The organism is Streptomyces sp. NPDC037290 (genome assembly GCF_055603245.1).
Map to the genome: position 1 here is coordinate 34,197 of NZ_JBVJVZ010000016.1, position 57,009 is coordinate 91,205.

Annotated in this window: 52 protein-coding genes (1 of these 52 cut by a window edge); 38 read left to right on the plus strand and 14 right to left on the minus strand. The window is 71.7% G+C overall.

Annotated elements, in window-relative coordinates:
- Positions 1 to 172: 172 nt before the first annotated feature.
- The gene (locus ACZ7HQ_RS35410; RefSeq protein WP_470999012.1) at positions 173 to 565 is read right to left on the minus strand and encodes a pyridoxamine 5'-phosphate oxidase family protein; all 393 of its coding nucleotides are present in this window, start codon (positions 563 to 565) and stop codon (positions 173 to 175) included.
- Between the two features lie 114 nt (positions 566 to 679).
- Here ACZ7HQ_RS35410 and clpB point away from each other — a divergent pair, with 114 nt between their 5' ends.
- Together clpB and ACZ7HQ_RS35420 are read left to right on the plus strand one after the other, a co-directional pair.
- Positions 680 to 3,301, plus strand: coding sequence for an ATP-dependent chaperone ClpB (gene clpB / locus ACZ7HQ_RS35415; RefSeq protein WP_470999014.1), 2,622 nt, complete (start codon positions 680 to 682; stop codon positions 3,299 to 3,301).
- Between the two features lie 115 nt (positions 3,302 to 3,416).
- Entirely contained in the window at positions 3,417 to 3,953 is a 537-nt protein-coding gene (locus ACZ7HQ_RS35420) for a type III secretion system chaperone family protein (RefSeq protein ID WP_470999016.1), read from the plus strand.
- A gap of 15 nt (positions 3,954 to 3,968) precedes the next feature.
- Here the strand turns inward: ACZ7HQ_RS35420 and ACZ7HQ_RS35425 are convergent, their stop codons facing one another.
- Positions 3,969 to 5,150 (minus strand): hypothetical protein, encoded by a 1,182-nt coding sequence (locus ACZ7HQ_RS35425; protein WP_470999018.1) that lies wholly within the window; start codon positions 5,148 to 5,150, stop codon positions 3,969 to 3,971.
- A 101-nt stretch (positions 5,151 to 5,251) separates the two neighbouring features.
- Positions 5,252 to 6,445: a pyridoxal phosphate-dependent aminotransferase gene (locus ACZ7HQ_RS35430; RefSeq protein WP_470999020.1), complete on the minus strand. Its 1,194-nt coding sequence runs from the start codon at positions 6,443 to 6,445 to the stop codon at positions 5,252 to 5,254.
- 205 nt (positions 6,446 to 6,650) lie between these two features.
- On the opposite strand from ACZ7HQ_RS35430, the gene ACZ7HQ_RS35435 reads away from it, so the two are divergent.
- From ACZ7HQ_RS35435 to ACZ7HQ_RS35525, 19 genes are all read left to right on the plus strand, one after another.
- Complete coding sequence (locus tag ACZ7HQ_RS35435; RefSeq protein ID WP_470999022.1) at positions 6,651 to 6,989, plus strand: hypothetical protein; 339 nt, start codon at positions 6,651 to 6,653, stop codon at positions 6,987 to 6,989.
- A gap of 315 nt (positions 6,990 to 7,304) precedes the next feature.
- Positions 7,305 to 7,847 (plus strand): DUF2617 family protein, encoded by a 543-nt coding sequence (locus tag ACZ7HQ_RS35440; RefSeq protein WP_470999024.1) that lies wholly within the window; start codon positions 7,305 to 7,307, stop codon positions 7,845 to 7,847.
- Positions 7,848 to 7,926: 79 nt separating this feature from the next.
- Positions 7,927 to 9,561 (plus strand): polyamine aminopropyltransferase, encoded by a 1,635-nt coding sequence (locus ACZ7HQ_RS35445; RefSeq protein ID WP_470999026.1) that lies wholly within the window; start codon positions 7,927 to 7,929, stop codon positions 9,559 to 9,561.
- A 54-nt stretch (positions 9,562 to 9,615) separates the two neighbouring features.
- Positions 9,616 to 10,383, plus strand: coding sequence for an SRPBCC family protein (locus ACZ7HQ_RS35450; RefSeq protein ID WP_470999028.1), 768 nt, complete (start codon positions 9,616 to 9,618; stop codon positions 10,381 to 10,383).
- Positions 10,384 to 10,434: 51 nt separating this feature from the next.
- Complete coding sequence (locus tag ACZ7HQ_RS35455; RefSeq protein ID WP_470999030.1) at positions 10,435 to 11,223, plus strand: aldose epimerase family protein; 789 nt, start codon at positions 10,435 to 10,437, stop codon at positions 11,221 to 11,223.
- A gap of 10 nt (positions 11,224 to 11,233) precedes the next feature.
- Positions 11,234 to 11,782 (plus strand): orotate phosphoribosyltransferase, encoded by a 549-nt coding sequence (pyrE, locus tag ACZ7HQ_RS35460; RefSeq protein WP_449199466.1) that lies wholly within the window; start codon positions 11,234 to 11,236, stop codon positions 11,780 to 11,782.
- Between the two features lie 143 nt (positions 11,783 to 11,925).
- The gene (fbaA, locus tag ACZ7HQ_RS35465; RefSeq protein ID WP_470999032.1) at positions 11,926 to 12,948 is read left to right on the plus strand and encodes a class II fructose-bisphosphate aldolase; all 1,023 of its coding nucleotides are present in this window, start codon (positions 11,926 to 11,928) and stop codon (positions 12,946 to 12,948) included.
- A 62-nt stretch (positions 12,949 to 13,010) separates the two neighbouring features.
- Positions 13,011 to 14,468, plus strand: coding sequence for an MFS transporter (locus tag ACZ7HQ_RS35470; RefSeq protein ID WP_470999034.1), 1,458 nt, complete (start codon positions 13,011 to 13,013; stop codon positions 14,466 to 14,468).
- Positions 14,469 to 14,565: 97 nt separating this feature from the next.
- A complete protein-coding gene (locus tag ACZ7HQ_RS35475; protein ID WP_470999036.1) occupies positions 14,566 to 14,979 on the plus strand; it encodes a DUF3151 domain-containing protein in 414 nt (137 codons plus the stop codon).
- 164 nt (positions 14,980 to 15,143) lie between these two features.
- Complete coding sequence (locus ACZ7HQ_RS35480) at positions 15,144 to 15,989, plus strand: tryptophan 2,3-dioxygenase family protein (protein WP_470999038.1); 846 nt, start codon at positions 15,144 to 15,146, stop codon at positions 15,987 to 15,989.
- Positions 15,982 to 17,166 carry a kynureninase gene (gene kynU / locus ACZ7HQ_RS35485; protein WP_470999040.1) on the plus strand — a complete coding sequence of 395 codons (1,185 nt, stop codon included), beginning with the start codon at positions 15,982 to 15,984 and terminating at the stop codon, positions 17,164 to 17,166. The genes ACZ7HQ_RS35480 and kynU overlap by 8 nt, the downstream gene beginning before the upstream one ends.
- Before the next feature lie 249 nt (positions 17,167 to 17,415).
- On the plus strand, positions 17,416 to 18,342 hold the full coding sequence (locus tag ACZ7HQ_RS35490; RefSeq protein WP_470999042.1) for an alpha/beta hydrolase family protein: 927 nt from the start codon (positions 17,416 to 17,418) through the stop codon (positions 18,340 to 18,342).
- 139 nt (positions 18,343 to 18,481) lie between these two features.
- On the plus strand, positions 18,482 to 19,579 hold the full coding sequence (locus tag ACZ7HQ_RS35495; protein WP_470999044.1) for an alpha/beta hydrolase: 1,098 nt from the start codon (positions 18,482 to 18,484) through the stop codon (positions 19,577 to 19,579).
- A gap of 70 nt (positions 19,580 to 19,649) precedes the next feature.
- Positions 19,650 to 20,819: an acyltransferase family protein gene (locus tag ACZ7HQ_RS35500; RefSeq protein ID WP_470999185.1), complete on the plus strand. Its 1,170-nt coding sequence runs from the start codon at positions 19,650 to 19,652 to the stop codon at positions 20,817 to 20,819.
- Between the two features lie 64 nt (positions 20,820 to 20,883).
- A complete protein-coding gene (locus ACZ7HQ_RS35505; protein WP_470999046.1) occupies positions 20,884 to 22,296 on the plus strand; it encodes a sensor histidine kinase in 1,413 nt (470 codons plus the stop codon).
- Positions 22,293 to 22,973 carry a response regulator gene (locus ACZ7HQ_RS35510; protein ID WP_470999048.1) on the plus strand — a complete coding sequence of 227 codons (681 nt, stop codon included), beginning with the start codon at positions 22,293 to 22,295 and terminating at the stop codon, positions 22,971 to 22,973. The genes ACZ7HQ_RS35505 and ACZ7HQ_RS35510 overlap by 4 nt, the downstream gene beginning before the upstream one ends.
- Before the next feature lie 112 nt (positions 22,974 to 23,085).
- Positions 23,086 to 24,438, plus strand: a complete 1,353-nt coding sequence (locus ACZ7HQ_RS35515; RefSeq protein ID WP_470999050.1) for a sensor histidine kinase — start codon at positions 23,086 to 23,088, stop codon at positions 24,436 to 24,438.
- Positions 24,435 to 25,100 (plus strand): response regulator, encoded by a 666-nt coding sequence (locus ACZ7HQ_RS35520; protein WP_470999052.1) that lies wholly within the window; start codon positions 24,435 to 24,437, stop codon positions 25,098 to 25,100. Before ACZ7HQ_RS35515 ends, ACZ7HQ_RS35520 begins: the two co-directional genes overlap by 4 nt.
- Before the next feature lie 106 nt (positions 25,101 to 25,206).
- Positions 25,207 to 26,427 (plus strand): cytochrome P450, encoded by a 1,221-nt coding sequence (locus ACZ7HQ_RS35525; RefSeq protein WP_470999054.1) that lies wholly within the window; start codon positions 25,207 to 25,209, stop codon positions 26,425 to 26,427.
- Between the two features lie 30 nt (positions 26,428 to 26,457).
- Here ACZ7HQ_RS35525 and ACZ7HQ_RS35530 read toward each other — a convergent pair whose 3' ends face one another.
- Positions 26,458 to 27,969: an APC family permease gene (locus tag ACZ7HQ_RS35530; protein WP_470999056.1), complete on the minus strand. Its 1,512-nt coding sequence runs from the start codon at positions 27,967 to 27,969 to the stop codon at positions 26,458 to 26,460.
- 140 nt (positions 27,970 to 28,109) lie between these two features.
- Entirely contained in the window at positions 28,110 to 28,946 is an 837-nt protein-coding gene (locus ACZ7HQ_RS35535; protein ID WP_470999058.1) for a diacylglycerol kinase, read from the minus strand.
- A gap of 197 nt (positions 28,947 to 29,143) precedes the next feature.
- Between ACZ7HQ_RS35535 and ACZ7HQ_RS35540 the strand changes: the two genes are divergently transcribed.
- The 3 genes from ACZ7HQ_RS35540 (at position 29,144) to ACZ7HQ_RS35550 (ending at position 32,667) form a co-directional block, all read left to right on the plus strand.
- Positions 29,144 to 30,427 (plus strand): adenylosuccinate synthase, encoded by a 1,284-nt coding sequence (locus ACZ7HQ_RS35540; RefSeq protein WP_470999060.1) that lies wholly within the window; start codon positions 29,144 to 29,146, stop codon positions 30,425 to 30,427.
- 38 nt (positions 30,428 to 30,465) lie between these two features.
- Positions 30,466 to 30,678: a hypothetical protein gene (locus tag ACZ7HQ_RS35545; RefSeq protein WP_470999062.1), complete on the plus strand. Its 213-nt coding sequence runs from the start codon at positions 30,466 to 30,468 to the stop codon at positions 30,676 to 30,678.
- Positions 30,679 to 30,849: 171 nt separating this feature from the next.
- Entirely contained in the window at positions 30,850 to 32,667 is a 1,818-nt protein-coding gene (locus ACZ7HQ_RS35550; protein WP_470999064.1) for a bifunctional metallophosphatase/5'-nucleotidase, read from the plus strand.
- Positions 32,668 to 32,712: 45 nt separating this feature from the next.
- Here the strand turns inward: ACZ7HQ_RS35550 and ACZ7HQ_RS35555 are convergent, their stop codons facing one another.
- The 4 genes from ACZ7HQ_RS35555 to ACZ7HQ_RS35570 all read right to left on the minus strand — a co-directional run bounded on the left by ACZ7HQ_RS35555 (position 32,713) and on the right by ACZ7HQ_RS35570 (position 37,368).
- On the minus strand, positions 32,713 to 34,395 hold the full coding sequence (locus ACZ7HQ_RS35555) for a hypothetical protein (protein WP_470999066.1): 1,683 nt from the start codon (positions 34,393 to 34,395) through the stop codon (positions 32,713 to 32,715).
- Positions 34,396 to 34,477: 82 nt separating this feature from the next.
- Positions 34,478 to 35,128: a hypothetical protein gene (locus ACZ7HQ_RS35560; RefSeq protein WP_470999068.1), complete on the minus strand. Its 651-nt coding sequence runs from the start codon at positions 35,126 to 35,128 to the stop codon at positions 34,478 to 34,480.
- A gap of 48 nt (positions 35,129 to 35,176) precedes the next feature.
- Positions 35,177 to 35,872 (minus strand): GntR family transcriptional regulator, encoded by a 696-nt coding sequence (locus ACZ7HQ_RS35565; protein WP_470999070.1) that lies wholly within the window; start codon positions 35,870 to 35,872, stop codon positions 35,177 to 35,179.
- Positions 35,873 to 36,012: 140 nt separating this feature from the next.
- Positions 36,013 to 37,368 (minus strand): aminotransferase class III-fold pyridoxal phosphate-dependent enzyme, encoded by a 1,356-nt coding sequence (locus ACZ7HQ_RS35570; protein WP_470999072.1) that lies wholly within the window; start codon positions 37,366 to 37,368, stop codon positions 36,013 to 36,015.
- A 265-nt stretch (positions 37,369 to 37,633) separates the two neighbouring features.
- Here ACZ7HQ_RS35570 and ACZ7HQ_RS35575 point away from each other — a divergent pair, with 265 nt between their 5' ends.
- The gene (locus tag ACZ7HQ_RS35575) at positions 37,634 to 39,607 is read left to right on the plus strand and encodes a serine/threonine-protein kinase (RefSeq protein WP_470999074.1); all 1,974 of its coding nucleotides are present in this window, start codon (positions 37,634 to 37,636) and stop codon (positions 39,605 to 39,607) included.
- Positions 39,608 to 39,634: 27 nt separating this feature from the next.
- Here ACZ7HQ_RS35575 and ACZ7HQ_RS35580 read toward each other — a convergent pair whose 3' ends face one another.
- Complete coding sequence (locus ACZ7HQ_RS35580) at positions 39,635 to 40,384, minus strand: SLATT domain-containing protein (RefSeq protein WP_470999076.1); 750 nt, start codon at positions 40,382 to 40,384, stop codon at positions 39,635 to 39,637.
- Positions 40,385 to 40,636: 252 nt separating this feature from the next.
- Here ACZ7HQ_RS35580 and ACZ7HQ_RS35585 point away from each other — a divergent pair, with 252 nt between their 5' ends.
- The 3 genes from ACZ7HQ_RS35585 to ACZ7HQ_RS35595 are packed head-to-tail and all read left to right on the plus strand — an operon-like array spanning position 40,637 to position 42,287.
- A complete protein-coding gene (locus ACZ7HQ_RS35585) occupies positions 40,637 to 40,981 on the plus strand; it encodes a YbaB/EbfC family nucleoid-associated protein (RefSeq protein ID WP_356301229.1) in 345 nt (114 codons plus the stop codon).
- A gap of 51 nt (positions 40,982 to 41,032) precedes the next feature.
- A complete protein-coding gene (recR, locus tag ACZ7HQ_RS35590) occupies positions 41,033 to 41,632 on the plus strand; it encodes a recombination mediator RecR (protein WP_031164801.1) in 600 nt (199 codons plus the stop codon).
- Positions 41,625 to 42,287: a DUF5063 domain-containing protein gene (locus ACZ7HQ_RS35595; RefSeq protein WP_470999078.1), complete on the plus strand. Its 663-nt coding sequence runs from the start codon at positions 41,625 to 41,627 to the stop codon at positions 42,285 to 42,287. Before recR ends, ACZ7HQ_RS35595 begins: the two co-directional genes overlap by 8 nt.
- Here ACZ7HQ_RS35595 and ACZ7HQ_RS35600 read toward each other — a convergent pair.
- Positions 42,238 to 42,672, minus strand: a complete 435-nt coding sequence (locus tag ACZ7HQ_RS35600; protein ID WP_470999080.1) for a hypothetical protein — start codon at positions 42,670 to 42,672, stop codon at positions 42,238 to 42,240. The two genes, ACZ7HQ_RS35595 and ACZ7HQ_RS35600, sit on opposite strands and share 50 nt — an antisense overlap.
- A 102-nt stretch (positions 42,673 to 42,774) precedes the next feature.
- Between ACZ7HQ_RS35600 and ACZ7HQ_RS35605 the strand changes: the two genes are divergently transcribed.
- The 5 genes from ACZ7HQ_RS35605 to ACZ7HQ_RS35625 all read left to right on the plus strand — a co-directional run bounded on the left by ACZ7HQ_RS35605 (position 42,775) and on the right by ACZ7HQ_RS35625 (position 48,185).
- Entirely contained in the window at positions 42,775 to 43,551 is a 777-nt protein-coding gene (locus ACZ7HQ_RS35605; RefSeq protein ID WP_470999187.1) for a helix-turn-helix domain-containing protein, read from the plus strand.
- Positions 43,548 to 43,736, plus strand: a complete 189-nt coding sequence (locus ACZ7HQ_RS35610) for a DUF397 domain-containing protein (RefSeq protein WP_470999082.1) — start codon at positions 43,548 to 43,550, stop codon at positions 43,734 to 43,736. The genes ACZ7HQ_RS35605 and ACZ7HQ_RS35610 overlap by 4 nt, the downstream gene beginning before the upstream one ends.
- Before the next feature lie 482 nt (positions 43,737 to 44,218).
- Positions 44,219 to 46,228, plus strand: coding sequence for an NB-ARC domain-containing protein (locus ACZ7HQ_RS35615; protein WP_470999084.1), 2,010 nt, complete (start codon positions 44,219 to 44,221; stop codon positions 46,226 to 46,228).
- Positions 46,229 to 46,579: 351 nt separating this feature from the next.
- A complete protein-coding gene (locus ACZ7HQ_RS35620; protein ID WP_470999086.1) occupies positions 46,580 to 47,557 on the plus strand; it encodes a hypothetical protein in 978 nt (325 codons plus the stop codon).
- 49 nt (positions 47,558 to 47,606) lie between these two features.
- Complete coding sequence (locus tag ACZ7HQ_RS35625) at positions 47,607 to 48,185, plus strand: Uma2 family endonuclease (RefSeq protein WP_470999088.1); 579 nt, start codon at positions 47,607 to 47,609, stop codon at positions 48,183 to 48,185.
- On the opposite strand, the gene ACZ7HQ_RS35630 is transcribed toward ACZ7HQ_RS35625, so the two are convergent.
- Positions 48,175 to 48,903, minus strand: a complete 729-nt coding sequence (locus ACZ7HQ_RS35630) for a sulfite exporter TauE/SafE family protein (protein WP_470999090.1) — start codon at positions 48,901 to 48,903, stop codon at positions 48,175 to 48,177. The two genes, ACZ7HQ_RS35625 and ACZ7HQ_RS35630, sit on opposite strands and share 11 nt — an antisense overlap.
- 207 nt (positions 48,904 to 49,110) lie before the next feature.
- On the opposite strand from ACZ7HQ_RS35630, the gene ACZ7HQ_RS35635 reads away from it, so the two are divergent.
- From ACZ7HQ_RS35635 to ACZ7HQ_RS35650, 4 genes are all read left to right on the plus strand, one after another.
- Positions 49,111 to 50,382 carry an aspartate kinase gene (locus ACZ7HQ_RS35635; protein WP_470999092.1) on the plus strand — a complete coding sequence of 424 codons (1,272 nt, stop codon included), beginning with the start codon at positions 49,111 to 49,113 and terminating at the stop codon, positions 50,380 to 50,382.
- Positions 50,382 to 51,449, plus strand: a complete 1,068-nt coding sequence (locus tag ACZ7HQ_RS35640; protein WP_470999094.1) for an aspartate-semialdehyde dehydrogenase — start codon at positions 50,382 to 50,384, stop codon at positions 51,447 to 51,449. The genes ACZ7HQ_RS35635 and ACZ7HQ_RS35640 overlap by 1 nt, the downstream gene beginning before the upstream one ends.
- 314 nt (positions 51,450 to 51,763) lie before the next feature.
- Entirely contained in the window at positions 51,764 to 52,438 is a 675-nt protein-coding gene (locus tag ACZ7HQ_RS35645; protein WP_470999096.1) for a SigE family RNA polymerase sigma factor, read from the plus strand.
- Positions 52,439 to 52,566: 128 nt separating this feature from the next.
- Complete coding sequence (locus ACZ7HQ_RS35650; protein ID WP_470999098.1) at positions 52,567 to 53,691, plus strand: hypothetical protein; 1,125 nt, start codon at positions 52,567 to 52,569, stop codon at positions 53,689 to 53,691.
- Between the two features lie 37 nt (positions 53,692 to 53,728).
- Here ACZ7HQ_RS35650 and ACZ7HQ_RS35655 read toward each other — a convergent pair whose 3' ends face one another.
- Both ACZ7HQ_RS35655 and ACZ7HQ_RS35660 read right to left on the minus strand, forming a co-directional pair.
- Entirely contained in the window at positions 53,729 to 54,517 is a 789-nt protein-coding gene (locus tag ACZ7HQ_RS35655) for an SURF1 family protein (protein ID WP_470999099.1), read from the minus strand.
- A 63-nt stretch (positions 54,518 to 54,580) separates the two neighbouring features.
- Complete coding sequence (locus ACZ7HQ_RS35660) at positions 54,581 to 55,420, minus strand: class I SAM-dependent methyltransferase (RefSeq protein ID WP_470999101.1); 840 nt, start codon at positions 55,418 to 55,420, stop codon at positions 54,581 to 54,583.
- Between the two features lie 83 nt (positions 55,421 to 55,503).
- Between ACZ7HQ_RS35660 and ACZ7HQ_RS35665 the strand changes: the two genes are divergently transcribed.
- Positions 55,504 to 57,009, plus strand: partial view of a S9 family peptidase gene (locus ACZ7HQ_RS35665; RefSeq protein ID WP_470999103.1) — the 5' portion only. The gene runs 309 nt beyond the window's last position; only the first 1,506 of its 1,815 coding nucleotides appear in the window; the start codon lies at positions 55,504 to 55,506; its stop codon lies off the right edge, out of view.

Sequence of the window (57,009 nt, forward strand, 5' to 3'; positions counted from 1 at the left end):
GGTTTCCCTCCCCCCCCCCCCCCCCCCCCACCCCCCCCCCTCCCCCCCCCCCCCCCCCCCCCCCCCCCCCCCCCCCCCCCCCCCCCCCCCGCTGCAGTTTGTGGGGACATTTCATGGCATGCGGCGTTTCCACCGTGGCTGAAAGTCTTCGAAAGCCCGCGCACGAGCCGCCTCAGCAGTTCCCCAGCATCCGCGTCACCTCTATCTCGATCACCACGCGCGCCGGATTCGGCCGAGGTGTCCGCCGGTACCGCTCGGCGTAGCGCCGCTCCGCCTCCGCGACCCGTTCCGCATCCGTCCGCACCCGCGCCCGCCCCTCCAGGGTGGCCCAGCGCCGGCCGTCCACCTGGCACACCGCCACCCGGGCGCCCTCGGGCCCGGCCGCGCTCACGTGCCGGGCCTTCGCACTGGTCCCGCTGGTGATCACCCGGGCCACTCCGGCCTCCGCGTCGTAGGTCACCCCCACCGGCACCACGTGCGGGCTGCCGTCGGGGCGGAGTGTCGTCAGGGTGCACAGGTGGCGTTCTCGCCAGAACTCCAGGTACTGCTCAGAGGGGATCGACATGCCCGCAACCTAGTCCCCGCAGGGGTTCCCACCTACCTTGAGCGGAATAGACTCAACTTTGTGTACGCTGATTAAGTCAGCAGTGGAGAGCGGTCGAGGAGGAGAACGGACAACGTGGACGCCGAGCTGACCAACAGGAGCCGGGACGCGATCAACGCGGCCAGCAACCGGGCCGTGACCGAGGGGCACCCGGACCTCACCCCTGCGCACCTGCTCCTCGCGCTGCTCGCGGGGCAGGAGAACGAGAACATCACCGACCTGCTCGCGGCCGTCGACGCCGACCAGGCCGCCGTACGCTCAGGGGCGGAGCGGATCCTGGGCCGGCTGCCCAGCGTGACCGGATCCACCGTCGCGCCTCCGCAGCCGAACCGCGAGCTGCTGGCCGTGATCGCGGACGCCACCGAGCGCGCCAAGGCGCTCGGCGACGAGTACCTGTCCACCGAGCACCTGCTCATCGGCATCGCCGCGCAGGGCGGCGCGGCCGGGGACGTACTGGTGGAACAGGGCGCCGATGCGAAGAAGCTGCAGGAGGCCTTCCGGAAGGCCAGGGGAGGACGCCGCGTGACCACCGCCGACCCCGAGGGCCAGTACAAGGCCCTGGAGAAGTTCGGCACCGACTTCACCGCCGCCGCCCGCGAGGGCCGGCTCGACCCGGTCATCGGGCGGGACCAGGAGATCCGGCGGGTCGTGCAGGTGCTGAGCCGCCGTACGAAGAACAACCCCGTCCTCATCGGTGAGCCCGGTGTCGGCAAGACCGCCGTGGTCGAGGGGCTCGCCCAGCGGATCGTCAAGGGCGACGTGCCCGAGTCGCTGAAGGACAAGCGGCTGGTCGCGCTGGACCTCGGCGCGATGGTGGCCGGCGCGAAGTACCGCGGCGAGTTCGAGGAGCGTCTGAAGGCCGTCCTCGCCGAGATCAAGGACTCCGACGGGCAGATCATCACCTTCATCGACGAGCTGCACACGGTCGTCGGCGCGGGCGCCGGCGGCGACTCCGCCATGGACGCCGGCAACATGCTCAAGCCCATGCTGGCCCGCGGCGAGCTGCGCATGGTCGGCGCCACCACCCTGGACGAGTACCGCGAGCGGATCGAGAAGGATCCCGCCCTCGAGCGCCGCTTCCAGCAGGTGCTGGTAGCCGAGCCGACGGTGGAGGACACCATCGCGATCCTCCGCGGCCTCAAGGGCCGCTACGAGGCCCACCACAAGGTCCAGATCGCGGACTCGGCGCTGGTGGCGGCGGCCACCCTCTCCGACCGCTACATCACCTCACGCTTCCTGCCCGACAAGGCCATCGACCTCGTCGACGAGGCCGCCTCCCGGCTGCGCATGGAGATCGACTCCTCGCCCGTCGAGATCGACGAACTCCAGCGCGCCGTCGACCGGCTGAAGATGGAGGAGCTGGCGATCGGCAAGGAGACCGACCCCGCCTCCCTCGCCCGCCTGGAGAAGCTGCGCCGCGACCTCGCCGACAAGGAGGAGGAGCTGCGGGGCCTCACCGCCCGCTGGGAGAAGGAGAAGCAGTCCCTCAACCGGGTCGGCGAGCTGAAGGAGAAGCTGGACGACCTGCGCGGCCAGGCCGAACGCGCCCAGCGCGACGGCGACTTCGACACCGCCGCCAAGCTGCTCTACGGCGAGATCCCGCAGCTGGAGAAGGAGCTTGAGGCCGCCTCCGAGGCCGAGGAGGCGTTGACGTCCTCCGCCTCCGGCGGGGGCGCCAAGGACACGATGGTCAAGGAGGAGGTCGGCTCCGACGACATCGCCGACGTCGTCGCCGCCTGGACCGGCATCCCGGCCGGCCGTCTGCTGGAGGGCGAGACGCAGAAACTGCTGCGCATGGAGGACGAGCTGGGCAAGCGGCTCATCGGCCAGAGCGAGGCCGTACGCGCGGTCTCGGACGCCGTACGACGCTCCCGCGCCGGCATCGCCGACCCCGACCGCCCCACCGGCTCCTTCCTCTTCCTCGGCCCGACCGGTGTCGGCAAGACCGAACTCGCCAAGGCGCTCGCCGACTTCCTGTTCGACGACGAGCGGGCCATGGTCCGCATCGACATGTCGGAGTACGGCGAGAAGCACAGCGTGGCCCGGCTGGTCGGCGCACCTCCCGGATATGTCGGCTACGAGGAGGGCGGCCAGCTGACCGAGGCGGTGCGCCGCCGCCCGTACTCCGTCATCCTCCTGGACGAGGTGGAGAAGGCCCACCCCGAGGTCTTCGACGTCCTGCTCCAGGTGCTGGACGACGGCCGCCTGACGGACGGTCAGGGCCGTACGGTCGACTTCCGCAACACCATCCTGGTGCTCACCTCCAACCTGGGCAGCCACTTCCTGATGGACCCGCTCACCAGTGAGGAGCAGAAGAAGGAACAGGTCCTGGAGGTCGTCCGGTCCTCGTTCAAGCCGGAGTTCCTCAACCGGCTCGACGACCTGGTGGTCTTCTCCGCCCTGACCAAGCCCGAGCTGGAGCGGATCGCGAAGCTCCAGATCGACCGGCTGGGCAAGCGACTCGCCGAGCGCCGGCTCACCCTGGACGTCACGCCCGAGGCGCTGGCCTGGCTGGCGGAGGAGGGCCTGGACCCGGCCTACGGCGCCCGCCCGCTGCGCCGCCTCGTCCAGACCGCCATCGGCGACCGCCTCGCCAGGGAGATCCTCTCCGGCGAGGTCAAGGACGGCGACACGGTGCGGGTGGACAGGTTCGGGGACGGCCTGCTCGTGGGACCGGCCACGGGGAAGACGCTGTGACACCCGCCGTCGGGCGGAACCTGTCAGCCGTCGGCTGACAGGCGGCGTCGGGGCTTGCCTCCCCCCTCCCCCTCTGGGGGAGGATGGCCAGATCCACCATGAAGGGAAAAACACGGTGAGCATCGACCCGTCCTCGATTCCGAACTTCGGGGGCCAGCCCGAACCGCAGCCCCAGGGACCGGCCGGCCCCGTCCTCCCGGATCAGGACCTCGTGAAGCAGCTCCTCGACCAGATGGAGCTGAAGTACGTCGTCGACGAGGAAGGCGACCTCGCGGCGCCGTGGGAGCAGTTCCGCACCTACTTCATGTTCCGCGGGGAGGCCGAGCAGGCGGTCTTCTCGGTGCGGACCTTCTACGACCGCCCCCACCCCATCGACGACAAGCCCCAGCTGCTGGAGTCCGTCGACGACTGGAACCGCCGCACCCTGTGGCCCAAGGTCTACACCCACACCCATGACGACGGCACGGTCCGTCTGATCGGTGAGGCCCAGATGCTGATCGGCACGGGCGTCGACATCAACCACTTCGTCTCCTCGACGGTCAGCTGGGTGCGGGCCGCGATCGAGTTCGACAAGTGGCTCGCCGAGCAGCTCGGCCTGGAGCAGGAGGTCAACGAGGCGGACGAGCCCGAGGACGACGGCGACGGCGAGTAGGCCCCGCCGCACGGCCTACAGCGGCGTGTGCGCGTACACCACCAGGTACGCGCCGTAGAGATAGCTGAGCCCGGCCAGGCTCGCGACCAGCACGGTCGCGTGCCAGGGCCGGGCTTTCGCCGTGTGCACCAGCAGCCGGGCGAGCGGCAGCAGCAGCGGAAAGGCCGGCAGCAGGAACCGCGGCTTGGACTCGAAGAAGCCCGACCCGCCGAGCGCGATCAGCAGCAGCACCCCGCTGTGCACGAGCAGCGGAAGCGGAGCGCGGTCCAGGAGCAGCAGCGCGTACAGCACCGCCCCCGCCACCACGAGCGCCAGCGCCACCGGGAACACGAACCGGCCGCCGTGCAGCAGCATCGCGCGCACGAACTCCAGCGAGCCCCGTCCGAAGTCGAACCGCGACCCCCACAGCCGCTGCACCTCGAAGTAGCCGCCCAGCACGTCCCCCTTGCGCCGGCCGACCCACATCACGTACGCCGTCCAGCCCAGCGGGGCGAGCGCCGCGCCCGTCCACAGCCTGTGGGAAACCTTTCCGCGCCGCCGCCACACCTCCCAGCCCGCCGCGGCGAGCACCGCGGCGGCCACCGCGAACCCGTTCGGCCGGGTCACGCCCGCGAGCGCCGCGAGAACACCGGCCCACAGCCAGTTCCCGGCCAGCACCGCGTACAGCGACCAGGCCGCGAACGCGGTCAGCACCGGCTCGGTGTACGCCATCGACAGCACCACCGAGTGCGGCAGCAGACCCCACAGCAGCACCAGTGCGATGCCGGTGGCCCGCCCGTGCAGCCGGGTGCCGACCGCGTGGATACCGGCGGCGGCCACGGCGGCCGCGGTCCACGAGACCAGCAGTCCGGCGACGCCCCCGTCGAGCGGCACCAGCGCGGTCACCGCCCGCAGCAGTCCCGGGTACAGCGGGAAGAACGCGAGGTCGCTGTGCGGGCCGGGGTCGCGCGAGGGCAGGTCGTGGCCGTAGCCGTGCGCGGCGATCCCCAGGTACCACACCGAGTCCCAGGACCGGGCGAGCAGCGTCAGCGGGTGCTTGCCGGCGGCCTGCGCGACGACGGCGAGCACGGCCGCACCGGTGAGCCGGGCCCCCAGGAACAGGCCCACGGCGACCCCGCTCGCGCGCACGGTGCGGGTTCGCTGGGCAGGCTTCGGCGTGGTGAGGGGCGGAGCGAGGACGGTGCTGGCGTGGGTCACATCTCTGCACCCTGCAAGCGAGGGGGCGCGAGCGCGAGCAGGTGACGGCCGTCGGTGTCACGGGTTCACCTGTGTCGAGTAAACGCCCCCTCGCGGCGCGCCTACAGCGCCCGCAGCCGTTCAGCGGCCTCCCGCAGGACCTCCTCCCGCTTGCAGAACGCGAACCGTACGAACGGTGCCCCGGCCTCCCGGTCGTCGTAGAAGACGGCGTTGGGGATGGCCACGACGCCCGCGCGCTCCGGCAGCGCGCGGCAGAAGGCGAAGCCGTCCTTCTCGCCGAGGGGGCGGATGTCGGTGGTGATGAAGTAGGTGCCGGCCGGCTGGAAGACCTCGAACCCCGCCTCCGCCAGTCCCCGCGCCAGGATGTCCCGGCGGGCCAGCATGGACCGGCGGAACTCCTCGAAGTAGGTGTCGGGCAGGGCGAGCGCCTCGGCGACCGCGTACTGGAAGGGGCCCGAGGAGACGTAGGTCAGGAACTGCTTCGCCGAGCGGACCGCGCCGGTCAGCTCCGGAGCGGCCGTGACCCAGCCGACCTTCCAGCCGGTGAAGGAGAACGTCTTGCCCGCCGAGCCGATCGTCACCGTGCGTTCGCGCATGCCCGGGAAGGAGGCGAGCGGCAGATGCTCGGCGTTGCCGAAGACCAGGTGCTCGTAGACCTCGTCCGTCACCACCAGCAGGTCCCGCTCGACCGCCAGCTCGGCGATCGCGGCCAGTTCCGCGCGGGTGAGGACCGTACCGGTCGGGTTGTGCGGGGTGTTGATCAGCAGCAGCCGGGTGCGGTCGGTGACGGCGGCGCGCAGCTCGTCCAGGTCCAGGCGGAAGGACGCCCCCTCCTCGAAGTGCGGCCGCAGGGTCACCGGTACGCGGGTGCCGCCCGCCATCGCGATGCTCGCCGCGTAGGAGTCGTAGTACGGCTCGAGGGCCACGACCTCGTCGCCCGGCTCCAGCAGGGCCAGCAGCGAGGCCGCGATGGCCTCCGTGGCGCCCGCGGTGACCAGCACCTCGGTGTCGGGGTCGTAGGAGAGGCCGTAGCGGCGCCGCTGGTGCGCGGCGATCGCGGTGCGCAGCTCGGGGACGCCCGGGCCCGGCGGGTACTGGTTGCCGCGGCCCTCGCGCAGCGCGCGTACGGCGGCCTCCCGGACCTCTTCTGGCCCGTCGGTGTCGGGGAACCCCTGGCCGAGGTTGATCGAGCCGGTCGCGACGGCGAGGGCGGACATCTCGGCGAAGATCGTCGTGCCGAACTCGGCGAGCCGCCGGTTCAGGTGAGGGCGTGCGCTGGAGGTCATGCCGGTCATCTTCCGCCCAGGCGCACCTTCGGCGGTACCCAGCACGCCACCTTTGACCAGGAGGTGTCGCGATCAGGACAGGCGGGGGGCCGTTTCCCGGGAAGGACCCTCTGAAGTTCCTCAACTCTGCTTTGCGCCCCGAGACGGCCGGGCATCCCCCCGTCACCGCGGTCCACGGGGGGCCGCTTCGGGGGAACGGAAGGAGGGTGACGCCATGACCGTCGGCATCATCTTCATCCTGGTCGTGGTCGCGTTCGTGACCCTCACGGCGCTGGCGGGGAGCAGGAGCCGACAGTGCAAGGTGTCACTCGGCAAGGGAGGCCGCGGCCGGTCCGGGTCCTCCGGCTCGTCCTCGTACGACGGCAGCAGCAGCTGGTGGGCGGGCAGCGCCGACTCCGGCTCCTCGGGCGGGCACCACGGCGGGCACCACGGGGGTCACTCCTCCTGCGGCGGCGGTCATTCCTGCGGAGGCCACTCCTCCTGCGGCGGGGGCTCATCCTGCGGCGGAGGTTCGTCGTGCGGCGGCGGGGGCGGATGCGGCGGAGGCAGCTGACACGGGGCAGCTGAGCTTTCGGGGGAACCGCATACGGCCGCACACGAGCGCCCGCCGGCGAGGCAACCGGCGGGCGCTCGCCGTCCCGGCGTCCGCGCCCGGCGTGCGCCATGGTTGAACAGTTGAACTGTGGAGCCCTCTGAGGGATGGAAACCCCACGAAGTTGGGTAAAAACGCTGTGGGCGCGCCTCTGTTCATGATTCCCTCTAAATCGCCAACGCAGCCCCTCGGACGTCCTGAGACTCCCCACCCGGCCGAGCCGGCTGGGCTGACATGGCCGATCTCCCCCTCATCGCGTGTTAGCGGAGCCGATCCATGCTCACGACCCTGAACACCTCCTACACCGATACGCGCGCTGCCGACCTGGCCTGGGCTCTGGGACGCGAGCCGCTGCCGGCCCTTGCCACCCTCGATCTGGAACTCATGGGCGCGAAGCTCCAGTTGAGACTGCTCGGCGCCTCCCACCAGGTGCTGCTGGAGGAGGAGCGCGGCACCTGTTCGGAGACGGTCGCGTGCATCCCCGGCTCCAGCACCCCGCTGCCGCTCGGCGTCGCCAAGCGGGTCGGCGACTGGGAGTACGAGTTCGCCGCGCGCGTCGAGGTGCTCACCCCCGGCTCTTTCGAGGGCCGGGCACAGGAGTTGCTGGCCCTCGTCTCCGATCATCCGCACGGCCTCGCGGGCGTCTTCCCGGGCAGCCCGCACGCGTTCACCGCCATGTTGGCACAGCACCACGAGGGCCAGGTGCACTGGCGCACCTGGCACGCCTACCCGCAGGACGGCCAGTTGGTGGCCACCCGGACCCGGGTCGGGGCGCGGTCGAAGGCGGCGCGGCCCGCTGAGCACACCGCGCCGACATAAACCCGCCGGGCGCCAACCGGCCCCAGTTCCACACGTGTGGGTGACGAAGCGTACCGGGCGAGTGACGTACCGTCGCAACGTGATCGAACCGCACGCCCCCGCGCCTCCGGGCGCCCCGCCCTCCTGGACAGGCCCCGCCCGGCTGCCCGTCCGGCCAGGCACCGGGCGGTTCCTGGTTCTCGTGTGCGTCTTCGTCTGCGCGGCCTGCGGACTCGTGTACGAGCTCGAACTGGTCGCGTTCGCCTCGTACTTGATAGGCGACTCGGTCACCCAGGCCTCCGTCGTGCTGTCCGTGATGGTGTTCGCGATGGGCATCGGCTCGCTCGGCGCGAAACGGCTGCGCTGGCACGCCGCGGCCGGCTTCGGCGCGATCGAGACCGTCCTCGCGCTGGTCGGCGGGTGCAGCGCGATGGCGCTGTACGCCGTCTTCGCCTGGACCGGCGACTGGGGCGGGGTGTGGGCCGAGGGCCCGCGCTGCCTCCTGGTCGCCTTCTCGCTCGCCATCGGGCTGCTCATCGGCGCCGAGGTCCCGCTGCTGATGGAGCTGATCCAGCGCATCCGCCGGCAGGACGCGGGCGGCGCGGTCGCCGACCTGTTCGCCGCGGACTACGTGGGCGCGCTGGTCGGCGGCCTCGCCTTCCCGTTCCTGCTTCTGCCCCTCCTCGGCCAGTTGACGGGCGCTCTGCTCACCGGCACCGTCAACGTGGTGGCGGGCGGCGCCCTGGTGCTGGGCCTCTTCCGCCGCGACCTGACCTGCCGGGCCCGCTGGACCCTGCTCGTCGTCGGTCTCCTCGTCCTCGGTGTCCTCGCCTCCGCCGCCGCGCTCGCCGGCGACTTCGAACGCGCCGCCCGGCGCGCCGTCTACGGCAAGGACGTCCGGGTCGCCGAACAGACCGGCGTCCAGGAGGTCGTCCTCGCGGGCGGCACCGACGGCAGGCCCCTCGACCTCTTCCTGGACGGCCGGCTCCGGGTCGGCCGCGACGAACGCAGCTACCACGAGGCCCTCGTGCACCCCGCGCTGTCCGGCGGGCCACACGCGCGCGTCCTCATCCTGGGCGGCGGCGACGGCCTGGCCGCCCGAGAGGTGCTGCGCCGGCCCGGGGTACGCCGCGTCGACATCGTCGAACTCGACCCCGGCCTGGTCCGCCTGGCCCGCCACGACCCCGGCCTGTCCACCGCCAACGGCCACGCCTACGACGACCACCGCGTCCACACGACCACGGCCGACGCGCTCGGCTGGCTGCGCGGGGCACGGGAGCGGTGGTACGACGTCGTGATCGCCGACCTCCCCGACCCCGGCATCACCGCCAGCACCAAGCTGTACTCCCAGGAGTTCTACGGCCTGGCCCGCCGCGTCCTGGCTCCGCACGGCCGCCTCGTCGTCCACGCCGGGTCCGTCACCACCCGCCCCCGTGTCTTCTGGACGGTCGCGGCCACCCTGCGCGCGGCAGGCTTCGCCGACTCCCCCTACCGTGTCCTCGGCCACGACTCGGGCTTCCCGGCCGGCCCCGACCGCGCGGCGGGCGCGTCCGGAGCCCCGCACGACTGGGGGTTCCTGCTCGCGGCCCCGGGACGGACCCCGCCACCGCTGCGCCTCGGGTCCTGGCATCCGCGCACGCTGACCCAGCGCGAACTGACGGCGGACGGGCGGGCGGCGGCGCGGACGCGGACCGGGGGTCTGCCGGCCTCGACGCTGGTGCACCCGCGGTACTGAGAGCCGGTTTTCGTGAGGGTACTTTCCGGTCACACGTGGGTAGGCTCAGCGGACATGGAGCACCAGGTCTTCGTCCCGGTCCCGGTCGAGCCACTCAGGGACGCACTCGCCGATCCCGCCCAGGTCGCCCGCGCGGTCCCCGGCCTGCACCAGGACGCCGGTGCCGAACCCGTCGCCGGGCGCCTGAAACTGCGCGTCGGCGGACACTCCGTCACCTACCGCGGTACGGCTCGGGTGGTCGCCCACGCGAACGGCACGTACGCCGTCGAGGCCGACGCCACCGAGGCCCGCGGCACCGGCGCCGTGAAACTCGCCCTCACCCTGCGCCTCACGGACACCGACGGCGGGACGACGGTCACGGTCGAGGGCACCGCGGACGCGGACGGCCGCATCGCCGAGCTGCCGGCGGACGCGGTGACCGCGGCGGCGACCCGCCTGCTGAACCGGTTCGTGGAGAACCTGGCGACGACTCCGGAGCAGCAGGACCAGGACCAGGTGCAGGACCAGGAGCCCGGGGCCGAGCACTCCTCCGTGTTCGACACCGAGATCCCGCCGCCGTCCCTGGACCCGGCGGCCGACCGCCTCACGGACGGCTTCGCCGACACCGGTGAGCCGCCCGCCGAGGCCGCGCACGCGCGCCGGACGATGATCGGCCGCAGCGCCGAGGAGGTCGACCACGCGCCACCGCGCGGGCGCTACGCACCGGTTCCGGCGCCCCAGGCGGTGACGGCGACCTCGGCACTGCGCTGGGCGGCACCGGCAGCGGCGCTGGCCGTGGCGTCGGCGATCGTCGTCAGCAGGGCCCTGCGCAAACGCCGCTGAGCGAAGGCGCCCGCGGCCGAAGCCCCGGCCGATCCCCAGTACTGTCGTCCCGTGAGTAACGAAGACATCACGCTGACCGCGGGAGACGCAGAGGTCCGCATCAGCGCCGCGGGCGGCGGCCGTATCAGCGGCCTGAGGATCGGCTCCCTGGAACTGCTCAGGCAGGGGCACCGCTACGGCTGCTTCCCGATGGTGCCCTGGTGCGGCCGCACCAGGGACGGCCGCTTCCTGGACGGCGGCACCGTCCGCCAGCTGCCGCTCAACTCCCCGCCCCACGCCATCCACGGCACCGCCCGCGACGGCGCCTGGCGCACCGCGCGCGTCTCGGAGAACGAGGCGGTGATCACGTACGAGCTGGTCGATCCCTGGCCGCACCCCGGCCGCGTCACCCAGAGCGTCGCGCTCGCCGAGGACGGCCTCACGCTGACGATGTCCGTGGAGGCGTACGGCGACTCCTTCCCGGCGCAGATCGGCTGGCACCCCTGGTTCAACCGCAACCTGGGCGGCGAGGACGTGACGGTCGGCTTCGAGCCCGCCTGGCAGGAGGAGCGCGGGGACGACCACCTGCCCACGGGGAACCGGATCGACCCCAAGCCCGGCCCCTGGGACGACTGCTTCGGGATGCCCGGCGGCGTCGACGTCACCCTCACCTGGCCGGGGCAGCTGGAGCTGAGGGTGACCAGCCGCGAGGAGTGGGTCGTCGTCTACGACGAGCAGGCGGAGGCCGTGTGCGTGGAGCCGCAGACAGGCCCGCCCAACGGACTCAACACCCTCCCGCGCCTGGTCACCCCGCTGGAGCCGCTGGAGGCGTCGACGACCTGGAGCTGGCGGCGCCCTTAAGCTGGTCGGCATGACGGACGTTCGCGGCGCGCTGCTGCAGCAGATCAAGGACAAGGCCGTGGTGCACGGCAAGGTGACCCTGTCGTCGGGCAAGGAAGCCGACTACTACATCGACCTTCGCCGCATCACGCTGGACGGCGAGGCCGCGCCGCTGGTCGGTCAGGTCATGCTCGACCTGACCGCCGAACTGGACTACGAGGCCGTCGGCGGGCTCACCCTGGGCGCCGACCCGGTGGCCACCGCGATGCTGCACGCCTCGGCCGCGCGCGGCAAGGTCCTCGACGCGTTCGTCGTCCGCAAGCAGGGCAAGGCCCACGGTCTGCAGCGCCGGATCGAGGGCGCCGAGGTCAAGGGCCGCCGGGTGCTCGCCGTCGAGGACACCTCCACCACCGGCGGCTCCGTGCTGACCGCCGTGGAGGCGCTGCGCGAGGCCGGCGCGGAGGTCGTCGCCGTCGCCACGATCGTGGACCGGGCCACCGGCGCGGCCGAGGCGATCGCCGAGCAGGCGGGGGTGCCGTACGTCTTCGCCTTCTCGAAGGATGAACTGGGTCTGGACTGACGACGCGGATTGACCTGGACTTGTCCGGCGCATGGACCAGCGGTCCATGTCTGGAAAGATGGGGACGACGATGACGTCGCAACCCAGGTCTAGGTCAGGGCCGTAACGCACCAATCCAACCCGCAACACCAAGGAGCGGACAGATGCCCATCGCAACCCCCGAGGTCTACAACGAGATGCTCGACCGGGCGAAGGCAGGCAAGTTCGCCTACCCGGCCATCAACGTCACCTCGAGCCAGACCCTGAACGCGGCGCTGCGCGGCTTCGCGGAGGCGGAGAGCGACGGCATCGTCCAGATCTCGACCGGTGGTGCCGAGTTCCTCGGCGGCCAGTACAGCAAGGACATGGTGACCGGCGCGGTCGCCCTCGCCGAGTACGCGCACATCCTCGCCGAGAAGTACCCGGTCAACATCGCGCTGCACACCGACCACTGCCCGAAGGACAAGCTCGACGGGTACGTACGCCCGCTGATCGCGGTCTCCGAGGAGCGCGTGAAGGCCGGCCGGAACCCGCTGTTCCAGTCCCACATGTGGGACGGCTCCGCCGAGACCCTCGCCGACAACCTCGCCATCGCCCAGGAGCTGCTGGAGCGGACCCGCGCCGCCAAGATCATCCTCGAGGTGGAGATCACCCCGACCGGCGGCGAGGAGGACGGCGTCTCGCACGAGATCAACGACTCCCTGTACACCACGGTCGAGGACGCGATCCGCACCGCCGAGGCCCTGGGCCTGGGCGAGAAGGGCCGCTACCTGCTGGCCGCCTCCTTCGGCAACGTGCACGGCGTGTACAAGCCGGGCAACGTCGTGCTCCGCCCCGACCTGCTGAAGGAGCTGAACGACGGCGTCGCCGCCAAGTTCGGCAAGGCGTCCCCGTTCGACTTCGTCTTCCACGGCGGCTCCGGCTCCACCGAGCAGGAGATCCTGACCGCGCTGGACAACGGCGTCGTGAAGATGAACCTGGACACGGACACCCAGTACGCCTTCACCCGTCCGGTCGCCGCCCACATGTTCCAGAACTACGACGGCGTCCTGAAGGTCGACGGCGAGGTCGGCAACAAGAAGGCCTACGACCCGCGCACCTGGGGCAAGCTGGCCGAGGCGAGCATGGCCGCGCGCGTCGTCGAGGCCACGCAGAACCTGCGCTCGGCGGGCAACAAGATCAAGTAGGCGGTACCCCGCGGTGGGCCCGGCGGCTGTTCCTGCCGCCGGGCCCGCTGTATACCTGGGGGGTGCCCGATGTCCGGCTGTCCTCCCCCCAGGGCAAGTGGATCCTGTTCACCACGATCCTCGGCTCCAGCATGGCGCTGCTGGACTCGACCGTCGTCAACGTCGCGCTCCCGACCATCGGCCGCGACCTCGGCGCGCCCCTCGGCGCCCTCCAGTGGACGGTCAACGCGTACATGGTCACGCTGGCCGGCCTGATCCTGCTGGGCGGTTCACTGGGCGACCACTACGGCCGCCGGAAGATCTTCGTGCTGGGGGTGGTGTGGTTCGCCGCCGCGTCCCTGCTGTGCGGCTTGTCGCCGAACCCGCCCGTACTGATCGCCGCCCGTGCCCTGCAGGGCATCGGCGGCGCGCTCCTGACCCCCGGCTCCCTGGCGATCATCCAGTCGTCCTTCCACCCCGACGACCGCAGCCGGGCCGTCGGCCTGTGGTCCGGCTTCGGCGGGATCGGCGCGGCGGTCGGCCCGTTCCTGGGCGGCTGGCTGGTGTCCGGCCCCGGCTGGCGCTGGGTGTTCCTGCTGAACGTCCCCCTGGCGCTGCTGTGCGTGCCGGTGGCGCTGCGGCACGTGCCGGAGTCGACGGACAAGGGCGGGCATCGCCGCTTCGACGTCCTCGGCGCGGTGCTGGGCGCCCTGGCGCTGGCCCTGCTGACGTACGCGCTGATCGAGGCGCGGACGGGCTCCCTGGCGGTGACCCTGACCGGAGTGGCGGGCCTGGTGGCGGCCGTGGCCTTCGTGTACGTCGAACACCACCGCCCCGATCCCATGCTCCCGCCGGGCATCTTCGCCTCGCGCCAGTTCACCGCGGTCAATCTGGTCACCCTGTGCGTCTACGCGGCGTTCGGCGGCTTCTTCTTCCTCACCGCGCTGCAGCTCCAGGTGGTGGCGGGCTACTCGCCGCTGGCGGCCGGTACGGCACTGCTGCCGACCACGGCCCTGATGCTCCTGTTCTCCGCCCGCTCGGGCGCTCTCGCGGACCGTACCGGCCCGCGCCTGCCGCTCACGGTCGGGCCCCTGCTCTGCGCGGCGGCGATGCTGCTGATGCTGCGGGTGGGCAGGGACGCCGACTACCTCACGGACGTCCTGCCCGCGCTGCTGGTGATGGGCGCCGGCATGGTCACCCTGGTCGCCCCGCTGACGGCGACGGTCCTCGCCTCCGTCGACGCCGCTCGGGCGGGCCTGGCCAGCGGCATCAACAACGCGGCGGCCCGGGCGGCGGGCCTGGTCGCGGTCGCGGCGCTGCCTCTGCTGGCGGGGATGGGCCCGGAGGCGTACCGGGTCCCGTCGGCTTTCGACGCGGCGTTCGACCGGGCGATGCCGATGCTCGCGGGGACGCTGCTGCTGGGCTCGGCCGTGGCGTTCGCCCTGGTCCGCCGACCGGAGCCGGGCTGCCTGCGCCCGGAGTGCCGGATGCACGGAAACGTGACGACGCCACCGTTGGAGGGGGAGCGGAGGAAGGGCTGAGGAGGGGCAGGGGAGCAGCAGGGGAATGGCCGGGGGCGCTCGCACGGCTGCCCGCAAGCCGAGCCCGCATATGCCCGCGGTGCGAGAAACTGGACCCATGACGATTCACGAGAACCTCCTCGGCGGCCCGCCCCCCACCCACCTCCCCGATGACCCGGAGCCCCGCGAGATGCTCGCGAACGGCACCGCGCCGGCGGATGTCGCCGCCAAGTACCCCACCTCCTCCCTCGCCTGGGCCCAGCTGGCCGACGACGCGTTCGAGCGCGGCGCGGTCGTGGAGTCGTACGCCTACGCCCGTACGGGCTACCACCGCGGCCTGGACGCCCTGCGCCGGGGCGGCTGGAAGGGCCACGGCCCGGTGCCCTGGGAGCACGAGCCGAACCGCGGCTTCCTGCGCGCCCTGCACGCCCTCGCCCGCGCCGCGCAGGCGATCGGCGAGCAGGAGGAGTACGAGCGCTGCTCGCAGTTCCTGCGGGACTCCTCCCCGACGGCCGCCCAGACCCTGGGCTGACCTGGCGCACGGCCCCGACCGGAGTCACCGGTGTGGCCCGTCTGGCAGCAGGCGGGCCTTGCCGTATCCGAGGTGATTGCGGAGGATTCCGGGTGGGGACCGGGGCCCCCGTGCCGGAATCGGCAGGGGCGGACCGCTACCCGGAGTAACAACAGGAGACAGCGATGTCCCAACAGGCTCACCCCCTTCCCGAGGCAGAGCCCGAGACCCCGCATCTCGACTTCGCGGGTACGACGCCGTACGAGGACTACGTCAAGGCGGACGTGCTCACCCACCTCCAGCACACCCTCTCCGACGACCCCGGAGAGATGGTCTTCCTGGTCACGACCCAGGTGATGGAACTGTGGTTCACGGTCATCGTGCACGAGTGGGAGACCGCGGCGAACGCCCTGCGCTCGGACGACGTACCGGCCGCGATCGCCGCACTGAAGCGTTCCGTACGGGAGCTGGAGGCGCTGAACGCCTCCTGGAAGCCGCTCGGCCAGCTGACCCCGGCGCAGTTCAACTCGTACCGCTCCGCCCTCGGCGAGGGCTCCGGCTTCCAGTCGGCGATGTACCGCCGCATGGAGTTCCTGCTCGGAGAGAAGTCCGCGTCCATGCTCGTCCCGCACCGCGGCGCCCCCCGCGTCCACGCGGAACTGGAGAAGGCCCTGCACGAGCCGAGCCTGTACGACGAGGTCGTCCGCCTCCTCGCCCGCCGCGGCCATCCGGTCCCGGCCTCGGTCCTGCGCCGGGACGTCTCCGAGCGCTACGAACCCTCGGACGCCGTGGAGGCGGCCTGGACCGCCGTCTACGCGGGCGACGAGAGCGATGAACTCGCCCGGCTCGGCGAGGCGTTGACCGATGTCGGCGAACTGGTCTGGCGCTGGCGCAACGACCACCTGGTCGCCACCCGCCGCGCGATGGGCGCCAAGGCCGGCACGGGCGGCTCGGCCGGCGTGGCCTGGCTGGAGAAGCGGGCCCGCAAGAACGTCTTCCCGGAGCTGTGGACGGCGAGGTCCCATGTCTGAACTCACCGTGCAGGCCGAGAAGCTGGACGCGGCGGACGAACTGGCGCCGCTGCGGGACCGCTTCGTCCTCGACGACGTGGTGTACCTGGACGGGAACTCGCTCGGCGCGCTCCCCGCGAACGTCCCCGGCCGCGTGGCCGACGTCGTCCGCCGCCAGTGGGGCGAACTGCGCATCCGGTCCTGGGACGAGAGCGGCTGGTGGACGGCGCCGGAGCGGATCGGCGACCGGATCGCCCCGCTGGTCGGCGCGGCGGCCGGACAGATCGTCGTGGGCGACTCCACCAGCGTCAACGTCTTCAAGGCGCTGGTCGCGGCGGTACGGATGGCGGGCGAGGAGCGCACCGAGATCCTCGTGGACGCCACCACGTTCCCCACGGACGGCTACATCGCCGAGTCGGCGGCCCGCCTGACCGGCCGCACCCTGCGCGCGGTGACCCCGTCCGAGGTCCCGGCGGCCCTGTCCGGCCGTACGGCGGTGGCCCTGCTGAACCACGTCGACTACCGCACCGGCCGCCTGCACGACCTGCCGTCCCTGACGGCCGCCGTCCACGCGGCGGGCGCGGTGGCCGTGTGGGACCTGTGCCACAGCGCCGGCGCACTGCCGGTGGGCCTGGACGAACACGGCGTCGACCTCGCGGTCGGCTGCACCTACAAGTACCTGAACGGCGGCCCGGGTTCACCGGCGTACCTGTACGTCCGCAGGGAGCTGCAGCCCCGCTTCGACTCCCCGCTGCCCGGCTGGAACTCGCACACCGACCCCTTCGGCATGAGCCCGTCGTACACCCCCGCGCCAGGCGCTCTGCGCGGCCGCGTGGGCACCCCGGACATCCTGTCCATGTTGGCCCTGGAGGCGGCGCTGGACGTCTGGGACGACGTCTCCGTCTCCGCGGTCCGTGCCAAGTCCCTCGCGCTGACGGACTTCTTCCTGCGGTGCGTGCGGGCGTACACCGAGCCCGGGCGGGTCGAGTGCGTGACCCCGGAGCGCCACGAGGAGCGCGGCAGCCAGGTCGCCCTGCGCTGCCCGGACGCCGGTGAGGTGATGAAGCGCCTGATCGCCCGGGGCGTCGTGGGCGACTTCCGCCATCCCGACGTCCTCCGCTTCGGCTTCACCCCGCTGTACGTGAGCTTCGGCGAGACCGAGCGGGCGGCCCGGATCCTGGCCGAGGAACTGGCGTAGCGGGGAGCGGCCCAGCGAGGTGCTGGGGGTGGGGCCGGGCCGCCCCGCCCCCGGCGCCGCTCTCCGTTCACCCCTGTGTGCAGAACCGTTTAGTCTCACCCTGCGTGACATCCCCGTGTCCCCGCACGTCACCGGCCTGATACCGTCCCCGCCAACGGCGCACGACACGGCCCGTCAGGTCACCGGTCTCATCCGGTCCCCTCCGGTCCGTCGGACGCCGGACGGGTTCCCTCGCTGAGAGGTTGGAGCATGCCGGACGACGCCGCAGCGGCCCGCGCCGCCGCCGAGGAGGAGTCGGCCTTCTCGCACCCCCCGGTCGACCCCGACGCCACCTCCGCGTACGGCAGCCACCCGGACCAGGTGATCGACTTCTACGCCCCCCGGACCGCCCCGGACTCCCCGGCCCCGGTCGTGGTGGTCCTGCACGGCGGCGCCTGGCGCGCCCCCTACGACCGCCGCCACATCACTCCCTTCGCGGACTACCTGGCCCGCAGGGGCTTCGCGGTGGCCAACGTCGAGTACCGGCGCGGCGGCGATCCACTGATCCCCGGGCAGCACACGGGGGGTCAGGCGGGGGACCAGGTGGATGATCACCTGGGTGGCGCCGCCCCCGTGGCGGGCCGCTGGCCCGACACCTTCGACGATGTCGCGGCCGCCCTGGACGCGCTGCCCGCCCTGGTCCGCGAGGTGCTCCCGCAGGCCGACCCGCGCCGCACGGTGCTGACGGGCCACTCGGCCGGAGGCCACCTCGCCCTGTGGGCCGCGGCCCGCCATGTCCTGCCCGTGGGCGCCCCCTGGCGCACCGACCAGCCGGCGGCGCTGCGCGGCGTGGTCGCCCTCGCCCCGATCGCGGACTTCGAGGTCGCGGAGAAGCTGGAGGTGTGCGGCCACGCGAGTCTGCAACTCCTCGGCGGCCCCGACGCGTTCGCCGGGCGCCGCCCCTGTGCCGACCCCGTCCTGCTCCTGCCGACGGGCATCGCGACGACGCTCGTCCAGGGGCGTACGGACCTGGTGGTGCCGCAGGCGGTGGCCGAGTCCTACGCGGACGCGGCGGCGAAGGCCGGGGAGGTCGTGGGTCTGACGCTGCTGGAGGACGCGGGCCACTTCCCGCTGATCGACCCGGCGGCGGACGCGTGCGCGGTGGTGGCGGAGGAGATCGCCCAACTGGCCTGGTAGCCGGCACCCGGTGATACCCGTAGTACCTGAGAGCTACCCCGCAGGACAGCTCCCTGGAGTGACGCAGGCGACAGCCCCCGATCCCTAACTTCCTTGTCAGAGAAGCCCGATGGCCGGGCGATCTGAGAGGAACCCGCCCATGGGGCCCGCCGACCACCCGACCTCGACCGAGACCCAGACCCACCTTCCCGGCATCCCGCAGTCGCCTCGAACCCGGCCGGAGGCCGGGGGCCCACGCACGAACCCGCACCCGGGCCCCGACGGCGCCCACCCCTCCCACCGCCCAAGAAAATGGCTGCGCACCCTCCTCGCCACCCTCCTCACCGCAGCCATAGCCGCCCCCCTCGCCGGCGCCGCCCGCCCCCAGATCCCCGCCCCCGCGCCCGCCACGCTCCCCCCGCTCACCGCGGCCACCCTCCCCACCACCTACGAGACCAACCGAGCCGACGCCACCCGGGCCGCCCACATGGCCGCCGCCCACGGCGACGCCCACCGCGCCACCGCCGACCAGGCCCTCGCCTCCCCGTCCCGCCACCTCCTCACCTTCGACGGCCGAGGCGCAGGCCAGGCCACAGAGGTCCTCGGCGACCTCGCCCACGCCGACCACATCGCGATCCTGGTCCCCGGCTCGGACACCTCCCTGGACACCTACGCCCGCTTCCACCGGGCGGCCACGGCCCTCTACGCGGACCTCACCCACCGCGCCCCCCACCCCACCCGCGTCGCCGTCATCGCCTGGCTCGGCTACGAGACCCCGGCCACCGTCAGCACCACGGTGGCCACGCCGGCCCGCGCCGACGAAGCGGCCCCGCATCTGCGCGCCTTCGTCCGCCACATACGCGCGGCGACGCCGGCCCACACGCACGTCTCCCTGCTCTGCCACTCCTACGGCTCGGTCGTCTGCGGCCGCGCCGCCCCCGGTCTGGACGCGGACGACATCGCCCTGGTCGGCAGCCCCGGCACCGGCGCGGACTCGGCCGCAGCCCTGCACACCCGCGCCCGCGTCTGGGCGGCCCGGGGCAGCGCCGACTGGGTGGAGCACGTTCCGCACGTCCGCGTCCAGCTCTTCGGCACCACCCTCGGCCTCGGCACCGACCCCCTCTCCCGCGCCTTCGGCGCCCGGGTCTTCGACGCGGCCGGCGCCGACCACAGCGGCTACTTCACCCCGGGCTCGGCCTCCCTCGCCAACCTGGCCCGGATCGCCCTAGGCGAGACCTCGGAGGTGACCCGTGCCTGAGCAGCCCGCACACACCCGCCGCACCGTCCTCCACCCCCCGCGCACCGCGCTGCCCACCGCCCTCCACGTCCTGCGCCGCGCCGCCCACCGGATCGACAGCGCCACCCCCGTGTCCCGTGACCGTGCGATCGACGCCCTGCGCGCCCTCGCGATCCTCGGTGTCGTCCTCGGCCACTGGCTGGTCACCGCGCTGGTCGCACAGGACGGCGGTCTGCACACGGCGAGCCCGCTGCAGCACATGCCCTGGCTGGCCCCGGTCTCCTGGCTCTTCCAGACACTGGCCGTGTTCTTCCTGGTGGGCGGCCATGTGGCGACGCGCAGCAGGGCCTCGGCCCGCGACAGAGGCGACACCTACGCGTCCTGGCTGCGCGCCCGCCTGACCCGTCTTCTGCGCCCGGTGGCCGCGTTGCTCGGCCTGTGGTCGGTGGCGGCCGTGACCCTCCTCCTCACCGGCACACCCCTGTCCACGATCTACACGCTGCTCAAGCTGGCGCTGTCCCCGCTGTGGTTCCTCCTGGTCTTCGCCGCGCTCACGGCCGTCACCCCCCTCGTCGCGCGCCTCAACCCCCTCTGGCCGCTCGCCGTCGTCCTGCACGTGGACGTCCTCCGCTTCGGCCTGCACCTCGGCCCGTCCTGGCTCGGCTGGCTGAACCTGCCGGCGGGCTGGCTGGTCCCCTACACGCTGGGTGCCGCCTGGGCGCGGGGCGAGCTGAACAGCCGCCGCTCGGCCTGGACCCTGCTGCTCGGCGGTACGGCGGCCACGGCCCTGCTCGTCAGCTGCGCGGGTTACCCGGCGTCCATGGTCGGCGTCCCCGGCGCGGCGGTGTCCAACCTCAACCCCCCGACGCTCGCGGCCGTCACCTTCGGCCTGGCCCAGTGCGGCCTCGCCCTCCTGCTCCGCGACCGCCTGCGCCGCGCCATGGCCCGGCCCCTGGTCTGGGCGGCGACCGCCTTCGTCAACCTCTCCGCGATGACCATCTTCCTCTGGCACCAGACGGCCATGATGGCCACCACGGCGACGGGCCTCCTGGCCGGTCGCCTGCCCGGCCTGCACACCTCACCGGACTCCGTCTCCTGGGTGGCGTCCCGCCTGCTCTGGCTCCCGGTCTTCGCCCTGGCCCTGGCCCTGTGCTGGACGGCCTTCCGGCACCACGAGCAGGGCCCCCGCCGCCCCCGAAACCGTAGGTCGCACGTGGTCCGACGCCATGTACCGCCAGCGAGGTCCCCGCACCATGCCTAGAGTTACGTCCGTGATGTCCGCGGAACCCGGAAACCCGGCCGGCCAACCCGGCGACGCCCCGCCCGTGACCTCACCTACCTCCCCGATCCCGGCCGAGGACGAGCCCGGCCCGGCCACTCCGTCCCGTGCCCGCCGCGTCCGCGCCTGGCTGGGCGAGAACCCGTCCTCCCAGTCACCCCCGTTCTCGAAGTACCGCTGGCTCCGTCTCCTCACCTACCTGCTGACCTTCTACGCGGCGCTGGCCATCGTCGGAGCCGGCGCCGAAGAACTGTCCGGCACCTACGGCCTCACCTTCGGCGTCTCCGTTCTGTGCACCTCCCTCCAGGCCGCCGCCATGGTCCTGGCCCTGTGGCGCCCCGTCCCCGGCTGGGCCCTGTCGCTGGCAGGCGCCACCGTCACCGCACTGCTCGCCCGGCAGCAGCTGCTAGCGCCCCTGCTTCGGCTGTCCGGCCCCAACTGGCCTTGGTCCACGCCGGTTCTGCTGGCCCACATGGCCGTGCTGCTGCTGCTCGCCCTGCGCGTCCGCGTCCGCGGCACCGTTGCCGCACTCGGCGCCACCGCCCTGGTCACCGTGGTCATCGAAGGCGTCATAGGAGCGGCGCGCTACTCCCCGACGGGGAACGCAGCCGTCGGTCTGTTCGCCGTAGCCGCCGTCATCGGCGCAGCTCTGCGCGGCCGCAGCGAGGCCCGTACCGAACTGGTCCAGCAGACGACGATCACCGCCGAGGAGCGGGCCCGCCGCACGCTCCTGGAGGAGCGCAGCCGTATCGCGCGCGAGCTGCACGACGTGGTGGCCCACCACATGTCGGTGATCTCCATCCAGGCCCAGGTGGCTCCGCACCTGGTGGAGAACCCCACGCCGGAGCTGAAGGAGAACCTCGCGGGCATCCGCAACAACGCCCTGGAGGCCCTGACCGAGCTGCGCCGTGTGCTCGGCGTCCTGCGTTCCGAGACCCCGGACGATCCGGGGTCCGCCGAGGACGCGCCCCTCCTGCCCGCCCCCGGCACCGGCGCGGCCCCGGATGCCCCGCAGCCGAACCTCTCCCGTCTGGACGCCCTGCTCGAGAACACCAGAGCGGCCGGCGTGGACGTCGTGAAGGCCGAGGAGGGCGACCCCCGTGGCTACCCGCCCGGGGTGGAGCTGTCCGCGTACCGGATCGTCCAGGAGGCGCTGAGCAACGTCCTGCGGCACGCGCCGGGGGCGAAGGTCCGGGTGGACATCGCCCACTTCCCCCACGGCATATACCTGAGCATCACCAACTCCCGCCCCAGCCGTCCGGTCCAGCCGTCCCCCGGCAGCGGTCACGGCCTGCTGGGCATGCGGGAGCGCGCGGCGATGCTGGGCGGAAGCGTCGAGGCGAAGCCGACCCGGCACGGCGGCTTCATGGTGACGGCGTCCCTCCCCCGCGGCGGCCCCCCGCCCCCGCCCAACCCGCCCCCGGCCGATCCGTCCCCGACAGGAGAACAGACCCCATGACGAGTGGCGCCGGCACCATCCGCGTACTCATCGCCGACGACCAGGAGATGGTCCGGCAGGGCTTCACCGTGCTGCTCAACACCCAGCCCGGTATCGAGGTGGTCGGGCAGGCGGTGGATGGGCGCGACGCGATCGCCCGGACTGCGGAACTGGCCCCGGACGTGGTGCTGATGGACATCCGGATGCCGGAACTCGGCGGTATCGACGCCACCCGCCTGATCACCGTCGACCATCCCGCCGTCAAGGTCCTGGTGCTGACCACGTTCGACCTGGACGAGTACGTGTACGAGGCGCTGCGGGCCGGGGCCTCCGGCTTTCTGCTCAAGGACGCCTCCGCGGAGAAACTGGCCGAGGCGGTACGGGTCGTGGCCGCCGGCGACGCCCTGCTCGCGCCCGGCATCACCCGGCGCCTCATCGCCGAGTTCTCCCGCCTGGACGGCAGCCCCCGGGCCCCTCTCAAGCAGCGCGTGGGTGACCTCACCGAACGGGAGACGGAGGTCCTGGCGCTGATCGCGCAGGGGCTGTCGAACGCGGAGATCGCCGAACGGCTGGTCGTGGCCGAGCAGACCGTGAAGACGCACGTGGGCCGGATCCTGGTGAAACTGGGCCTGCGCGACCGCACCCAGGCGGCGGTCTTCGCCTACGAGTCCGGCCTGGTCCGCCCCGGCGGCCGCTGAGACCGCAGGGTCCCGCCCGCCCCCTGCAGACCCGTAGTACCTGAGAGGGACCCCCGAGGACCCCTCCGCAAGGTGACGACCGGGACCCCCGCCCCCGCCTACCGTTGCGTACGTGACCCAGACGACGCACACGCAGACGACACCGCCGGGCCCGGCCGGCCGGCCGCGCAGCCCGGAGTTCCGGCTGGCCGCGGACGCTTTGCGCGGGCTGTGGCAGGACCTCTTCCAGGGCGCTTTCGCCTACCGGCCGATGCCCCCCGCCTCCGTGGACGGCCCGCTCGCCCGCCGGCTGCCGGCCCGCATGAGGCAGCGCGCGGCCTGGGCCCCGCATGCGACGGTGGCGGCAGCGGGCGTACTGGCGGCGCTGGTCGGCCTCGCGGACGGCGGTCCCGGGCTCGGTGCCCTGCTGCTCGCGCTGCTGGCGCTGATCCCGGTGCTGCTGACCCTGGTGCGTCCGGTGGGGGCGTTCTGGCTGTCGTTCGTCGCGACGACGGCCACGGCGATCACCGGCACCAGCTGGGACACCTGGCCCTGGCTGCCGAGCAGCCTCATCTCCCACCTGGTGGTGCTCACCGTCGTGGCGGCCCGCACCCGCCCGCGCACGGCGGGCTGGATGTGGCTGCTGACCGCGGTGTACGGCTTCTGGGCCGACGCGCTCTTCGGCTGGCAGCACTACGACACCGATGTGGGCCCCATGCTGTTGCTCTCCGCGCTCATCCTGCTGGCCGTCACGATCCGGCACATACGCCGTCAGGCCCAGCGGGAGGTGACCGCCCAGCAGACGGTCACCGAGCACGAACGCTCCCGCCGCACCCTCCTGGAGGAGCGCACGACCATCGCCCGCGAACTGCACGACGTGGTCGCCCACCACATGTCGGTGGTCGCCATCCAGGCGGAGGCCGCGCCCTATCGGGTGGAGAACCCGCCGGAGGAGCTGGAGAAGGCGTTCGCCACCATCCGGGAGAACGCGGTGGCGGCCCTCACCGAGCTGCGCCGGGTCCTCGGAGTGGTCCGCGCCGAGGATTACGCGGCCCCGGACGCCCCGCAGCCGACCCTGGCCGACCTGGACGGGCTGCTCGCCAATGTGCGGAAGGCCGGTCTCACGGTGGACAAGGCGGTGACCGGCGCGGTGCGCGAACTGCCGCAGGGCGTGGAGCTGTCGGCGTACCGGATGGTCCAGGAGGCCCTCAGCAACACCCTGCGGCACGCGCCGGGAGCGAGCGCCCGTGTGGAGATCGGTTACGTCCTCGGCGGCCTGGGCCTGCGCATAGTCAACGGCCCGCCGCCCGCCCCGCACCTGATAAAGCCCTCCCCGGGCGCCGGGCACGGCATCACCGGCATGCGGGAGCGTGTCTCCATGCTGAACGGCGAGATGACGACGGCCCCGACGGAGGACGGCGGTTATGAGGTGACGGTGTTCCTGCCCGTTCCGGCCGCCGGCACGGCGATCGAGGGTGAGGAATGACCATCCGCGTACTGATCGCGGACGACCAGATGATGGTCCGCGAGGGCTTCTCGGTGCTGCTGAACGCGATGCCGGACATCGAGGTCGTCGGCGAGGCCGTCAACGGAAGGGAGGCGGTGGCACGGGTCCGTGAACTGACCCCCGACGTCGTCCTGATGGACATCCGCATGCCCGAGCTGAACGGCATCGAGGCGACCCGGGAGATCGTGGCGGCGGACGCGGCGGCGAAAGTGCTGGTCCTGACGACCTTCGACCTGGACGAGTACGTGTACCAGGCCCTGCGCGCGGGAGCCTCCGGCTTCCTCCTGAAGGACGCCTCGGCCCGCCAACTGGCCGACGGGGTACGGGTGGTGGCGGCCGGTGAGGCGCTTCTCGCCCCCTCGGTCACCAAGCGTCTGATCACGGAGTTCTCCCGGATGTCGGACACCCCTCGCCTGATGCCGGCGGCCCAGGGCGCCTACGGCGAGCTGACGGAACGGGAGACGGAGGTCCTGGTCCTGATCGCCCAGGGCCTGTCGAACGCGGAGATCGCCGGGCGTCTGGTGGTGGCGGAGTCGACGATCAAGACCCATGTGAGCCGCATCCTGGTGAAGCTGGGCCTCAGGGACCGCACCCAGGCAGCGGTCTTCGCCTACGAGGCCCGCCTGGTGACGCCGGGCTGACCGCATGCCGGGTCCTGCCGCCGCGGGCCACGTCCGTCTTCGCCGGTGGACACTCGTCGGCGGAGCCCCCTGGTCAGACACGGGTACGGCGGGTTAGCGTCCCCGCATGTCCGGCTCCGGTGATCCGACCTTCGACCCCTGGGACCCGGCGTTCGTCGCCGACCCGTACCCGGCCTACGCCGAGCTGCGCGCCCGTGGCCGGGTGATCCGGTACGAGCCGACCGATCAGTGGCTGGTGCCGCACCACGCGGACGTCTCGGCGCTGCTGCGGGACCGCCGGCTGGGGCGGACGTATCAGCACCGGTTCTCGCACGAGGAGTTCGGGCGGACCCCGCCCCCGCCGGAGCACGAGCCGTTCCACACGCTCAACGACCACGGGATGCTCGATCTGGAGCCACCGGACCACACCCGGATCCGGCGCCTGGTGTCGAAGGCGTTCACGCCGCGCACGGTGGAGCGGCTCAGGCCGTACGTCGACGGCCTGGCGAGCGACCTGGTGGCCGCGCTCGTCCACGAGGGCGGCGGTGATCTGCTGACCGACGTGGCCGAGCCGCTGCCGGTGGCGGTGATCGCCGAGATGCTCGGCATCCCGGAGGGGGACCGTGCGCAGCTGCGGCCGTGGTCGGCGGACATCTGCGGCATGTACGAACTCAATCCGTCCGAGGAGACGGCGGCGCGGGCGGTGCGGGCGTCGGTGGAGTTCTCGGAGTGCCTGCGCGAGCTGATCGCGGCCCGCCGCAAGGAGCCGGGGGAGGATCTGATCTCCGGGCTGATCGCGGCGCACGACGAGGACGACCGGCTGACCGAGCAGGAGATGATCTCCACAGCGGTGCTGCTGCTCAACGCGGGGCACGAGGCCACGGTCAACGCCACGGTGAACGGCTGGTGCGCGCTGTTCCGCAACCCCGGCCAGCTGGCCGCCCTGCGCGCCGACCACTCCCTCGTCCCCACGGCGATCGAGGAGCTGATGCGCTACGACACCCCGCTCCAGCTCTTCGAACGCTGGGTGCTGGACGACATCGAGATCGACGGCACGACCATCCCGAGGGGCGCGGAGATCGCCATGCTCTTCGGTTCCGCCAACCGCGACCCGGCGGTCTTCCCCGGCCCGGACCGGCTGGACCTCACCCGCGAGGACAACCCGCACATCTCCTTCAGCGCGGGCATCCACTACTGCATCGGCGCGCCCCTGGCCCGTATCGAGCTGGCGGCTTCCATGAGGGCCCTCCTCCAGCAGGCTCCGACGCTGAGTCTGGCGGCGGAGCCGGTGCGCAAGCCGAACTTCGTGATCCGGGGACTGGAGGGGCTGAGCGTCACGGTGGCCTGACCATGCGACGGCGAGGACCCCGGGGCACCCTCAGCGTTCCTTGGTCTCCTCCAGCACGGTCCGCCCCAGCAGCGCGTACCGCTCGGGAGAGCGCCGCTTGAGGTACTGGGCGTAGCCCACGCCGGTCGCCGCGACCAGGGCGACCAGCCACGGTGTCGCCTTCAGCACGATCGATCCGGACTCCGGCCCGGCCGCCGCACCCATGTTGGACACCAGCAGCACCACGACGGCGAGCATCGCCACACCCCCCACGAGCGGCGCGGTGAAGGTGCGGAACCAGTGGCGGCTGTCGGGGTGGTGGGAGCGGAAGTACGCGAGCACCGCGAAGGAGCACACCGCCTGGACGACCAGAATGGCCATGGTGCCGAGGATGGCGAGCAGCACGTACGTGCCCGTGTACGGGTCCTTGCCCGCGATCCAGAACGCGGCGATCAGCACGGCGCTCACCACCGTCTGCACCAGGCCGGCGATGTGCGGGGAGCCGTGCCGGGCGTGGGTGCGGCCGACGGTGTTCTTCAGTGACGGCAGCACGCCCTCCCTGCCCAGCGCGTACAGATAGCGGGCGGCGCAGTTGTGGAAGGCCATGCCGCAGGCCAGCGAGCCGGTGATCATCAGCCACTGCATGACGTCGACCGCCCAGTGGCCGACATAGCGCTCGGTGGGGTTGAAGAACATCGCGAGGGGGTTCGCGGAGGAGGCCGCCTTCACTGCCTCGGTCTCGCCGTTGCCGATGATGGCCATCCAGGAGACGAAGATGTAGAAGACGCCGACGCCCAGGACGCTGATCATCGTCGCCTTCGGGATGATCTTCTTCGGGTCGCGGGACTCCTCGCCGTACATCGCGGTCGACTCGAAGCCGACCCAGGACCAGAAGGCGAAGAAGAGCCCGAGCCCGGCGGAGGTGCCCTTGAAGGCGTTGACCGGGTCGACCGGCGCGAAGGTGAACCCGTGCGGTCCGCCGCCGTGGAAGGCGACGGACACCGCCATGGCCGCCAGCACGGTCACCTCGGTCGCCAGCAGCGCCACCAGCAGTTTCTCGGCGACGCTGACCCCGAACCAGGTGCCGGTCGCGTTGATCGCGAGCATCAGGACCGCGAAGGCCCACCAGGGCACGTGCAGGCCCGTCTGGTCCTTCAGGGTCGTCGTCGCGAAGGTGGAGAAGATTCCGATCAGGGCCGGCTCGAAGACGACGTACGCGAAGGTCGCGAGCAGCCCGGAGGCGAGACCGGCGGTGCGCCCGAGCCCGTAGGAGATGAATCCGTAGAAGGCGCCGGTGGACGTGATGTGCTTCGCCATCGACGTGAAACCCACGGAAAAGATCGCCAGGACGACCATTGCGACGAGATAGCTCGCGGGCGCCCCGATCCCGTTGCCGGCCGACACCATGAACGGCACGTTGCCGGTCATGGCGGTGATCGGCGCGGCGGTGGCGACGGCCATGAACACCACCCCGAGCAGGCCCACGGCGTTCGGTTTCAGCCGGTGAACCGCTTCGTCGTCCGCCGTGCCCGCCGCCGGGGCAACGCCCTCGTCCACTGCCATCGGGTGGCCCCCTCCGTGTCGCGTCCCTGAGTCCTGGTGGGTCCTGATGGAGCAGGATGGTGGACGACAGGGGGGCACGGGAAGGGGTCGACGCGGTTAAATATTTGTCACCAGACCATTGAGTGGGTTCGGGTGGGGCCTTACGCCGGGGGCAGCACCAGGCCCCAGGCGTCCTCCAGCACCCGCCAGGTGCGCCGCCGTACCGGCCCCGCCACCGCCGCGTCCGCCCGGTAGCGGAAGTCCGCGCCGACCACCGTCACCGTCCGTCCGGACGTTCTGAGCGGCGTCGCCTCCGCGCCCACCGACAGCGGTCGCACCTCCACCTCGGCCATCGCGCCCGTGCCCGGCGCCACCGACACCGCCTCCACCGGCTGGCCCAGGTCCACGACCGTCTCGCCGTCGACCTCCACCCGGAGGCGGGAGGGGCCGGGCGAGGGCACGGCGGGCAGCCGGGCCGGGCGCGGGGCCAGGGTGCGGACCAGGGAGCGGTACCAGGTCCGGCCGGAACCGACCGGCACCGGCGCGGCGGCGGCCGCCCGAACCGGCTCGGGCGGAATGCCCAGCGCGCCCAGGACGACCCCGTCGCTGTCGTCGACCAGCAGGTTCAGGCGCCGCTCCGCCCCCTCCAGGACCGCGCGCGCCGCCGCCACGGCCCCGCCCGGCACGCCCAGGGACCGGGCGACGGACGTCTCACCCACCGGGACCACCGACAGCGCGCATCCGGCCAGTTCCCGCTGCCGGTGCAGCAGGGTCACCGCCCGCACCAGCGCGTGGTCGTCACCCACGACCACCGGCCGTCTGGACCCCCGCCGGCCCAGCGCGCGGGCGAATTCGTCCGGCCCGTCCGGCAGGCACACCTTGGCGGCCGCACCCGCGCTGAGCACGTCTTTCGCGATGCGTACGGACTCCCCGTCCGCCTGCCGTGCCGCCGGATCGATGATCACCAGCAGCTGATCGGACGTCGCGAAAGTCGCCACCTCGGTCCTGCCTCGCTTCCTCGGGTAGCATCTTTGTGCAAGAGCCCCTTGCGCTATTGCGCCAGGGGCTTCGTCTATTCCGGGGCATCCGGTCCGACGGTTGTGCGACCAACGGCGGTCGCTGTGGCACGCGGCGGTGAACCTTACGCCCACGCCCCCGACCATGGACATGCCCCGCCCGGAAGGGGTGTACGCGCGTGCCCGCACTTGTGCTGCTCGGTGCTCAGTGGGGTGACGAAGGCAAGGGAAAGGCGACCGACCTGCTCGGTGGCTCGGTGGACTATGTAGTGCGATACCAGGGCGGCAACAACGCCGGCCACACGGTCGTCGTCGGCGACCAGAAGTACGCACTCCACCTGCTCCCTTCCGGAATCCTGTCTCCCGGTTGTACGCCGGTCATCGGAAACGGCGTCGTCGTCGACCCGTCGGTCCTGCTCTCCGAGCTGAGCGGTCTGAACGAGCGTGGCGTCGACACGTCCAAGCTCATGATCAGCGGTAACGCGCACATCATCACGCCGTACAACGTGACCGTCGACAAGGTGACGGAACGCTTCCTCGGCAAGCGCAAGATCGGCACCACCGGCCGGGGCATCGGCCCGACCTACGCCGACAAGATCAACCGCGTCGGCATCCGGGTCCAGGACCTCTACGACGAGTCGATCCTCACCCAGAAGGTCGAGGCGGCCCTCGACGTCAAGAACCAGATCCTCACCAAGCTGTACAACCGGCGCGCGATCGCCGTGAACCAGGTGGTCGAGGAGCTGCTGGGCTACGCCGAGCAGATCAGGCCGTACGTCGCCGACACCGTGCTGATCCTGAACCAGGCCCTGGAGGACGACAAGGTCGTCCTGTTCGAGGGCGGCCAGGGCACGCTGCTGGACATCGACCACGGCACGTACCCCTTCGTGACGTCCAGCAACCCCACCGCGGGCGGTGCCTGCACCGGCGCCGGCGTCGGACCGACGAAGATCAGCCGGGTCATCGGCATCCTCAAGGCCTACACGACCCGCGTCGGCGCCGGCCCCTTCCCGACCGAGCTGTTCGACGAGGACGGCGACGCGCTGCGCCGGATCGGCGGCGAGCGGGGCGTGACCACCGGCCGTGACCGTCGCTGCGGCTGGTTCGACGCGGTGATCGCCCGGTACGCGACCCGGGTGAACGGCCTGACCGACTTCTTCCTCACCAAGCTGGACGTCCTGACCGGCTGGGAGGAGATCCCGGTCTGCGTGGCGTACGAGATCGACGGCAGGCGCGTCGAGGAACTGCCGTACTCCCAGACCGACTTCCACCACGCGAAGCCGGTGTACGAGACGCTGCCCGGCTGGTCCGAGGACATCACCAAGGCGAAGACCTTCTCCGACCTGCCGAAGAACGCCCAGAACTACGTCAAGGCGCTGGAGGAGATGTCCGGCGCCCCGATCTCCGCGATCGGCGTGGGCCCGGGCCGGGACGAGACGATCGAGATCAACTCGTTCCTGTAGGGGATCCACGACCGTGTGTTCCGGTGGACAATCGAGGTATGAGCGTCCACCGGAACGCACGGTGCCGGGGACCGTACGGCGGTGAAGGCGACCTGGCCGACGGCACGGACTGCTCGGACCCGGCGGTCTTCGAGGTCGCCCGCTACCAGCTGCCCCCGCTCCGCGTCTGCCCGGTGCACCTCGGGCCCTCGCTGCTGATGGCGAGCAAGGTGCTGTGGCCGCCGGAGATCAGGCTCATCGGCCGGCTCTGACACCAACTGTTCTCCCACTGTTCCCGTAAGCGGCATACTGACCCATCCTTGACCTGGGCATGACCTTTTCCTGGTTCCCGGCACTGGCGGGCACGAGCACGATCTACGCGGGTAGCCTCCGCACGGCACGCGCACAGAACCTCCTCACCCCAGCCCCTCCAGGAGCCTTGAATGCCCCTCAGTCCCATGAACCGCCGGGAGTTCGTGAAGAAGTCGGCCGTCACCGGTGCGGCCGTCGCCGCTGCGGGGACCGTCGCGGCGGCTCCCGCGCAGGCGGCCGGGCAGAAGCCGGACTGCCACCCCCGCACCTGGTCGTTCTCCATCCTCGGCACGACCGACCTGCACAGCCACGTCTTCGACTGGGACTACTACAAGGACGCCGCCTACAGCGACAAGGCCGGCAACTCGGTCGGTGTCGCGCGCGTGGCCACCCTCATCAAGCAGCAGCGCGAGGCGAAGGGCGAGGACCACGTCCTCCTCGTCGACGCCGGCGACATCATCCAGGGCACCTCGCTCGCCTACTACTTCGCCCGCGTCGACCCGATCACGGGCACCGACGGCAAGAAGGGCCCCAGGCACCCGATGGCCGTGGCCATGAACCACATGCGCTACGACGCCGCCGCCCTCGGCAACCACGAGTTCAACTACGGCATCGAGACGCTGCGCAAGTTCGAGAGCCAGTGCCACTTCCCGCTGCTCGGCGCGAACGCGCTCGACGCGAAGACGCTCCGGCCGGCCTTCCAGCCGTACACGGTCAAGCGCATCCGCGTCCCCGGCGCGCCCGACATCAAGGTCGGCATCCTGGGCCTCACCAACCCCGGAATCGCCCTGTGGGACAAGGACAACGTCAGCGGGAAGATGGTGTTCCCGGGCCTGGTGGAGCAGGCGAAGAAGTACGTGCCGCGCCTGCGCGCGCTCGGCTGTGACGTCGTCTTCCTCACCGACCACTCGGGTCTGGACGGCTCCTCCTCGTACGGCGACGAACTCCCGTACGTGGAGAACGCGTCGAACCTGGTCGCCGAGCAGGTGCCCGGCATCGACGCGATCCTGGTCGGCCACACCCACGTCGAGGTCCCGTCCTACACGGTGAAGAACGCGGAGACCGGCGAAGAGGTCCTGCTCTCCGAGCCGTACTGCTGGGGCTACCGCCTCAGCGTCTTCGACTTCGAGCTCGAACTGCACCACGGCCAGTGGAAGGTGACGAGCAAGAAGGCGCAGACCCTCAACCCCAACACCGTGGACGAGGACCCGGAGATCAAGAAGCTCCTGGAGGCCGACCACGAGCTGGTGGTGAAGTACGTCAACACGGCGGTCGGCACCTGTACGGCGGACCTGTCGGCGGCGGACTCCTGCTGGAAGGACGTCCCCATCATGGACTTCATCCACAAGGTCCAGATGGAGAGCGTGAAGGCGGGCCTGTCGGCGGCGGACGCGGCGCTCCCCCTGGTCTCGGTCGCGGCCCCCTTCTCCCGCACGGCGGACATCCCCCAGGGCAACGTCACCATCAAGGACATCGCCGGTCTCTACATCTACGACAACACCCTGTACGGCAAGAAGCTGACGGGCGCCCAGCTTCGGGACTACCTGGAGTACGGGGCGAAGTACTACCACCAGGTCCCGGCCGGCACGAAGGTGGACACGGCCACTCTCACGAACGCCAACAACTTCTGGGACTACATGTACGACACGGCCGCGGGCGTCGGCTACGACATCGACATCGCCCAGCCGGAGGGGTCCCGGATCAAGAACCTCACCTACAACGGCGCCCCGGTCGCCGACGACCAGGTCTTCGTCGTGGCGGTCAACAACTACCGTGCGAACGGCGGTTCCGGCTACCCGCACATCGCCTCGGCGCCGATCGGGTACAGCTCGACCAACGAGATCCGCCAGCTGATGATCGACTACGTGACCGCGAAGAAGACCCTCGACCCGGCCGACTTCGCCGTCACCAACTGGAAGCTGACCCAGGTGGGTACGCCGGTGTTCTGACCGGTGGCCGCCGGGTGCACCCGGCGGCCACCGGCTCGCCGTGGTTCAGCGGACGTCGACGAAGTCCTCCGCCGAGCGGGCGGCGAAGTGGGTGCCGTTGCCCGCGTAGGCGACCACCCAGGTGCCGTCCCGCTTCGCCGTCGGCTTGGCGGTGAAGCGCCCGGTGCTGTCGGTGACCGCCGTGGTCACGGTGGTCCAGGTGGAGGAGCCCACCGGCCGGAACAGCAAGGCGACCCGCTGGCCGCCGTACGCCTTCCAGGCCGAGGTGTGGTGCTGGAGCACCCCCGTCACGGTGAGGGTCCTGCCCTTGGTCGCGGGCTGCGGGGTGATCTTCAGCGAGATGACCCGGCTGTCGGTCCGGGCCTGCCTGACCGCGCCGGTGACCTGGTCCTGGTAGGCGGAGGAGGCCCGGTGGTGCGCGCGGTACCAGCCGGAGGTGCGGTTGCTCGCGTGGACCGTGAAGGAGCCGTCGGCCGCGGCCGTGCCGGTGGCCACGCGGCTCCACCCGGTGTGCCCGTCGGCCGAGTACTCCAGGTCCACGGCCTCGCCGCCCGGCCGGGGTGAGTGGCTCATGGTGGGGGCCAGCGCTCCGACGGCGGTGACCTTGCGGTCGGCGCCCAGCGTGGCCTTGAACCCGCTGATGGTCAGCGGCATCTGCACCTGCTGGGCGACGTCGGCCCAGCCGTCGGTGAGGTAGGGGGATTCCGCCGGCGTGTGGACCGTGAAGGTGCCCGGCCGGCTGACGGCGATCTGCACGCTGTAGGAGCCGTCGGCGCCGGTCACCGCGGTGGCGCGGGCCGCCGGGACCTGGTCGCCGCCGTCGTCGTAGGTCACCGTGACCGTGCGGCCGGGCAGGGGGTGCGCCGCGTACGGGCTGACGTTCTCCGTCCAGGTCGCCGTGCCGGAGACGGTGACCGTCGAGCCGGAGCGCACCGGGGAGGCGGACGCCCGGGGGGCGAGGGCGACACTGCCGCCGACCGCTGCGAGGTAGGGCGTCAGCCTGCAGTAGCTGCTGCCCTTGACCTGCGCCGCCGGAGCGGTGCCCGGGCCGGCGGTCACCATGACCGAGGTCACCCCGGCCACCGTGATCGCCGTGCTGAACGTGCCGTCGGCGGCGAGCGGGGTGTCCGTGGTGTTGTTCTCCGGGTCGTTCGGGTCCTGCCAGCTCACCCTCGCGCGCCCGGCGTACGGATGCAGCTGCCCGGTACCGGGGTCGCGGCCCAGCACGGTGCCGGAGACGGTCACCGTGCGGTGGTCGACGTCGGTCGCGGCCCGGTCGGTGCGGGCCGTCTGCACGACCGGCTGGACGGTGTAGTCCACCGTGCCGTTGAGCTGCGTGTCCATGCCCGGGTGGCCGATGGCCGGGGCCAGGACGTAGGCGGAGTAGGTGCCGAAGGCGTCGAGGTGGATCGGCCCGTCGGTCTGCCAGGTGTTCGGCGCGCCGGTGGGCACCCAGGTGACCGGCACGGTCCACGGGCCGACGTACAGGTCGGCCGGCAGGCGGTTCTGGCTGGTGTCCAGCGTGAGGACCACCACGCCGCGGTTGTTCGCCAGGCTGTGGAGGGCCCCGGTCTGGGGCGTGGAGTCGTTGGCCGAGGAGCAGCCGGGCACCGTGGCGGTCGCCCCGGACCGCGGCGTGGCCGCGGTCGCGGCCGTGGCCGCGGTGGCGGTCAGAAGGGCGGCCGCGAGCACCGCCGTCACGTTTCTTCGTACGTAGGTCTTCGTCACCTGATCGATGATGACCGTGTGTCAGTCACATGATCGGATGATGTGGGGAAGTTGTGGCCGAGGTGTGACGACGGTGGAGCGGTCAGCTGAAGACGATCATCGAGCCCTGGGCCAGGGAGCGGGTCGCCGCCGCGTGCAGGCCGAGCCACACGTGCCGTTCGCGGGCGAAGGGACTGGGGTCGTACGGGGCGGGGACGGCCGGTTCCTCCAGTTCCGTGGGGGCCACGGGGGGCGCCGGGGCCGCCGGGGGGTTGGCCGGGTCGATGCCGATCGTCGGGGCGACGTACTCCAGCTCGCGCAGCAGCGTCTGGGAGGAGCCGAGCGGGCCGCCGCCCGCGAGGAGTTCGTCGTTCGAGAGCGGGTCCGGGAAGTCGACCGGGACGTACGCGCCCGCGTGGTCGTAGTGCCAGACCAGGTGCGACTGCTGGGCCGTGGACTCGAACATCTCCAGCAGTTGTTCGTAGTCGCCGCCCAGGTCGTCCACCGGGGTCACCGGCAGTCCGCAGACCTGCAGGAGGTACGCGCGGCGGAGGAAGTGGAGGGCGTCGTAGTCGAAGCCCGCCACGGGCGCGACCTCGCCGGACAGGCCCGGCATGTACTGGTACACCGGCACCGGCGGGAGCCCGGCCGCCGCCAGTGCGTTGTTGTACTGCGCGAGTTCCTCGGCGAACGGGTTGTCCGGGGTGTGGCACAACACGTCCACGAGCGGTACCAGCCACAAGTCACAGGCCAAAGAGGGCTCCTCACACACAGAAGGTGGTCAGGGAAGGCTACCGGTCACCTACCCGTTGGTCAGGTGTTCCATCAGCGCCAGTGAGTGGGCGTTGGCGTCGGCGACGATCGCGCGGGCGGTCTCGGCCTCGCGGCGGGCCAGCGCGTCCACCAGGTCCGTGTGCCCGGCCCACAGGCGGCCGCGCAGGTCGGGCAGGCGCAGCAGGTGCTGTACGGCGCACACCCAGGACTGGACGCGCAGGCGGTTGAGGAAGTCGCCGAGGTAGGGGTTGCCGAACAGGGCGCTCAGCTCGCGCCAGAAGCGGAGGTCGTAGCCGATGAGGACCGTGAGGTCGCCGGCCGCCGCCGCCCGTGCGGCCTCCTCGCCGCGCCGGCGCACCGTGGTCAGCGCGGCCGTCGTACGGGGGTCCTGCGGCGGGGTGCGGAACGCCGGGTGGCCGGTGGTCAGGGCCTGGAACATGCCGTCGGTGACCAGGCTGCGGGCCTCGATCATGTTGCGGTAGTCGCTGACGGAGTACTCCGGTACCCGGAAGCCGCGGTGCTGGTCGGCCTCCAGGATGCCCTGCGCGGACAGGTCGACCAGCGCCTCGCGGACGGGGGTGGCGGAGACGCCGTACTGCTCGGCGATCTCCTTGACGGTGAACGCCCGGCCCGGTCGCAGCCGCCCCGCCAGCACCTCGTCACGCAGCGCGTCCGCGATCTGCTGGCGCAGGGTGCTGCGGGTCACGGCGCCGGTGCCGGGCATGGGCGGGGTCTCTCCTCACGCGTCGGGTGACGTGCTCGTGCGTACCCGCGATCCGTGATCTGCGGTCTACGCGGGTATCCATGTCTTACGAGCACGTCACCTTACGCGTTCGGATCCGCCCGGCGGCAGGTGCGGTACGGCTACACGGTGTGTTCGTCGGCCACGCCGAGCGCGGCGTCCAGGGCGGCGAAGCCCTCCTTCAGCTCGGCCTCGGTGACGTTGCACGGCGGCACCACATGGGTCCGGTTCATGTTCACGAAGGGCCACACCCCGTGCTTCTTCGCGGCGGCCGCGAACGCGGCCATCGGGGCGTTCGCCTCGCCGGCCGCGTTGTACGGCACCAGCGGCTCGCGGGTCTCGCGGTTCTTCACGAGCTCCAGCGCCCAGAACATGCCGACACCGCGCACCTCGCCGACGCTCGGGTGCCGCTCGGCCAGCTCGGCCAGGGCCGGGCCGACGACGCTCTCGCCGAGCCGCCTGGCGTTCTCGATCACGCCCTCCTCCGCCATCACGTTGATCGTGGCGACGGCGGCGGCGCAGGCCAGCGGGTGCCCGGAGTAGGTGAGGCCGCCGGGGTAGGGCCGCTTGCCGAAGGTCTCCGCGATCTCCGGTGAGATCGCGACACCGCCGAGCGGCACGTAACCCGAGTTCACACCCTTGGCGAAGGTCATCAGGTCCGGTACGACCCCGAAGAGGTCGGCGGCGAACCACTCACCGGTGCGCCCGAAGCCGGCCATGACCTCGTCCAGGATGAAGACGATGCCGTGCCGGTCGCAGATCTCGCGGACGCCGGCCAGGTAGCCCGGCGGCGGGACCATGATCCCGGCCGTGCCCGGGATGGTCTCCAGGATGATCGCGGCGACCGTGCCCGGCCCCTCGAACGCGATCGTCGTCTCCAGGTGCTCCAGGGCGCGCGCGGTCTCCTGCTCCTCGTTCTCGGCGTAGAAGCGGGAGCGGTACGGGAACGGCGCCCAGAAGTGGACGACACCGGCCGCGGCACCGTCGGAGGCCCAGCGGCGCGGGTCGCCGGTGATGTTGATCGCCTGCTGGGTGCCGCCGTGGTACGAGCGGTACGCCGAGAGCACCTTCGGGCGGCCCGTGTGCAGCCGGGCCATGCGCACCGCGTGCTCGACGGCGTCGGCACCGCCATTGGTGAAGAAGATCTTGTCCAGGTCGCCGGGGGTCCGCTCGGCGATCAGCCGGGCCGCCTCCGAGCGCGCCTCGATCGCGAAGGCGGGGGCGAAGGTCGTCAGCTTCGCCGCCTGCTCCTGGACGGCCGCGACGACCTTGGGGTGCTGGTAGCCGATGTTCGTGTAGACGAGCCCGCTGGTGAAGTCCAGGTACCGCTTGCCGTCGTAGTCCCAGAAGTACGACCCCTCGGCGCCGGCGACGGCGAGCGGGTCGATGAGGTCCTGCGCGGACCAGGAGTGGAAGACGTGCGCGCGGTCCGCGGCCTTCACTGCGGCGCCGGCGTCGGGGTTGGGCTGAGGGGTCATGCGGGCGAGCGTAAATGTCCGCGATGCGGAAGGGATATCGGCGTCTTGTTCTGTGGACGGGGGGAATCCGCGACAGGTTGTCGACGGGGCGGGCAGGAGCGGGCGTGCTCGGCGCCGGCGGCCTGCGCATCAGCCCGGCCTGGCCCCCGAGCCCGTTACGGAACCGTGTACGGCGGGCCGCGCGACTCTCTTCAGGGCCGGATTATTCTCGGTCTGCCGCACACGTATGCGCGGTGCGGGTGGGCGTGGGGGAGGCGGGGCGGTGATGGAGAAGCCGACGGCGGGGGATCCGCGGCACATCGGCGGCTACCGGCTGCTGGCGCGGCTGGGTGCGGGCGGCATGGGGCAGGTGTATCTGGCCCGGTCGGACCGGGGCCGTACCGTCGCCGTGAAACTGGTGCGTGAGGAACTCGCCGCGCAGGAGGAGTTCCGGGCGCGGTTCCGGCAGGAGGTGCAGGCCGCGCAGCGGGTCGGCGGGTACTGGACCGCGCCCGTCCTGGACGCCGACACCGAGGCGGCGGTGCCGTGGGTGGCCACGGGGTACGTCGCCGGGCCGAGCCTGCAGCAGGTGGTCGGACATGATCACGGGGCGCTGCCGGAGCGGTCCGTACGGATCCTGGCGGCCGGGCTCGCGTACGCCCTGAAGGACATCCACGCGGCGGGGCTCGTGCACCGGGACCTGAAGCCGTCGAACGTGCTGGTGACGATCGACGGGCCGCGCGTCATCGACTTCGGAATCGCGCGGGCGCTGGAGACGTCCACGCTCGGCGGGGAGGGGCTGACGCGGGCCGGGGCGCTGGTCGGGTCGCCGGGGTTCATGGCGCCCGAGCAGGTGCGGGGGGACCGGATCACGCCGGCGTGCGACGTCTTCTGCCTCGGGTCCGTGCTCGCCTACGCGGCGACCGGGGTGATGCCGTTCGGGACCGCCGGCAGCGAGGTGCACGCGCTGATGTTCCGGATCGCGCAGGAGGAGCCGGATCTGACGGGGGTGCCGGAGGGGATCGCCGACCTGGTGCGGGACTGCCTGCGCAAGGATCCCGGGGCCCGGCCCTCGCTGGACGCGCTGCTGGAGCGGACCGGGGCAAAGGACACGGTGGCCGAGGGGCGGTCCCGGGAACCCTGGCTGCCGGGCGCGTTGGTCGCTCAACTCGGGCGGCACGCCGTGCAGTTGCTGGAGACCGAGGATCCGGAGGGGGCGGGGCCCGGGTCCGGTGCGGATGCGGGCGGGCCCGGTGGGGAGGGGGCGCCGCCGGCCGGTGCGGGGGGCGGTGCTGAGGGGGTGCCCGAGCACGGCGCCGTCTCCGATGCCGTGGCGGGCGTGCACCAGACGCCCACCGTCGTGCCGGGGCAGACTCCGCCTTCGGTGCCTGCGACGGCTCCCGGGTTCGGGCCGGGGTATGCGCAGCAGCATCCCCAGCCGGCCGGGCAGCCGTATCCGCAGCCGCAGCCAGGCGGTGCGTACGGGTATCCGCAGCCGGGCGGCTCCTACGGGTACCCGCCGCCGGGCGGTGCCTACGGCTATCCGCAGACGGGTGGCTCCCATGGGTATGGGTATCCGCCCCAGTCGTACCACCCCCACGGCGGTGGGCTCGGGGCTGCGCAGCCGTACGGGGTGCCGCCGGTCGGTGGGGTGCAGGAGCCGGAGCGGCGCAGTGGGCGGTCCACCGCGCTGCTCGTCGTGATCGCGCTCGTGGTGGCGCTGGGCGCGGGCGGCTCGGTGTACGCGCTGATGAACGGCGGCGGTGGGCACAGCAAGGGGGACGGGGCGGTGAGTCCCACGTCCAGCGCCGGTACCGGGGCGGCGGCCGACCGTGACTCGGGGGCGCCCAGTCCCGCCGATCCGACGCCGTCCGCCTCCGCCTCCGCCTCCGCCTCCGCGGACGGGGTGGTGCCGGAGGCCTACCTGGGCACCTGGAAGACGACCATCGACAACGCCGGCGGGGGCAACACCCGCCAACTCACCATCCGGCAGGGCCAGGTGGGCGACAGCGTACTGACACTGGTGGCGGACGGGCCGACGGACGGCGGTGGGACGTACCACTGTGTCTTCGAGGCCGCGCTCACCCAACAGCCCCAAGCCGACGGGCCGTTGGAGATCGGGCCGTCCATCGTCACCAGCGGTGAACCCGCCTCCTCCTGCACCCCGGGCGAGGCCACCGAGGTCACCCTGCTGCCGGACGGCAGGCTGAAGCGCGCGAAGGCGGGTGGTGGGGAGAGCCTGACGTACACCAAGCAGTAATCGACAGCGACCGGTCGTACGTCGGGCTCAGCGCGGCTCCGGTGGCCGCTGGCGCGGCATGTTCGGGCGGGAGCCGTTGGCCGGCGGCAACGGGAACCGGCCCGCCGAGGTCCCCGCCTCCTGCCGCGGTACGTACGCCGCCGCCGCCTGGATGCCCAGCGGTGCGGACCCCGTGCGGAACTCCACCATCCAGTCGGTCGTCTCCGTGCGGACCAGCTCCGTGACGTCCTCGGCGAAGCGCCGCAGAACCCCCAGGCACCGCTCGGCGGCCTCCCCCGCCGTGCCCTCCGCCGGGCCCAGCACCTCCCGGATGCTCTCGGAGGCCCAGTCGAACTGCAGCGCCTGCAGGCGCCGCTGCACCGCCTGCGCGGTGGCCACGTCGCGCATCCAGCCGGACGTCACGCCGAAGCACCGGTCGACGCCGACGCAGGCGACCGCGAGCAGCAGCGCCACGCAGCCCCAGGGCGCCACCCCCTTGGCGGCTCCCGCGAGGTCCAGCAGAGGCAGTGCGGCACCGGTCACCGCGCCCGCCGCCGCGCCGGAGCGCAGGGCCCGCGCGCCGCGCCGCTTCCACATCCGGTCCCGCAGATACCAGGACGCCGTCTCCAGCGCCCCGCGCTCCACCCATCGGTACAGCTCGTCGAGCCGCTCGGCGGGCTCGCCCCAGTCCCCGAGGGGAAAGGGCCGCCCGCTCAGATCGCCCGGCCGCAGCCCGGCCGCACCCTCGCCCCGCCCGTCCTGTGGCGGACCCTCGGGCTGCATCTCCGGCTGACCCACCCGGCACTCCCTACTGATCACGACTGGGCTGATCACGACTGGTCACATTGCGTGACATTCCATGACGACGAGCGGCACCCTTCCTACCGCCCAATGGGTGGCGGAGTGGACGCTTTCCCGGCTTTTCCGCCCGGAAGAGGGCCTTGATCAGGTATAGGCCTGCCGTCTTTCTCACTCGAAAGAGTGGCGGGGCGACGGGGACGCGGACCACGTAGGCTCGTGCCCAAGGAGAAGAACGTAGAGGAGCTGATCGTGATCCCCGGTGGTGGCCAGCCCAACATGCAGCAGTTGCTCCAGCAGGCCCAGAAGATGCAGCAGGATCTGCAGCGGGCGCAGGAGGAACTGGCGAACACGGAGGTCGACGGGCAGGCGGGCGGCGGTCTGGTGAGGGCCACCGTGACCGGCGCCGGCGAGCTGCGCGCCCTGAAGATCGACCCGAAGGCGGTCGACCCCGAGGACACCGACACCCTCGCCGACCTGATCGTGGCGGCCGTACAGGCGGCCAACGAGAACGCCCAGACGCTCCAGCAGCAGAAGCTCGGCCCGCTGGCCCAGGGCCTCGGCGGCGGCACGGGCATCCCCGGTCTGCCGTTCTGAGGCCGGGCCAACTACCGTACGTACCGAAAGGTCTCCAGGAAGGGCAGTCCGGTGTACGAAGGCGTGGTCCAGGACCTCATCGACGAGCTGGGGCGGTTGCCCGGCGTCGGTCCCAAGAGCGCGCAGCGGATCGCCTTCCACATCCTGCAGGCCGAGCCGACGGACGTGAAACGGCTCGCGCAGGCGCTCCTGGAGGTCAAGGCGAAGGTCCGCTTCTGCGCGACCTGCGGCAACGTGGCGCAGGAGGAGCTGTGCAACATCTGCCGTGACCCGCGTCGCGACCCGTCGGTCATCTGCGTGGTCGAGGAGCCGAAGGACGTCGTCGCCATCGAGCGCACCCGCGAGTTCCGCGGCCGTTACCACGTGCTCGGCGGCGCCATCAGCCCGATCGAGGGCGTGGGACCCGACGACCTGCGTATACGAGAACTTCTCGCGCGGTTGGCCGACGGGACGGTCACGGAGCTGATCCTGGCGACGGACCCCAATCTGGAGGGCGAGGCCACGGCCACCTACCTCGCCCGCATGATCAAACCCATGGGCCTGAAGGTCACCCGCCTGGCCAGCGGCCTCCCGGTGGGTGGCGACCTGGAATACGCGGACGAGGTCACCCTCGGCCGCGCCTTCGAGGGGAGACGACTCCTAGATGTCTGACGCCACACTGCACGACTCGACGCAGAACCCGGACGATTTCGTGGTCCAGATCGCGGACCAGGTCGAGAGCTTCCTGGTGGCCGTCACCGAGGTGGCGAAGGGCGACGAGCCGGGCTCGACGGTCCCCTTCCTCCTCCTGGAGGTCTCCCAGCTGCTGCTGGCCGGCGGCCGCCTGGGCGCCCACGAGGACATCGTCCCCGAGGAGCGCTACGAGCCGGACACGGGCCCGGACGTGGACGTGGACGCCCTCCGGGAGAACCTGGCCCGCCTGCTGGAACCGGTCGACGTCTACTCCGAGGTCTTCGACCCGTACGAGCCCCGCAAGGCCCCGGTCCCGGCCCGTATCTCCGACGACCTCGCCGACGTCATCACCGACCTGCGCCACGGCATGGCCCACTACCGCGCGGGCCGCACCACGGAGGCCCTGTGGTGGTGGCAGTTCTCCTACTTCTCCAACTGGGGACCCACGGCCTCCGCCGTCCTGCGGGCCCTGCAGTCGGTCCTCATCCACGTCCGCCTCAACCAGCCCCTGGAGGAACTGGACGGCCTCGACACCGACCAGCCCGCCATCGGCGACGAGACCCTGGAGTTCGAGGCGGGCCGGGTCATGGCCGAGGAGATCGGCGGTCCGCTGGGGATCCGTCCGGGGAAGTGACCGCGAGCAGCGCCTCCGCGTCGACGTACGGCGCGGTGGGCGTGGGCTCGCTGTACCAGCGCAACGGCCAGGTCTCGCCCTCCAGCGCGGGGACACCGACGTACGTGACGGCCGTGCGGTCGATCCGCCGCCCGAAGTACTGCACGCCGAGCGGCCAGTCGTAGCGGTGTACGACGCCGGGCGCCAGCAGGAAGTACACCCACCGCGCCCCGCCGCCGCCCGCGCACACGATGGGCCCCGCGTCATCGCTCCGCTCGATCAGCGAGTCGGCGACGGCCTCGCCCCATCTCCCCTCGATCCGCACGGCGTCGAAGTGCACGCCGGCGACGCGGAGTCGGTGCCCGCTGACGGGGACCCAGGGGGGCCGGTGAATTCCGTTGGTCATGGTCACACGGTGCCGCCGGGGTGGCTACCCTCGGTAGTGACCGCGGTGATACACGGCGGGATGTACCGGTCGGAGGTGCGTACGGTGTCCCAGTCGCCGCCCATGTGGCGCTTCAGCGGCAACCAGATGAAACGCTGGCGCACGAAGGCGAACGTCTCTCGCGAGGAGTTGGCCGCCGCGTCGAACTACTCCCCGGACACCATCAAGGCGATGGAACAGGGGGTGCGGATGCCGACGCCCCGAGTCCTGGACGTGGCGGATGAGTTGTGCCGGGCGGAGGGGTTGCTGAGCGCGGCGAAGGACTACTTGAGCAGGGAGAAGTTCCCGCCGAGGGCTCAGGAGTTCATGGAGCGGGAGAGGGAGGCGATCGGTCGCTGGTCGTACGAGATCGCGCTGGTCCCGGGGCTGTTGCAGACCAAGAACTACGCACGGGCATTGATCGAGAGCCGCTACCCACCCCTGGACGAGGAGACGGTGGAGCAGCGCATCGAGGCTCGCATGGAACGGCAGGCAATTCTTACCGAGCGGAAGCCTCCAGTGGGCTTGAGCTTCGTCCTCTATGAGGCGGTTCTGCGCAGTCCCCATGTGGGCACCGAACAACTGCACCGCTTGCTGGAAGTGTCCCGTCTGAGGAACGTCGAGTTGCAGGTGCTGCCCTTCGAACGGGCCATCACCGCCGCGCTCATGGGACCCATGGTCCTGCTGGAAACCCGCGATCACGAGCAATTCGCCTTCACCGAAGGGCCGTTCGCCAGCGAACTGTCGGCTGATCCGGAGGTTATCGGCCGGGTGTCCGGGCGCCTTAGCATGATCCGCGCCCAGGCCCTCAGCCCTGCTGAGTCGGTCCGATTCATCGAGCGGACGGTGGACGAGCTATGAGTGACCAGCTGAAGTGGTTCAAGTCGACCTACAGCGATGATGAGGGGGGCGACTGCGTCGAAGTCGCCCCCACCCCCACCGCCATCCACATCCGCGACTCCAAGACGGCCCCCACCGGCCCGGAACTCCACCTCCCCGCCCCCGCCTGGTCCGCTTTTATTTCCGGACTTCTCCACAAAATCTGAACTTCAAGCCATCATGGCCGTATGACGGGGCAACAGAAGATTTTGATGTGGATCGGGATCGCACTGTGTGCCGCAGGTGCGGTGGGGCTTGTCGTCGGAGGGGTGCTGGACATCCAAGCCGCTGAGCCTTGGGTGAGCGTGGCGGGGGGTGTGACCGGATTGGTGGGGTTGGCACTCACCGTGTACGCGTTCTTCGCTGGAGCGTCTGGCGGTGGTACGACCGTGACCGCCGGCGGTACGAGGTCGGTCGCCGCCGGCGGGAACATCGGGAGCGTGTCGACAGGGGCCGGTCCGGCGGGGCCGGCGGTGCCTTTCTCGCCGTCGCCCGGACCGTCCCGGCCCCTGAATGTGACCGCATCCGGTGAGCGGTCCATCGCAGCGGGCGGTGATATCGGCTCGGCCTCGACAGGGGACGCGTGAACCCGTCGGCGGAGGCGTCGGGAAACCGTTCGATCGCCGCCGGACAGTCCATCCGGCAAGCGATGTCCGGGGACGGCTCGGTCGCGCACTACGTGGAACGGGCCGTGACACTCCCGCCGGAGGTGTTCGCCCAGCCGGACGCCCCGCAGGCCGGGCTGGTCAACCTGCCGGACAGCGCGGGTCCGTTCGTCGGAAGGCAACGTGAACTACGCCTGCTTGACGAGGCGTTCATGCGTACGGGGGGCGTCGTCGTCCAAGCGGTGCACGGCCTGGGCGGTATCGGCAAGTCGACGCTGGCGGCCCGCTGGGCGACCGGACGGACTGGTGTGTTCAGACCGGTGTGGTGGATCAACGCCGAGACGCCCGCCGATCTGGACGCCGGCCTCGCCGATCTCGCCGCCTCGTTCCAGCCCACGCTGAGGGACGTACTCTCCCGGGACGCGCTGCGGGAACGGGCGGTGCAGTGGCTGGCGACGCACGAGGACTGGCTGCTGATCCTGGACAACGTCTCCTCGCCCAACGATGTCAAGCCGCTGATCGCCAGGGTGTCCTGCGGCCGCTTCCTCATCACGACGCGGCGGGCGACCGGGTGGCAGGGCGTCGCCGAGCCGCTGTCGTTGGACGTACTCGAACTGGCCGAGGCTGTCGAGCTGTTCGAACGGATCAGCGGTCGCGGCGAGGGTGAGGACGCCGTCCGACTGTGCCGGGAGCTGGGGTGCCTGCCGCTGGCCGTGGAACAGGCGGCGGCGTACTGCGCGGAGGCCGGGATCGCGCCGTGGCGGTACCGGGAGCTGCTGGCGCGCTATCCCGAGGAGATGTTCTCGCAGCCGGTGGAGGGCGCGGACGCGGAGCGCACGGTCGCCCGGGTCTGGCGCGTGACGCTCGACCGGCTGGGGGACACCCCGCTCGCGGAGGAGATCCTGAGGGTCATCGCGTGGTGGGCGCCGCAGGGGATTCCGCGGGCCTATCTGGAGCCGATGGGCAGTCCGGTGGAGGTGACCGAGGCGGTGCGGCGGCTGGCGGCGTACAGCATGATCTCGCTGCACGACGGCGACCGGATATCGGTGCACCGGCTCGTGCAGGCGGTGGCCCGGTCGGCCGGAGTGGCCAACGCGCACAGGGCTGCCGGTCTGCTGCTGGAGAGTCACCTCGAACTGCAGGACATCGCCGCCGAGCTGGAGTGGCTCTCCCATCTGGAGCTGCTGGCCTTGAACGCGGAGCCGGCAGCGGATGGAATGGAGGAAATCCTCCTCTTCGATGTGGGTGGACTCAGGTACGTCCACATCGATGTCGCCCGCGCGATCGGTCTGCACGAGAGGGCTCTGTCGGCCGCGGAGCGCGTCGGCGGCCCTCGCGCGGCAGGCACCCTCGAGGTGCGCGCGCACTTGGCCCGGTCGTACGGCACCGCCGGTGACCACGAACGCGCAATCGGTTTGCTCAAGCGGAACCTGAGCGACCACGTACGGACTTTCGGACGCCGTGACCCGCGGACCTTCGCGGCGAGGTCGGTCCTGGCGGATCGCCTGGTGAGCGCCGGACATCTGAGCGAGGGAGCGGCGATGGCGTTCAAGAACGCCGAGAAGGCGTCGCGAGTGCTGGGCAAAGATGCCGAAACGACTCTGGAAGCCTGGGCGGCCTGGGCCTCCGCGCTGATCACTGTGGTTGCGCACGACCCCCGTAGTTTTGCCGCGTCGGCCTCCGAGACGCTGGAGACGCTGTTGGCCGCGTCAGTGGCCGCGTTGGGAAGGGACAACGACACCACCCGAAGCTTTCGGCTGATGCTGATGTCGGTCAAGGCGTCATCGGGAGACATGACCGCTGCCGCCGCCCTGGATGAGGAAAACATCGAGAGCCTCATCCGGGAGCGCGGTGAGACGGACAGGTACGTCCTGTCCAGCCGCATGTTGTTCGCCGAGTTCCTCTGGACGGAGGCAGACGATCCGGCCCGCGCCCGTGAGGTGGTCATCCACCTGCTCGCCGACGCCCAGCGTGTCCTCGGCGAGGACGCCCCCTACGTCGAGCAGCTCCGTCAGCGATTCGCCGCCCTCCTCGCCCCGGACTCGGAGACATGACCCGGCCCACGTTCCCGGGGTCCTCCCCGCCCCCGCCTGGTCGGCCTTCGTTGCCGCACTTCAGCCCGGAGCTCGAGCCTCGGGCCCCGAGCCCTTCCCTGGGTTTTTGGATTGGGTGGAACTCCCCAACCAACCGAGTTTGTAGGTGAGTTAAGGCCGCCTACCTCGAACGGGTGACGTTCCGTGATCAGCTTGCGCCGGTGTGTAAAGCCGCTCTAGTTTCGCGGCAATAGATCGGCCCCGGTCGGTGCGCCAACACCGGCTCCGGGGCCTGGACCTACACATCGAACGGAACCTTCGATGGTGGCTTGCGCCTACCCTAGCCCCGCCCTGCCGTCCCCGTCCCACCCCGTGGCCAAGACGGGTTACGGCAAACGCTCCACCGGTGACGAAGACCCGCACGCGGACGCGGACTTCGCACACCTGAGCGGACGTGAACGCGACCTCGCCATCTTCATGGGCCGTCTCCAGGACGGCCATGCGGCGGGTTACAAGGCGATTGCCGCTGTGCACCCCGTCTACGGCCAGCAAGCGGTGCGCGTCGCGCAGGGGCACCTGAGTCGCGCCGGGCACCTGCACCGGATCAGGGAGCACATCACCCTCGAAGACAACTCGATGCGGTGGGCCACGCGGACGTACTGGTCGCGTACTCCCAGGTCGGTGGAGTGGTGGCAGGAATTCGCGCGGTCGCGCAACGGCAGGATCGTCACCGACGACCACTGCGACGGACTGGCCCACGTCGAGGAGGCCGAGCGGACGCCCCCGGAGGCCGAGGCCGTCCAGGCGCCGGGCGACGGGCCACAGGGCACCGTGGCGTACCGGACGCTGGCGGAAATTCGTGAAACAGACCGCCGTATGCCGCTGTCCGAATCCGACTGCCGGTCTCTCGAATCCCTCGCCGCCGAGTGGCTGGCGCGCGGCTCGACTCCCGAGGACATCACCCGCGCCCTCACCGCCGGACTTCCCAGCCCCGTGACCAACCCGGGCGGACTCGCCCGCAATCGACTGGAGAAGCAGATGCCGCCGAAGAAGGCCAAAGTGCGTCAGAAGAGGACCCGGCTCCGTGGTCGCGTCGATCGGGTCTTGATCGCCTGCGCCACATGCGACGAGGACGAGCGGACCGTGGAGATCGTCGGCGGGGTGTGCCGGGCCTGCCGGGTGGAGCTCGGGCTGGACACGCCCGACGGGGAGCCGATCCCGCCCGTGCCGGAGACGTTTCTCGCCGGGCCGATCCCCAGTGCCGAGGAGGTGCACCGCTGGGCGGCCCGGGTGCGGGCGGCGGGTGGACTGCGTTCGCCCGGGGGCAAGGCGCTGTGGGAGGGCGTATGAGCTGCAGGACGTGCCGGCCGGGGCACCGTGGAGTCGAGGAGGCGACGCCATGAGCCGCAGGACCGAGGACCGGCCGCAGATGACTGCCGAGGAGTTCGAGGAACTGGAACGCCATGCCCCGGAGACCGTGTGGCTGGAGTTCGTGAAAGGGAAGGTCGTCGTAAAGCCCTTGCCGGACGGCAATCACAGCGAGATCTACATGTGGCTCCTGGAACGCTGCATGCAGCTGCGACCGGACCTGCGGCTCCATCCCGAGCGGGGACTCAGGACCGAGGCGTACGGCAAGGGGCGGGCTCGCGCCGATGGCGTACTCGTGCCCAAGGGCAGCCTCAAGGGCAAGGGCGAGTGGTCGGAGGCCACCGGCGTGCTGATGGCCGTGGAGATCACCTCCTGGGATTCCGGCACGGCACGTCGAGACCGCGTCGAGAAGCCTGACGGCTACGCCGCCGCCGGTATCCCCGTCTACCTCCTCATCGACCGTGACGACTGCTCGGTCGTGGTCTTCAACCAGCCCGAGGGCGGTCGCTACCGGCACGAGGAGAAGCTGCCCTTCGGCGCCCCCGTCAAGCTCCCCGACCCGGTGAACTTCACTCTGGACACCGAGCCCCTCAAGGAGTTCACCGACTGAGCCGCATCCCCCACAGCCCTCTCGTCATCGCCGTCGCGCCGCCCGCCAGGGCCAGGACGAGGACCAGCTGGCGGGCCCGGTGCTCGGGGATGCGGCCGGCGACGGCGTGGCCGATCACCGCGCCCGTCGTCAGTGCGGCGCAGACGGCCGCCCACTGCGCTCCGGCCAGGCGCGGCGTGCCGTTCGCCGCGATCGAGAACGCGTTGACGGCGACGCCGTAGAACTGGGCGTTGGGGACGAACTCCCGTACCGTCCAGCCCGCGTTGAGGGCGTACAGCGACACCGGGGGGCCTCCGACGCCCGCCGCCGCGTTCATGAAGCCACCCAGCGCCCCGGCCGTCACCGCGCCCTTGCCGCCCCGCAGGGCCGGTACCCGCGCGCCGCGCATCACCAGCAGGACGGCCACCGTCACCAGGGCGCCCATCACCAACAGCAGGACGGGACGGGGGAGTTGGCGGGTCATCCAGGCGCCCAGCGGGACCGTGCAGGCCGCCGCCGCGCAGAGCGGGACCATGGCCGTGGGGCGGACGCGGCGCCAGCCGCCCGCGAGGCCCACAACGCTGATGGCTCCGGCGGCGCAGTTGGCGAGCACCACGCCGTCGGCGGGACCGAGCAGCAGTACCAGCGCCGGTACGGCGACCAGGGCGAAGCCCATGCCGGTCAGCCACTGCACGCAGCCCCCGAGCAGGACGATCCCGGCGAGCAGTGCGTCCGTCATGTCATGCCCCCCTCATGGAGGTAACGCTAGGACAGGCCCCAGCGGTGCCCGCTGTGACCCGGGGCACTTTCTGCGTGGTCCTGTGTGCGGTGGGCAAGAGCCCCTCCGGAACACAGCGGCCGACGTCTCACCATGCGGGAGCAGGGTGGTCGTATGCGGGCGCTCGTTAGACTGAGCCGACACAAACGAACCGAGCGAGGAGCGCACGTGGGCCTTGTCGTGCAGAAGTACGGAGGCTCCTCCGTAGCCGATGCCGAAGGCATCAAGCGCGTCGCCAAGCGGATCGTGGAAGCGAAGAAGAACGGCAACCAGGTTGTCGTCGTCGTTTCCGCGATGGGCGACACGACGGACGAGCTGATCGATCTCGCCGAGCAGGTTTCTCCGATGCCTGCCGGGCGGGAATTCGACATGCTGCTGACCGCCGGAGAGCGGATCTCCATGGCCCTGCTGGCGATGGCGATCAAAAACCTGGGCCACGAGGCCCAGTCCTTCACCGGCAGCCAGGCAGGCGTCATCACCGACTCGGTCCACAACAAAGCCCGGATCATCGACGTCACGCCCGGCCGGATCCGGGAGTCGCTCGACAAGGGCAACATCGCGATCGTCGCCGGGTTCCAGGGCGTCAGCCAGGACAAGAAGGACATCACCACGCTGGGGCGCGGTGGGTCCGACACGACCGCCGTGGCGCTGGCCGCCGCGCTCGACGCCGAGGTCTGCGAGATCTACACCGACGTCGACGGCGTCTTCACCGCCGACCCCCGCGTGGTGAAGAAGGCGAAGAAGATCGACTGGATCTCCTTCGAGGACATGCTGGAGCTCGCGGCCTCCGGCTCCAAGGTGCTGCTCCACCGCTGTGTGGAGTACGCCCGCCGCTACAACATCCCGATCCACGTCCGCTCCAGCTTCAGCGGACTGCAGGGCACGTGGGTCAGCAGTGAGCCGATTGGGGACCAGAAGGTGGAGCAGGCCATCATCTCCGGTGTCGCGCACGACACCTCCGAGGCCAAGATCACGGTCGTCGGCGTGCCGGACAAGCCCGGTGAGGCTGCCGCGATCTTCCGGACCATCGCCGATGCCGAGATCAACATCGACATGGTCGTGCAGAACGTGTCCGCCGCCTCCACCGGCCTGACGGACATCTCGTTCACGCTGCCGAAGACCGAGGGCCGCAAGGCCATCGACGCGCTGGAGAGGAACCGGCCGGGCATCGGCTTCGACTCGCTGCGCTACGACGACCAGATCGGGAAGATCTCGCTGGTCGGCGCGGGTATGAAGACCAACCCGGGCGTGACCGCCTCCTTCTTCGAGGCCCTGTCCGACGCGGGCGTGAACATCGAGCTGATCTCCACCTCCGAGATCCGCATCTCGGTGGTCACCCGCAAGGACGACGTGCCGGAGGCCGTCCGCGCCGTGCACACCGCGTTCGGGCTCGACTCCGACACCGACGAGGCCGTCGTCTACGGAGGCACGGGGCGCTGATGGCGCCGACCCGCAAGCCGACGCTCGCGGTCGTGGGAGCGACCGGAGCCGTCGGCGCGGTCATGCTCCAGATCCTGTCCCAGCGCGCGGACATCTGGGGCGAGATCCGCCTGCTCGCCTCCCCGCGCTCGGCCGGCCGCAAGCTGGCCGTGCGCGGCGAGGAGGTCGAGGTGACGGTCCTGAGCGAGGAGGCCTTCGACGGGGTCGACGTCGCGATGTTCGACGTCCCCGACGAGGTCGCCGCCCAGTGGGCGCCGATCGCCGCCGCGCGCGGTGCGGTCGTCGTCGACAACTCCGCCGCCTTCCGGCTGGACCCCGAGGTGCCGCTCGTGGTGCCCGAGGTCAACCCGCACGCCGTACGGACCCGCCCGCGCGGGATCGTGGCCAACCCCAACTGCACGACCCTGACGATGATCGTCGCCCTGGGCGCGCTGCACGCCGAGTTCGGGCTGCGCGAGCTGGTGGTCTCGTCGTACCAGGCGGTGAGCGGGGCCGGGCGGGCCGGCGTGGAGGCGCTCAGGGCCCAGCTGTCCCTGGTGGCCGGGACCGAACTGGGCACCAAGCCCGGCGACGTACGGCGGGCCGTCGGGGAGGACACCGGGCCGTTCCCGGAGCCCGTCGCGCTGAACGTCGTCCCGTGGGCGGGATCGCTCAGGGAGGACGGCTGGTCGTCGGAGGAGATGAAAGTCCGCGACGAGGCCCGCAAGATCCTCGGGCTGCCGCAGCTGCCGGTCGCCGTGACCTGCGTACGCGTCCCGGTGATCACCACCCACTCGCTGACCGTGCACGCCCGCTTCCAGGGCGACGTGACGGTCGACCGCGCCCAGGAGATCCTCGCGACCGCGCCCGGAGTGGTGCTGTGCGACGATCCGGCCGCCGGTGAGTTCCCCACCCCGGCCGACGTCGTGGGCACCGACCCGACCTGGGTGGGCCGGCTGCGGCGGGCCCTGGACGATCCGACGGCGCTCGAACTCTTCGTGTGCGGCGACAACCTCCGCAAGGGGGCCGCGCTGAACACCGCGCAGATCGCGGAGCTGGTCGCGGCCGAATGGAACGACCGGGCATAGGCCCGTCAATACGGGTTGCGTAGGATCCGTGTAAGAAGTGTGGCCAGAAGCATGGTCCAAACCACTTGAAACCATTGCTCAGGGCAACAGAAGATTTCCCTCCCCGTCCCCGCAACCGTGCGGCGGACGGGGAGCGTCTTTGCCGTCACTCTTCGGGCGTGGGGACGCCGTGAGCGGGCCGGGTGTGGGGACGCCCGCCCATATCAGACATAGGGGAAGAGCGGACGCATGACGGCACTTGAGGCACGGCCGGTTGTCGCACATGTGACGCCCGGCACGTACAACCCTGGCGGGGGCAGACGTGTCCAACTGGCGTGGCAGAGGTACTCGAACTCAGTGCGGTCCGCGGCGCAGCGGCCCTCCGGCCGCCCCGTGCGGCGCTCCGGCCCCGCACGCCCGGCGGCATGCCGGTGATCGCGCCCATGCCCGCAGCGCGGCCCGCCCGCATACCCAGTCAGCGTGACGGCGCCGACGAGACCACGGAGACCGTGGTCGCCGGTACGACCGTCGACCACCTCACCGAGACCTACCGGGCGCACTACCGCTCCCTGCTCGGCCTCGCCGCGCTGCTCCTGGACGACACCGCCTCCTGCGAGGACGTCGTCCAGGAGGCCTTCATCCGGGTGCACTCGGCCCGCAAGCGCGTCCGCGACCCCGAGAAGACCCTCGCCTACCTCAGGCAGACGGTCGTCAACCTCTCCCGCTCCACGCTGCGCCGCCGCATCCTCGGCCTGAAGCTGCTCTCCAAGCCGATGCCGGACATGGCGAGCGCGGAGGAGGGCGCCTACGACCAGCTGGAGCGCCGCGACCTCATCAAGGCCATGAAGGGCCTGCAGCGCCGCCAGCGCGAGGTCCTGGTCCTGCGCTACTTCGCCGACATGACCGAGGCCCAGGTCGCCGAGACCCTCGGGATCTCCCTGGGCTCGGTCAAGGCGTACGGCTCGCGGGGCATCGCCGCGCTGCGGGTGGCCATGGAGGCACCGGCATGAGCGAGCGATCCGAAGGGGGCGGTTCCGATGAACGCCACTCCCACGAACGTCACGAGCCCTTCGCCTGGCACGAACCGACGAAGCGGGACGAGCAAGAGCACACGCAATCGCATGCTGGGAACGCAACTGTGAACCACCGCCCCCACGAGAAGGGCCCCGAGGGGCACCGTCAGGATCCCGCCGGCTCCGCTCCCGGCTTCGACCCCGACCGGGACGAGCCGGGCACGGACTCCGGTGGGCTCGGCGTCGACGACGCGGCTCTGCGGTGGATGCTGCACTCCGCCGTCGACGACATCGAACCGCGCGCCGGCACGCTCGACCATCTGCGCCGGGCCGTGCCCGCGCGGCGGGCCCGCAAGCGGCAGGCCGCCGTCGGTATGGCCGCCGCGGCCCTGTTCTTCGGCACCGCGATCCCCGCCCTCGTCCATGTCTCCCAGTCCGGCGGCTCCGACCCCAACACCGCCATGGCCGGCCAGTCGTCCCAGGCCCAGGGCGGTACCGGGCAGAGCAGGGACAAGGGCGGCGACCCGGGTTCGAGGAAGGACGCCGGCGGCGCGAGCGCCACGCCCGGCAAGGAGCCGGGCAAGCCCGGCGACAAGGGCAGGACCAGCGGCGGCACCATCGGCTCCACCGGCGCCAACCCCTCCTCGACCCTCGCCGCGGGCGGCGTACCGGCGTGCACGGCGGCCCAGCTGGGCTCCGCCACCGGCACCGCCGACGTGCCCGACTCCGCGGGCGTGGTCTACGGCGTGTTCCACGTCGTCAACACCTCGTCCACCGCCTGTACCGTCGCCGGTGCGGGCACCATCAGCCCCACCGCGCTGGGCGCGGCCGACCCGGCCAAGATCAGCACCGCCCGGCACGCGGCCGGGGACGCGGCGACCAACCTGCCCGACCCCTCGCTGGAGGTCACCGGGCTGCTCCTGCAGCCGGGCGCCGCCTACGAGGAGAAGTTCGCCTTCGTACCCTCGCAGACCTGCCCCACCACCGGCGGTGACAGCACCACCGGCTCGAACTCGGGCGGCCCCTCGCCGGATCCCACCCCCACCCAGGACGCGAGTGCCACCGGCGGTTCGGCCGACAGCGGGGGCTCGGCGGGCACCAGCACCCAGCTGATGACCGAGGACGGCACGGCGGACGGGAGCGTGCAGATCACCCACACGGCGGAGGGCGGCTCCCCGTCGGCCACGGCGACCGTGCCGGGGCAGTGCGCGGGGACGGTCATCTACACCGGAGTGCTGGCGGGGGCGTAGGCGCGCCGTTCTCCGTGCCCCTGCAGGGGGCCGCCGGTCAGCCGCTCACCACTGGTTGCGGTGTCTCCTCCGGCACCAGGCCCAGCGCGGCGTCCCGCGCGGCCTCGGCCTCGCGGCGCAGCAGCCGGAACCACATGAACACCACGAAGCCGGCGAAGACGAACCACTCCCCGGTGTAGCCGAGGTTCTGGAACGCCTTCAGGTCCAGCCCCGTGCCGTCCGGCGCCGCCGCGGGCACCGCCTTCATCCCGGAGTCGGCCCTGTCGAGGGTCACCCAGGCGTCGTACAGCTTGTACGGCACCAGGTTCACCAGTGACGCCGAGCTGATCGCCGCCGTCTGCCCCGCCGGCAGCCCGCCCTGCGCGCTGACCCCGTTGTCCCCCGGCGTCTCGGACGCCTGCAGCGCGCCGGTGACGGTGACCTCACCGCTCGGCGGCGCGGGCGCCCTGGCGGCGTCCGCCGTGCCCGGCAGCCATCCCCGCACCACCGGCAGCGCCTTGCCGGAGCCGGTGCGCAGCAGGGTCAGGACGTAGAAGCCGTTCCTGCCGTCCAGCTGCCGGCCGGGCACGAGCAGCTGTGTGCCGTAGTGCCCGCTCGCGGTGACCCGGCGGCCCGAGGTGGCCTTGTCGACGGGGATCATCGAGTCCAGCGGACGTGCGGTCTCCTGACGGTCGGACGCGGCCTGCCGCGTCGCGCTCCGATGCTCCTGCACCCGCCCCTCGAACCGGCTCAGCTGCCAGGACCCCATGAAGACGCAGAAGGGGATGGCGAGCAGCACGAAGACGTTGATGCCCCACCAGCGGGGTGTCAGCAGAAACCGGTACACGCCCCCACGGTACGGCGCCGCCCGGGAAGACCGGCCCGGGGGTCGGCTCTAGCCGGACAGCCCCTAGCCCTTGGTGGCCTTAAGGGAGTAGATCAACGGGATGCGTGGACGGTCCGCCGGGAAACGGTGGTAGCCGTCACGTACCTCGAAGTTCTCGAAGCGCGGGAAGAGCGACATGTCGTGCTCGTGCAGGAACTCGATGCGCAGCCCGGTCGCGGCGAGCGCGGAGACGACGTCGCCGAGGGTGTGCTGCCACTCCACACTGCGGTTGTGGACCGTCGCGGCGCTCCGGTCGGCGTAGGTGCCGGGCTCGTCGTACACCTGCGGGTCGCGGGAGAAGTAGTCGCGCACGATCCGCGAGCCCGTCGCGTCGTCCAGGGCCTCGGTGATCGGGTGGAACTCGGCGAGGTACAGGAACCCGCCGGGTGCGACGAGCGAGGCCGCCGTCTCGGCCCAGCGGCGGATGTCGGGCAGCCAGCACAGCGCGCCGAGCCCGGTGTAGACGATGTCGTACGAGGCCTCGGGCACGGCGTCGGCCGCGTCGTACACGTCACTGGTGACGAAGGCGGCGCGCTCGGGGCCGTGGCCGAGGTCGGCCGCGAGGGAGCGGGCGGTCTCGACGGCCGGGGCGGAGAAGTCCAGGCCGACGACGCGGGCGGCGCCCCGGTGGGCCCAGGAGAGGGTGTCGGTCCCGAGGTGGCACTGCAGGTGCAGCAGGGTCTTGCCGGTGACGTCGCCGACCTCGGCCGTCTCGAAGTCCCGCAGGACGTCCGGGTGGGCCCGGAAGCCGTCGAGGTCGTAGTACGCACCGGAGACGTGCACGGGGACCCGCTCGTCCCACAGGGCCCGGTTGTCCTCGCGCCAGCCGTCGGGAGCGGAGTGATGGTCGACGTGGGTGCTCATGATCGGAAAGTTATCCACAGGCTGCGCACTCCCGCCACCCAATTGTCGGCGCGGCCAGGCAATATGGGCGCATGACTGGGGCCATGAGTGAGAGCAATGAGCCGGGTGCCGTGGACGCGGCCGGCATGCCGGACTGGGAGAGGCGCTTCCGGGCGCCGCGGGTGTCGCTGCCCGACTGGGCGGAGGACGCGCCGGACCGCTCCCTGTTCGTGTCGAACGCGACGGGCACGTACGAGCTGTACGCCTGGGACCGTGCGACGGGCGAGCAGCGGCAGGCGACGGCCCGGCCGAACGGCACGACGGACGGCGTGCTCTCCCCGGACGGCGCCTGGATCTGGTGGTTCGACGACAAGGACGGCGACGAGTTCGGCATCTGGCGCCGCCAGCCCTTCGGCGGAGGGGCGGACGAGCCCGCCGTCCCGGGCCTCGAACCCTCCTACCCGGCAGGTCTCGCCCTGGCCCGCGACGGCCGCACGGCGGTCGTCGGCCGCTCCACGGACGAGGACGGTACGACGATCCACCTCGCGCGTGAGGGCGAGGACCCGGTCGAGATCTACCGGCACCGCGAGTCGGCGGGCGTGGGCGACCTCTCGCACGACGGCTCCCTGATCGCCGTCGAGCACACCGAGCACGGCGACGCCATGCACGCGGCGCTGCGTGTGCTCCGCCCGGACGGCACGCCGGTCGCCGAACTGGACGACACCAAGGGCGGCACCGAGGAGCTGGGCCTGGAGGTGCTGGGCTTCGCACCGGTCGACGGTGACACCCGCCTGCTGATCGGCCACCAGCGCCGGGGCCGCTGGGAGCCGCTGGTGTGGGACGTGGCCACGGGTGAGGAGACCGACCTCGCCCTGGACCTGCCCGGCGACGTCAGCGCCGAGTGGTATCCGGACGGCTCGGCCCTGCTCATCGTCCACGGCTTCGAGGCCCGCAGCGAGCTGTTCCGCTACGACCTGGCGAGCCGCGGGCTGACCCGCATCCCCACCCCGCCCGGCACCGTCTCCAGCGCCACGGCCCGCCCGGACGCCAGCGTGGAGTACCTGTGGTCGTCGGCGGCCGAGCCCCCGGCGGTGCGTTCCACCTCCGGCGGCGTCGTCCTGGACCCGCCCGGCCTGACCTGTCCGCCGTCGGTGGCGGTGCAGGACGCGTGGGTGGAGGGCCCCGGCGGCCGCATCCACGCCCTGATCCAGAAGCCGGCGGGCGCGAGCGGCCCCCTGCCGACGGTCTTCGACCTGCACGGCGGCCCGACCTGGCACGACAGCGACTCCTTCGCCGCGGGCCCGGCCGCCTGGGTCGACCAGGGGTACGCGGTGATCCGCATCAACTACCGCGGCTCCACCGGCTACGGCCGCGCCTGGACCGACGCCCTCAAGCACCGGGTCGGCCTGATCGAGCTGGAGGACGTCGCCGCGGTCCGCGACTGGGCGGTCTCCTCGGGCCTCGCCGACCCCGCCCGCCTGATCCTCACCGGCGCCTCCTGGGGCGGCTACCTCACCCTGCTCGGCCTCGGCACCCAGCCCGAGGCCTGGACGGTGGGCATCGCGGTCGTGCCCGTCGCGGACTACGTCACCGCGTACCACGACGAGATG

Excerpts from the sequence above, each read along its gene's own strand:
- ACZ7HQ_RS35410 (WP_470999012.1), bottom strand. The coding sequence starts at position 565 with ATGTCGATCCCCTCTGAGCAGTACCTGGAGTTCTGGCGAGAACGCCAC.
- ACZ7HQ_RS35430 (WP_470999020.1), bottom strand. The coding sequence starts at position 6,445 with ATGACCGGCATGACCTCCAGCGCACGCCCTCACCTGAACCGGCGGCTC.
- ACZ7HQ_RS35435 (WP_470999022.1), top strand. The coding sequence starts at position 6,651 with ATGACCGTCGGCATCATCTTCATCCTGGTCGTGGTCGCGTTCGTGACC.
- ACZ7HQ_RS35440 (WP_470999024.1), top strand. The coding sequence starts at position 7,305 with ATGCTCACGACCCTGAACACCTCCTACACCGATACGCGCGCTGCCGAC.
- ACZ7HQ_RS35450 (WP_470999028.1), top strand. The coding sequence starts at position 9,616 with ATGGAGCACCAGGTCTTCGTCCCGGTCCCGGTCGAGCCACTCAGGGAC.
- pyrE (WP_449199466.1), top strand. The coding sequence starts at position 11,234 with ATGACGGACGTTCGCGGCGCGCTGCTGCAGCAGATCAAGGACAAGGCC.
- fbaA (WP_470999032.1), top strand. The coding sequence starts at position 11,926 with ATGCCCATCGCAACCCCCGAGGTCTACAACGAGATGCTCGACCGGGCG.
- ACZ7HQ_RS35475 (WP_470999036.1), top strand. The coding sequence starts at position 14,566 with ATGACGATTCACGAGAACCTCCTCGGCGGCCCGCCCCCCACCCACCTC.
- ACZ7HQ_RS35480 (WP_470999038.1), top strand. The coding sequence starts at position 15,144 with ATGTCCCAACAGGCTCACCCCCTTCCCGAGGCAGAGCCCGAGACCCCG.
- kynU (WP_470999040.1), top strand. The coding sequence starts at position 15,982 with ATGTCTGAACTCACCGTGCAGGCCGAGAAGCTGGACGCGGCGGACGAA.
- ACZ7HQ_RS35490 (WP_470999042.1), top strand. The coding sequence starts at position 17,416 with ATGCCGGACGACGCCGCAGCGGCCCGCGCCGCCGCCGAGGAGGAGTCG.
- ACZ7HQ_RS35495 (WP_470999044.1), top strand. The coding sequence starts at position 18,482 with ATGGGGCCCGCCGACCACCCGACCTCGACCGAGACCCAGACCCACCTT.
- ACZ7HQ_RS35510 (WP_470999048.1), top strand. The coding sequence starts at position 22,293 with ATGACGAGTGGCGCCGGCACCATCCGCGTACTCATCGCCGACGACCAG.
- ACZ7HQ_RS35520 (WP_470999052.1), top strand. The coding sequence starts at position 24,435 with ATGACCATCCGCGTACTGATCGCGGACGACCAGATGATGGTCCGCGAG.
- ACZ7HQ_RS35525 (WP_470999054.1), top strand. The coding sequence starts at position 25,207 with ATGTCCGGCTCCGGTGATCCGACCTTCGACCCCTGGGACCCGGCGTTC.
- ACZ7HQ_RS35530 (WP_470999056.1), bottom strand. The coding sequence starts at position 27,969 with ATGGCAGTGGACGAGGGCGTTGCCCCGGCGGCGGGCACGGCGGACGAC.
- ACZ7HQ_RS35545 (WP_470999062.1), top strand. The coding sequence starts at position 30,466 with ATGAGCGTCCACCGGAACGCACGGTGCCGGGGACCGTACGGCGGTGAA.
- ACZ7HQ_RS35550 (WP_470999064.1), top strand. The coding sequence starts at position 30,850 with ATGCCCCTCAGTCCCATGAACCGCCGGGAGTTCGTGAAGAAGTCGGCC.
- ACZ7HQ_RS35565 (WP_470999070.1), bottom strand. The coding sequence starts at position 35,872 with ATGCCCGGCACCGGCGCCGTGACCCGCAGCACCCTGCGCCAGCAGATC.
- ACZ7HQ_RS35570 (WP_470999072.1), bottom strand. The coding sequence starts at position 37,368 with ATGACCCCTCAGCCCAACCCCGACGCCGGCGCCGCAGTGAAGGCCGCG.
- ACZ7HQ_RS35575 (WP_470999074.1), top strand. The coding sequence starts at position 37,634 with ATGGAGAAGCCGACGGCGGGGGATCCGCGGCACATCGGCGGCTACCGG.
- ACZ7HQ_RS35595 (WP_470999078.1), top strand. The coding sequence starts at position 41,625 with ATGTCTGACGCCACACTGCACGACTCGACGCAGAACCCGGACGATTTC.
- ACZ7HQ_RS35600 (WP_470999080.1), bottom strand. The coding sequence starts at position 42,672 with ATGACCAACGGAATTCACCGGCCCCCCTGGGTCCCCGTCAGCGGGCAC.
- ACZ7HQ_RS35605 (WP_470999187.1), top strand. The coding sequence starts at position 42,775 with ATGTGGCGCTTCAGCGGCAACCAGATGAAACGCTGGCGCACGAAGGCG.
- ACZ7HQ_RS35610 (WP_470999082.1), top strand. The coding sequence starts at position 43,548 with ATGAGTGACCAGCTGAAGTGGTTCAAGTCGACCTACAGCGATGATGAG.
- ACZ7HQ_RS35615 (WP_470999084.1), top strand. The coding sequence starts at position 44,219 with ATGTCCGGGGACGGCTCGGTCGCGCACTACGTGGAACGGGCCGTGACA.
- ACZ7HQ_RS35625 (WP_470999088.1), top strand. The coding sequence starts at position 47,607 with ATGAGCCGCAGGACCGAGGACCGGCCGCAGATGACTGCCGAGGAGTTC.
- ACZ7HQ_RS35630 (WP_470999090.1), bottom strand. The coding sequence starts at position 48,903 with ATGACGGACGCACTGCTCGCCGGGATCGTCCTGCTCGGGGGCTGCGTG.
- ACZ7HQ_RS35640 (WP_470999094.1), top strand. The coding sequence starts at position 50,382 with ATGGCGCCGACCCGCAAGCCGACGCTCGCGGTCGTGGGAGCGACCGGA.
- ACZ7HQ_RS35660 (WP_470999101.1), bottom strand. The coding sequence starts at position 55,420 with ATGAGCACCCACGTCGACCATCACTCCGCTCCCGACGGCTGGCGCGAG.